Raw genomic sequence first — 57,671 nt, forward strand, 5'->3', positions numbered from 1 at the left:
CCTTTTCCTTTTGATGTACCTGATACATCAACAAATTCACCTTCTACAAAGTGCTCTACAGTGATTGCATCACCTAACTTGTACTCCGCATCAAAACCTTTAAATTCAACGATTTTGCGTTTTACAGAAGTCCCTGCTTTTTTAGCATGACCTAAGTCAGCTTTAGTAGCACTTTTTTCTGTCGCGTCATCGAAACCAAGTTGAACAGCATTATAACCGTCAACTTCTTCAGTTCTGACTTGGGTAACGATACATGGTCCAGCTTCGATTACTGTACATGGTACATTCTTACCATTTTCATCGAAAATGCTGGTCATACCGATTTTTTTTCCAATTAACCCAGACATAATTATTATTTATTTATTATTACTATTTATTAAAAAATATTCAAGGCTGAAAATACGTTTCAGCCTTGAATTGTATTTTTACCGTTTTTCCTTCGCTCGAAGCTTAGGACATGTTTCGCTTAAAATCCTTAAACGAATAAATTACTTATACTTTAATTTCAACTTCAACTCCACTTGGTAATTCTAGTTTCATTAAAGCGTCAATAGTCTTTGAAGATGAAGAGTAAATATCTAATAATCTCTTGTAAGAGCTTAATTGAAATTGTTCTCTAGACTTCTTATTTACGTGTGGTGAACGTAATACAGTAAAGATTTTTTTATGAGTTGGTAATGGAATTGGTCCAGTTACTACAGCTCCAGTACTTTTTACTGTCTTTACAATCTTCTCAGCAGATTTATCTACTAAATTGTGATCGTAAGATTTTAATTTTATTCTAATTTTTTGACTCATTTCTTTAAGATTTACGATTCAACGCCTTTAGCAGCCTTAATTACTTCTTCTGAAATATTAGAAGGAGTTTCAGCATAATGTGAAAATTCCATTGTAGAAGTTGCTCTACCAGAAGATAATGTTCTTAATGTTGTAACATAACCAAACATTTCAGATAATGGCACAGTAGCTTTAATTGTCTTAGCTCCAGCACGATCACCCATACCTTCCATCATACCTCTTCTTCTATTTAAATCTCCAACAATGTCACCCATATTTTCTTCAGGAGTAATTACCTCAAGCTTCATGATTGGCTCCATTATTACAGCTTTAGCAGCTTTAGCACAGTTTTTAAATCCTAACTTAGCAGCCAACTCAAAAGATAATTGATCAGAATCCACATCATGGTAAGATCCATCTTTCAAAGTAACTTTCATTGAGTCGATTTCATAACCTGCTAATGGACCGTTAACCATTGCCATCTTAAATCCTTTTTCAATTGAAGGGATAAATTCCTTAGGAACGTTACCACCTTTAATTACAGATTCAAACTGTAATCCAACAACACCTTCGTCTGCTGGTTCAACAGTAAATACGATATCGGCAAATTTACCACGTCCACCTGATTGTTTCTTATAAACTTCTCTATGATCTGCCGATGCAGTAATAGCTTCTTTATATTCAACTTGAGGTTGACCTTGATTAACTTCTACTTTAAACTCACGTCTTAAACGATCTACAATTACATCTAAGTGAAGCTCTCCCATTCCAGAAATAATAGTCTGACCTGAAGCTTCATCTGAACGCACTGTAAACGTTGGATCTTCTTCTGCTAATTTAGCTAAACCAATACCTAATTTATCAACATCAGCTTTAGTTTTAGGCTCAACCGCGATACCAATTACTGGATCTGGGAAGTCCATAGACTCTAAAATGATTGGATGATCTTGGTCTGATAAAGTATCTCCTGTTTTGATAGATTTAAATCCAACAGCAGCTCCAATATCTCCAGCCTCGATAAAATCAATTGCATTTTGCTTGTTAGCATGCATCTGATAGATACGAGAGATACGTTCTTTTTTACCAGAACGATTATTTAACACATAAGAACCTGCATCTAAACGACCAGAATAAGCTCTAAAAAATGCTAAACGTCCTACGAAAGGATCCGTTGCAATTTTAAACGCTAATGCTGCAAAAGGTTCGTCAACACTTGGCTTACGTAATTCTTCTTTTTCAGTATCTGGATTCATTCCTTTAATACCTTCCTTGTCCATTGGAGAAGGCAAGTAACGACATACAGCATCTAACAAGAACTGTACACCTTTATTTTTAAAAGCTGAACCACAAATCATAGGAATGATAGCCATATCCATTACAGCAGCTCTAAGCGCTTTATGCACTTCTTCTTCTGTAATTGAATCTTCATCTTCCATGAATTTCTCTAAAAGATTCTCGTCATAACTTGCTACTTCTTCAATTAAAAGTGCACGGTATTTACGAGCTTCTTCTTTCATATCCTCAGGAATTTCGATAACATCGAAAGTTGCTCCTTGAGTTTCATCGTGCCATACAATAGCACGGTTTTTTACTAAATCTATGATACCTTTAAAATCTTCTTCATCACCAATGTTTAAAACAATTGGCACTGCGTTAGACTTCAACATATCTTTTACTTGTTGACAAACAGCTAAAAAGTCAGATCCTTGACGGTCCATCTTATTAACAAAACCAATTCTTGGCACTTTATAATTGTCTGCAAGTCTCCAGTTAGTTTCAGATTGAGGCTCAACACCATCAACTGCACTAAACAAGAATACTAAACCATCTAATACACGTAAAGATCTATTTACCTCTACAGTAAAATCAACGTGACCTGGAGTATCAATAATGTTAAAGTGATAATCCTTTGTTGTTGGTGTAGGTTCTGCATTTTCTAATGGAAACTTCCAAGTACAAGTTGTAGCTGCAGACGTAATAGTAATACCACGTTCCTGCTCTTGCTCCATCCAGTCCATTGTAGCTGCACCATCATGCACTTCTCCAATTTTGTGCGAAACACCTGTATAATAAAGAACACGCTCTGTTGTTGTAGTTTTACCTGCATCAATATGAGCTGCAATTCCAATGTTTCTTGTATATTTTAAATCTCTAGCCATGTCTTATTAAAATCTAAAGTGAGAGAATGCTTTGTTTGCCTCAGCCATCTTGTGAGTATCTACACGTTTTTTAACTGCTGCTCCTTCTTCTTTAGCTGCTGCTAAAATTTCTGATGCTAAACGCAATGCCATAGATTTTTCGTTTCTCTTACGAGAATAACTAATTAACCATTTCATTGCAGTTGAAACCTTACGATCTGCACGTATTGGATTAGGTATTTGAAATGTTGCTCCTCCAACTCTACGACTACGTACTTCTACGTGAGGCATAACGTTTGATAACGCATCTTTCCAAATTTCTAAAGCTGTTTTTTCTTCGTCTGTCTTCTTTGTATCTACGATGTCAATTGCATCATAAAACACTTTAAAGGCTACAGACTTCTTTCCGTCCCACATCATCATGTTAACAAATCTAGTTACTAACTGATCGTTAAAGCGAGGATCTGGTAAAAGCGGTCTTTTTTTCGCTGCTCTTTTTCTCATGTCTTCTTCTTAAGTTTTTAATTAACTTTTAGGGCGTTTTGCACCATACTTAGATCTACGTTGTGTTCTACCTGCAACACCTGCTGTGTCTAAAGCACCACGAACGATGTGATATCTAACTCCTGGTAAATCTTTTACCCTTCCACCTCTAACCAATACTATCGAGTGCTCTTGTAAATTGTGACCTTCTCCACCGATGTATGCATTTACTTCGTTTCCGTTTGTTAAACGAACCCTTGCCACCTTACGCATTGCTGAGTTAGGTTTTTTAGGTGTCGTTGTATAAACACGAGTACACACACCACGTCTTTGAGGACACGAATCTAAAGCAGCCGATTTACTCTTCTTGGTTATTTTGGCTCTTCCTTTTCGTACTAATTGTGAAATTGTTGGCATATAACTTTAATATAATTTTATGTTACCTCTCTTTAAGAGGGGTGCAAATGTAGTGATTATATTTAATTAATCAAATCATAACACATTAATTTTCAATAGAATTTAAAAATAAATCAAAGCACCATATTATATAGTAAGATTTTTGCGTTATTTTATCATCTAAAATATAATTATCACATCTTGAATCTAAAAACAGTAACATCAATACTTTTTATTCTACTATTTCAATTTAGTTGGAGCCAACAATTAGTTCTAAATATTTCTGGAGTTGACTCAAAAGATGATAAAATAATTTCATTTTATGATTACACTAAAAAACACGAAACCTTACAATTATTAAAAGATGAAATAACACTATTTCAAAATAAACTTAAGAAGAACGGTTATATTAATAACACACTTTTTAGTATTAAAGAAAATAAAGACTCAGTTTTTTCAGTTTTACTACAATTAAATAACAAAATAGAATTTTTAGCTATAACACTAGATAGCTCTATTACTAAGCAAACCTATTATTCAAAATTGAATTTAAAAATAACCAAAGACAACGAAGTCATAATTCCTTACAACAATATAGAAAACGAACTTATAAAGTACAATAAAATAATAGCCTCAGAAGGCAACCCTTTTTCGACATTAAAACTAAGCGACATAATTAGTCGTGATCAAAACACATTAACTGCTAAACTTATAATTAGCGATGACGACAATAAAAGAAGTCTTGATAAAATAGTAATTAAAGGATACGAAAAATTCCCGAAGTCCTTTTTAAAACGTTTTTTAAAAATTAATAAAAACAAGACCTTTAATATTGAAGCCATTAATAAAAAAACAAAATCATTAAACAATTTAAGTTTTGCAAGACAATCAAAAAGTCCTGAAATATTATTTACTAAAGATTCCACTCACCTATATCTTTATTTAGAAAAACTAACCAGCAACAATTTTGATGGATACATTGGATTTACCACAAACGAAAACACAAATAAAATTGAATTTAACGGATACCTTGATTTAAGCTTAAATAATAATTTAAATTACGGAGAAACCTTGTACCTAAATTACAAGAGCGATGAAAGTGACCAAAAAAATTTCAATCTTACGACCACTCTGCCTTACGTATTTTCATCGCCAATAGGTATTGAAGCATCGTTACAAATTATAAAACGAGACTCTTCTTTTATAAATACAAAACAAAAAGGAAACCTTTACTACCAATTAAACGACGCTAATCGCATATATGCAGGAATTGAATCCACCGAATCGAGCAATTTATTAAACACCGAAGATTTTACTAACATCACCGACTTTAATAGCCAACTTTTTACAATAAAATATCAATACAAAACATTACAAAACGCAGAAAGAATTTTCAGAACAAAAACCGATTTAAGCTTAGAGCTTGGAACAGGTTCTAGAAAAACAACCACAAACAACACTAAGCAAACCTTAATAACCATTATTGGAGAGCACATATTTAAATTAAATCACACCAACAGTATTTATACTAAAGCACTGATACATAGACTTGAATCTGATAATTATTTTGACAACGAGCTATATAGGTTTGGAGGAATAAATAACATTAGAGGTTTTACCGAAAACAGCCTAAGTGCAAACAGCCTTAATATGCTAATGACAGAATATAGGTACACGTTAAGCGAAGGCGTGTTTGTAAATACAGTTTTAGACTATGCCAACTTTAAAAACCAACTACTAAACCAAAATGAAAATCTTATAGGTTTTGGCTTTGGATTTGGCGTATTAACAAACAGCGGATTACTACGTTTTATATACGCTAATGGTAAGACTGAAAATGAAACAGTAAAATTCTCAAATTCTAAGATACACCTAAGTTTAACTGCTAATTTTTAGGTAAAACTTATGTTATTATTGAATATTTCAAAAAAAAAATGAAATTTTAACCAATAAATATTGTTTAATTAACTTTTTATTATGATTTTTGGCATAGACTAATTCAAATAAATTATAAAATGAAAACAAAGTTTAGTGGAATTTTAACGCTATTTCTAGCGTTTGTTGTGCAACTATCGTTCGCACAAGACAAAACAGTTTCAGGAGTTGTTTCTGACGAAAATGGATTGCCTTTACCTTCGGCAACTATTGTAGTTAAAGGAACTTCTCAAGGAACGACAACAGATTTTGATGGTAATTACTCTATTGGTGTAACAACTGGTGGTGTTTTAACATTTAGTTATGTTGGTTACGGTACTAAAGAAGTAAAAGTTGGTGCTAGTAACAGTATTAATGTAAGCCTTGAGCCAGATAATGCTCTTGACGAAGTAGTAATTACCGTTTTAGGTATTGAAAGAAAAGCGGATGAGCTTACTGCTGCTACTGAAACTGTAGACGCAGAAGTGCTGACACAGGCTTCTAACCCTAACGTAATACAGAGTTTAGCTGGTAAAGTATCAGGATTAAAAATTAACACAACTAATAATGGTGTTAATCAATCAACTCGTATTGTATTAAGAGGTAACAGATCGTTAACAGGTAGTAACGAAGCGTTAATTGTAATTGATGGAGCGATTTCTTCAGCAAATACTTTAGCAAATCTTTCGCCTGAAATCATTGCATCTACAAACGTTATTAAAGGAGCTGGAGGTAGTGCACTTTACGGTTCTCAAGGAGCAAATGGTGTAATCATCGTTACTACTAAAAGAGGAACTAGTGATGAAAAAATCAAAATTGATTTTAACAGCTCAATTCAATTTGAGTCAGTTTCTTTCTTACCAAAAAGACAGACTAAGTACGGTCAAGGTTGGAATGGTGGTCACGTAGCTTATGAAAACGGAGGATGGGGTCCAGAATTTGATGGATCAATAATGCCTGTAGGTTTAGCGCAAGCTGATGGATCTTACATTATGGCACCATATTCTGCTATTGAAGACAATATTAAAGATTTCTTTAAAACAGGTACAATTAAGCAAACAGGAGTTTCTATCTCAGGTGGAGATGCAACATCTTACGCTTTATTATCTGTTAACAGACAAAACACTGATTTTGTTGTAGATGGAGATGAATTAGGTAGAACAAACATCTTATTTAAGGCTGGTAAAACAATCGGAAAATGGGAATTAGGTGGTAACATTAACTATGTTAACTCTAAAACAAGTACTACTACTTCTGCTTTATTTACAGAGTTATTACAAACTGCAACTAACATTCCTGTTGGACAGTTTTCTCAACCTTTAAATCAATACCACTGGACATCTTACTATAGAAGCCCATATTGGATGAGAGATAACATCAGAAACAACAATGAGTCTGATCGTTTTAACGGTATCATCAATTTAAAATACCAAATTAACGATAACATTAACGTAAGTTCTCTTTCAAGTTTAAGAACTTTTAGCAGCAACTTCTTAGGTTATACTAACGGATATACTGACCTTTTAGGTGTTGGTGGTGGAGACCACTCTACTGTATCTAACTTTAGTACAAACAACCAAGAGTCTAAGAATATCTACAACGATATTTTCTTAAACTTTGATTATATGTTAAGTGATGATGTTTCTTTAAAAGCAACATTAGGTAACAACATACAAGATAACTTATCTACATTAACAAGTGTAGCAGGTAGTAACTTAACAATTCCAGGTTTCTACAACATTGATAACATTACAGGAACACCAACAGTATCTAACAGCTCTTTTAGAAGTAGAAGTTATGCTGTATTTGCAAGTGTGGATTTAGGATATAAAGATTTCTTATTTGCTACTTTAACAGGTAGAAATGACTGGACTTCAAGATTAAATAGTGATAACAACTCTTTCTTCTACCCAAGTGCAGGTTTATCTTTCATCCCAACTAAAGCATTCCCAGAATTAAAAGGAGATGTTTTAAACTATGCTAAAATTTCAGCTAACTACGCAAGAGTTGGTAACGACCGTGTAGGAACATATGAAATCAACAATACTTACAACCAAGTAGGTGGATTCCCTTTTGGAGGTCTTAACTCTTTTGGTGTAGATACAAGCGTAGCAGATCCAAACTTAGTTAATGAGTTTATTACTAACAAAGAGATAGGTTTAAACCTAGCATTCTTTAAAGGAGACCGTGTAACACTTAACGCCTCTTACTATGTAACAAATAACACTGACTTAGTAACAAACGTTACTTCATCAACTGCTTCAGGATTAACTCAATCTACAATTAACATTGGAGAAACTGAAACTAAAGGTTATGAAATTGACTTAGGTCTTACGCCAATCAGAAATGATAACTTCAGATGGGACTTAAACTTTAACATTGCTTCTGATGAAACAATCGTTAAGAAAGTATCTGACAACACTGATGAAGTTTCATTAGGAAACGGAAATGCAGATGTAGGTATATTCGCTACAGTAGGTGAAGCTTTCCCTTTAATTAAAGGTACAGGTTACCAAAGAGATCCTAATGGACGTGTATTAATTGACCCTTCTACTGGAAACCCATTAAAAACAGCTGAATTTATTAACTTAGGAGTTGCAAACCCTGATTATGTATTAGGTTTAAGTACTTCTTTAACTTATAAAGGATTTAGATTAGCAGGTGTATTTGATTACAGAACAGGAGGTCAATTCTGGGCTGGTACTAAAGACTGGTTATCTTGGAGTGGACACTTAGTAGAATCTGCTGAAAACGGAAGAAGAGGATTTATTTTCCCTAACTCTGCAATCGAAACTTCTCCAGGAGTTTATGCTGCTAACACAAACGTTGTTACTGGTGGAACTACTTACGCTAACTACTTAGATTATTTTTCTAATGAATATAGAGATGTATCAGAAAACTTTGTATTAGATGCTACTGCATTTAAAGTAAGAGAGCTTTCATTAAGTTATAGCCTTAACCAAAAAGCTTTAGATGCTATTGGATTTAGCTCAGTAAGAGTAGGTGTAAATGCAAGAAACCCGTTTGTTGTATTACCTAAAGAAAACAGAGGATATGCTGATCCAGAATTCTCTAACACTACAGGAAATGCTCAAGGTTTAAGTGTATCTGGACAATATCCAGCAACTAGAAGTTACGGACTAAGTGTTAATTTAACTTTTTAATAAAATTCAAAGATGAAAACAAAATTTAATATTATATTATTAGTAATTCTTACAATTACTATGTCATGTAGTAATTATTTGGATATCAATGACAATCCAAATAGTCCATCTGCAGATGTTGTAACGCCTGATTTAGTATTAGCAGGTGCATTAGCATCAACGTACAGACAACAAGCTAGAAGAATGAACATTCTAGGAAACGTAATGATGAACAGATGGGGAGCTAACGTAAATGCTTTTACAGGTGGTTTCTCTGAAGAGTTCTCATTAGCGATTGATAACGGGTTTTACGATGACATTTACGATGGTCTTTATTTAACGACTGCTAACTTTCAAGCAATCATAGATTACGATGGTAGTGAGTATAACAACCATAAAGCTATTGCTAAAATTATGAAAGCATATTACTTTCAGTATTTAGTAGATTTATATGGTGATATCCCTTATACAGAAGCACACAAAGGAATTGATAACTTAACGCCTACTTATGATGATGACGCTACAATCTACAGATCTTTAGTAACTGAAATTGATGAAGCAATTGCTTTAATAGCTTCTTCTGGATCAGCTGTAGCTGTAGGATCTGAAGATATCGTTTATGGTGGTGCAATGTCTAGTTGGACTACTTTAGGTAACACTATTAAATTAAGAATGTTATTAAGACAAGCAACTAAAGCTTATACTTTAGGAAATGATGCTGAATTAGCAACTTACTTAGATGCGCAGTTTGCTGCATTAGATGGAAGTAATTTTATCGCTGTAGATGCTAAAATCAATCCAGGATATTCTGATGGACAAGTTGCACAACAAAATCCATTTTACGCTTTAATGTTCTCAAATGACGAGTCTACGTCAGTTAGTTATAACTTCTACAGAGGTTCTGACTACGCTATTGAGTTCTTAAAAGGTAACTTCCCAGGAGCTGTACCAGATGCAAGATTAACTGCACTTTACGGATTAAACGATGATGACCAATACGTTGGACATACTCAAGGTTTTGATGGTACTCAATCTCCAGAAAGTCTTTCTCCAATTGGACCTGGTTTAGTAATAAACTCTGCTCAAGATGGTTATTTAATGACTGCTGCTGAATCTTTCTTATTACAAGCTGAAGCACAATTATTAGGTAAATTAAGTGGTGATGCTCAAACATCTTTCCAAGCTGGTATTGATGCGTCTTTCAACTTATTTGGATTAGATTCATCTACTTATAACCCAACTGCTCCAACTATTGGATGGGCTGGAACTGATGCTGAAAAAACTGAGGCTATCATGAGACAAAAATGGGTTGCTTTAAATGGAATTAATGGTATGGAATCTTATATCGAGTTTACAAGAACTGGATATCCTGCAGGAATACCTTTAGCTACAACTGCGCAATCTTCAACTAGACCAAAAAGATTATTATATCCTTCGTCTGAGTTAATATCAAATGCTTCTAATGTTCCTCCAGTAAGTAGTGCGCAAGCATTTGCAACAGGACCATTCTGGGCACAATAAACTATAAAAAAGAAAAGAAATGAAAAATTTAAGAACTTATTTGTTAGCAGTATTAAGCTGCTCGCTTTTAGCATCATGTATCGTTGATGACGAGATTGATGTAGACAATGAAACATTTAACGGTCCTTTAGTCGTTGGTTTTAAAACTGCCGATAACTTAGGGAACTTTGTTGAAGAGCCAGGTGCTCAGTTTGATTTTGATATTCCTGTTCACCTTATCGGTGGACAATCAGGTCAACCTTCAGGATCAACGATCACTATGTCTTACGAGATTGGAACATTTGCAGATTTAAAAATATCTGATGATGAATTAGCTGATCTAGAAACAATGTTAGATATTAACAATACACCACTTGATCCAAGTGATGATGTTAGAAAATATCCTATAGCTGTTCCTGGAACACATTTTGACTGGGTAGATACTACTTTAGAAACAACTATACCTGCTAACTCAACATTTGATTTAATTCCAATTAAAGTTAATAATGATGCTTTAGATAATGCAAAAACTACTGTTTTTGTTGTAAACCTAAAAACATTAGTTACAGTTGATAACGTAGTAATTTCTGAGCAATTAGAATCTACTTTAGTAAGATTACAATTATGTCGTACTGACTTAGCTGGAACGTATAGTGTAAACTATGCAACACCTGCTAACCACACGATTGTACACTTAGGAGCTGGTAACTATGAATTAAATAGTATGTTTGGATGGCCAAACAACACTTACAAGTCTTACTTCTATGCTTGTGCAGGTAACTTAATCTTTACTGAATGGCAATTTTCTAACGAAATTATCCAAGGTAGTCCAGGTTATGTTGACCAAGCTACAGGACAATTAGTATTCCCTGAATTTGGTATTGGTGGATCTGCTGGACCTATATATTCTGGAAGTACTTGGATATTAACTTTACAATAAAAAATATAAGACGATGAAATACATTAAAAATATATTATTATCATGTACTGTTGTAGCGCTTACATCATGTGTTAATGATGATGTAAATTACACTACTACAGATAAGCCTACTGTATCTATGACAGGGCAATCTGCTACTAGTATAATGGAAGGAGAAACAATTACTGTTTCTTTAACAACAGATGCTACTTATAAAGAAGAAATGGACTTTAAACTAGAATTAGTTTCTGGTGGTTCTAACTCTGACTATATAGTAAGTGATGCAGATGGTTTACCAGTTGGTGCAACATCTGTGGATGATGGTTTTGGAGCGTTTGGTTACAAAGTTGAATTTCCTGCATATGCAGAAAACCATACTTTTAACATTACTGCTGTACAAGACGTTTTAAAAGAAGGTACTGAAAATTTAAGATTTAAATTAACAAGTGCTGATAACAAAAATGGATTAGCTGCAGGTGGAGCTATCTTTATTGACTTAGAAGTTACTAACTATGTTAGTGATGAGTTAGTTGCTGTAATGGATTTTGACAAAACAGTAAGTTATGTTACTATCGAGCAAAAAATACTTGAAACTGATTTAGATGACGAAACTGTTGATCATACTGACTCATTATGTAACTTAATAGATTACGATTTTTACTTAGGTTCTTGGTTCTCATGGGCAAGTTGCCCAGAAGAAATTAGTGCTGCAAACGCAGCTGCTAATCCAGGAAACACAACAGCTCCAGGAGGTCCTTTAGCTGATGGTGATTACGTAATCGTTGCTGACTTATATGAAGTAGATTTAGGTTTAGATGCAGATGAAAATGAAATCTTAGATGGAGATTTTGCTTTACCATTTACTTTAACTATAAATCACGTTGGAACATTCAATGCTAGCATTGATTTCCCTGCAACTTACTTTTCTAACAGCCCACAAAGTGCTGCTGGTGGGAATGGTCAAGTATTACTAGGAACATTAAGTGTTGTTGGTGGTAAATACATATTAAAAAATGCAGATGATGAGGTTGTTGCTGCAGAGTAATTAAACCTTAATTAATAAATTTAAAAGAGCCTGATTTATATCAGGCTCTTTTTTTATACCTTTGCGACATGGATAAAACAACTCAGATATTTGGACTTAGAGCTATTATTGAAGCTTTAAATGCTGGCGAACATGTAGATAAAGTCTTTTTACAAAAAGGACTAAAAGGCGACTTGTTTCAAGAATTAGAAACAGTATTAAAGGACAAGAGAGTTAACTCGTCTTACGTTCCGGTTGAAAAATTAAATAGATTAACAAAAAACAATCACCAAGGTGCTGTTGCACAAATTGCTCCTGTTAAGTTTTATGATATTGAGGAATTGTTTGACATGGTGTCTAAAAAAAATACAACTCCGCTTTTTTTATTATTAGATCAACTTAGTGATGTTAGAAACTTTGGTGCTATAATACGTACTGCAGAATGTACTGGAGTAGACGGAATAATAATACAAAGTAAAGGTGCAGCTCCTGTAAATGGTGATACTATTAAAACAAGTGCTGGTGCAGTATTTAAAGTGCCTATTTGTAGAGTGGACCACATTAAAGACGCTGTGTTTTTTCTGCAAGCTTCAGATATTAAAGTTATTGCTGCTACAGAGAAAACAGATAACACCTTATTTGATGTTTCGTTTAAAGAGCCATGTGCTATTATAATGGGATCTGAAGGTCGTGGTATAAATCCATCTATATTAAAAATAGCTAATGAAAAAGCTAAACTACCTTTGCTGGGTGAAATAGAGTCTTTAAATGTGAGTGTAGCTTGTGGCGCTTTTTTATATGAAGCGGTAAGACAACGTCTATAACTCTTTATTTTTTTTATAAGTATAACTAATAGTAACAGGAAGCGTTACTTCTGGAAGATTGTTTTCAGGTAGCTCCTCCTCTACTATGGTTTCTATAAAATTACCGTTTTCATCAAAATGTTTTAAAAACTCGTCATCGTCTTCGTTGTAATCGGGTTCTTCCCAAACATATCTTTTAGGTTTTGCTATTTGTTTTCTAAAAAATAAAGCAAATACTAATCCCACGATTAAACCACTTAAATGACCTTCCCAAGAGATACCTTCCTCCAAAGGAATAGTATTCCATATCATACTACCATATAAAAAAGCAACTAGTAAAGACAATGCAATTAGCCTATAGTGTTTAGCAAAAACACCTTTAAAAAAAACAAAACTAGCTAATACATAAATTAATCCGCTTGCTCCTATATGGTATGATGGTCTACCAATGCACCAGGTTAAAAAACCAGATAATAGTACGCCATACAACAGTACTTTAAACGCGATAGGTCTATAAAAATAAAACAAGGCTGTACTTAACACAAATAAAGGTATGGTATTATGCCATAAATGGGAAATCCCAGAATGTATAAACGGACTGCAAATCACGCCTATTAATCCTGTTATTTTTTGAGGATAGATGCCTAAAAAATTAAGGGAAAATCCAAACCTAATTTCGATAGCAAAAATTAACCATAGTAGAATTACAAATGCTATTGGATAGATTAAAACATCTAAGGTGAATGTAAAAGGTTCTTCTTGTTTCATTTGCAATAAATATAGCAAATAGTTAACCACTTTTAATGTCTTGCAATAATGTCAGTCGGTTGTTGCGTGATGGATTACTCCTGAATACTATTTTGAAAGAAATCGTGATGACTTCGTAATTGAATGGTCTGTTTAAAATCCTTTTTGCCTTAACAAAAAGATTGAGTAATGAAAGTCTGACTTTTTTGTTAAGAATGCGCAAAAAAGACACGCCTAAACAAAAATTAATTTAATTTTACAGTTATGAACACGCCTTTAGCAGAACGATTACGTCCACAAACTTTAGACGACTACATAAGTCAGTCACATTTAGTAGGTCCAAACGGGACTTTAACCAGTCATATTAATCAAGGCATTATACCTAGTATGATACTTTGGGGACCTCCTGGTATTGGAAAAACAACGTTGGCTAATATTATTGCGCAAACCTCTAAGCGTCCTTTTTATACTTTAAGTGCAATTAGCTCTGGTGTTAAAGATGTGCGAGAGGTTATTGAGAAGGCTAAAAATAGTGGTGGTTTATTTACTGCTAAAAATCCAATTTTGTTTATTGATGAGATTCATAGATTTAGCAAATCACAGCAAGATAGTTTGTTACAAGCTGTAGAAAAGGGTTGGGTGACGTTAATTGGTGCAACGACTGAAAATCCAAGTTTTGAGGTAATATCGGCATTATTGTCACGCTGTCAGGTTTATATTTTAAAAGCTTTTGAAAAAAGTGATTTAGAGGACCTTTTAAAGCGTGCGATTGAAAAAGACGACTACTTATCTAAAAAGACTATAAAACTTAATGAAACGAGTGCTTTATTGCGTTTGTCAGGTGGTGACGCTAGAAAACTTTTAAACATCTTTGAACTGGTTGTTAATAGTGAGGATAAACCTATTATTACAATTACAGATGCTATGGTTTTAGACAAGGTACAAAACAATACTGTGCGTTATGATAAAACTGGAGAGCAGCATTATGATATTGTATCTGCTTTTATAAAATCCATTAGAGGTAGCGACCCAAATGCTGCTGTGTATTATTTGGCTAGAATGGTTGAAGGTGGTGAGGATGTAAAGTTTATTGCTAGACGTATGCTAATTTTGGCTAGTGAAGATATTGGTAATGCTAATCCTACTGCATTGGTTATGGCTAATACAACGTTTCAGGCTGTAAGCACGATTGGTTACCCTGAGTCTAGAATTATATTAAGTCAATGTGCCACTTATTTAGCAAGTTCACCAAAAAGTAATGCTGCTTATATGGCTATTAACCATGCTCAACAATTGGTTAAACAAACTGGAGATTTAAGTGTGCCTTTAAATATTAGAAATGCACCAACTAAATTAATGAAAGAAATTGGTTATGGCGAAGACTACAAGTACAGCCATAATTATGAAAATAATTTTGCTAGTCAAGAGTTTTTACCAAAAGAGGTTAGTAATACTAAGTTGTACGACCCAGGAAATAATGCTAGGGAAAATGCCCAACGCGACTTTTTAAGATCACGTTGGAAGGAAAAATATGGTTATTAAAACTTAATATTAATTGCCTTTATCTGTAGGTCATTATTAACGTAGTGTGCCAAAACCCATTGATTATTCATTTTATAGATTAAAGCGTCTTGTCCTTTTACAATGTAATAATCCTCTTTACCCGAAAATAGAATAGTATAAACGACAGTGTTATTTGCGTCTAATAGATTATAACTAAATACAGATCCTGTTATTAATTGCGCTTTTAAGGTGTTATCTACTGTAGTAGCTGCTTCTAAATTACTATTGGATTTGACAGCTGTATTGGTTGCTTTAACAACCTCATCTTTAGTATCATCTTTAGTAGTTACTTTAGGACTCTCTTCTATTACTTTATTAGCTTTTAAGGTTTCTATTTCTTGTTTTAGCGCTTCCACTTGCGTTTTTGTACTATTTTCTGTTGTCGCTTTGTAGGTGTGCTCAAAACTTGAAAAGGTATTAAATGCATTACGAGTTGCTTCGTTATAGGCTACGATGTACTTTTTATCTCTAGACTCGCCAATATCCGAAGTAAAAACAATTTCTTTTTTACAGTTTTCAAATTGGACGTTTACTTTGGTCTTAAATAATGAAGATGAATTTTTTAATGTTGCATACAATACTAAACAACCATTAGCTATAGCGTCGTCTGGTAAAACATCGGTATTACTAAATACAGTGAAATTTTGTTTTTGCAATAAAAACGTAGTCAAACCATTTAATCTATATTGATCAGGTTCTGACTGAAAATCAAATTGATTAGCCACTACAACATACTTGTAATTATTTAACTTGTCTTGTGCGTTAACACTTGTTAGTAAGCTTACTAACATGATTACAATTACACTTACTTTATTTGAAATTTTCATAATTATAAATATTTTTTAATGTCTAATAAATGATTAACAACCTTAATTTCTGGACTAATTTCTGCTTTATGATAATTAAAACAAATGGCATCCAATCCAATATCTAATGCGCCTAAAATATCTGCTTCATAATTATCTCCTATCATGATACTGTTAGAGGAATTGGCATTAGCTAACTTTAATGCAAAGTTAAAAATTTGAGGGTTAGGTTTTTTAACACCTGCAACCTCTGCACTTGTAACTGTAGTAAAATAATGATCTAACTTAGATCCTTTTAATTTATTGTTTTGTGCTTCCTTAAATCCATTTGTAATAATATGTAAATTATACTTGGTTTTAAGGTAATCCAACAACTCTATAGTGCCATCAAATACATGATTAAAACTGCTTAGATGGTTAATATAATCTTCAGATATTGTGTTAATCAAATCATCTTCAATACTAAATTGCAATGCATCAAAGGTTTCTTTTAATCTATAGTAACGCAAGTTGTCTTTAGATACTTTTTCATCTCTATATAGTTTCCAATATTTAAGATTTATCGGTTCGTAAAATTTTAAAAAATCGGCTAATTTAGTATTAACCTCATGTTTCTTAAAAAGAAAATCAAAGGTTAAAGCAGAGTTTTTATCAAAGTCCCAAAGCGTGTGATCTAAATCAAAAAATATATGTTCTACTTTATTTTTTTTTAACATCTAAAATAATATTGAATAAGGTTTTAAAATGTTTCCAACGTTCTTGTTTATTAAAGGTGTAGTTATGAAACACAGGTACAAAAGTACCATTTACATTTTTGATACTTTTAATTAATCTTTTTAAAGATTGTTGTTTATCCAATAACGAGTGATATTTTAAAAACGCAAAATCTAATGCTTGATAAGGTACAATTTTAAGCGGTGTTTGCACTTCAAAATCTACATCATAAAATAAAAATGGAGTACATGTTCCGGCTCTAAAGCCTAAATGATTAACGTAGCCCATGGTATAATCTTCTGGGATTTCTAACTCGACTAAATTACGATAAGATTCTGGTAAATTAACTTTAGAAAATGAGTGTCTAGAACCCACTATAGCATTATTTATAATACCTTCCATTCTTGTTTTTTCTTCTTTTAATAAATCCAAATTAGTTAAAGCAAAAAAAGAGGTCTTGATACCTATTTTGCAATAATCTGCAATGTGTTTGATTAACGAAATAAACTTTTGCTTTTGAGGATTTATATTTTTATCATAGGTTGAAAAATCGCCTAATAAAAAGAAAAACACAAACTTATATTTTGAAGCTTTTTGCTTATTAATAATATACTTGTAATTATCCAATGGATCACGCTTAAAACCGGTTAAAACCGAGTAACGCTCGTACAAGCGTCTAAATTTAAAAGTAAAAAAATCTTTAAACGTACCTCCTACAGTGCGCATTATTCCTTTTAATTTATACTCGTAAGCCATAGGAACATCAATAACAGGAATTACAGTATACTTTTGTTCTGGAAAGCTAAAATCTGGATAAGTCGCTTTTAAAATAGCTTTAAATTTATATGCCCAAATATCTACTACAGGCTGGTCTAAAAAGTTATTTTTATATGCTAAACTCTCTTCTGCTGTGTAGCGTCCAAACTCGTCTTTAAGATGTGGTAAATATTCTTCATACCTACTAATTAAATAAAAAGAGGCTGCAAAAATATCAAATGGTACTGCACTTTTATCTCCTGTTGGAAAAAAACATTTTGTGTCTTCCCAAGGTAAGACCGTTATATCAATATCTGATAATCCTTGCTCAAATAGCAACTCATTGCTACGCACAAAAATCTCGTTACTTAAAGGCTGTCTTGTATAAGACATTTTTAAGCTATCATGTGCAATAAACTCTTCAATAACTGTCGTAAAACTAACAGGTACTCCTAAAATTCTAGTACAAATTTGTTTAAAAACATACTTTATTCTAGGTGTTATTTTATGTGTATAAACTAATAGCATATTACAGTATAGATTGATCTGCAAAGCTAAAATAACTTTGCTCTGTAATGATTAAATGATCCAAAACTTTTATATCTAAACTTTGCGCTGCTAATTTTAATTTTAAGGTCACGTCTTTATCTGCTTGACTAGGCTTTAAAGTTCCGGAAGGATGATTGTGTGTTAATATTAAACCTACTGCTCCAACCTCTAAAGCTGTTTTTAAAACCAATCTAGTGTCTACTAATGTACCTGTTATTCCACCTTTACTTAATTGGCTTTTATGAATTACTTTATTTGAATTATTTAAATAAATTATCCAAAACTCTTCATGTGGTAACTCGCCAATAATAGGTTGCATCAATTCAAATACAGATTTACTAGAGGTTATCTTCTTTCTTTCTAGTGCTTCTCCTCCTCTACGTCTACGTCCTAACTCCAAAGCTGCAATAATAGTTATTGCTTTGGCTTCTCCAATTCCCTTAAACTCCATTAATTGTTTTATGGTCAGTTTTCCTAATTGGCTTAAATTATTGTCTGTAGACGCTAGAATACGCTTACATAAAGCAACAGCACTTTCTTGTCTATTCCCAGATCCTATTAAAATGGCAACCAACTCGGCATCACTTAAGGCGACTTTACCTTTGTAAAGCAGTTTTTCTCTAGGTTGATCGTCCTGAGACCAGTTTTTTATTGAAAATGAAGTACTTTTATCAGACATTTTATAAATCTACACAATATTTAGTAAATTTTAAATGAAATAAAATACTTTGAACTTATAACCTTATAAATTATTGTATCCTCCAGCAAAACATCAAGAAAATGATAAAGGACACTTATTAGAAGTGATAAAAACATATCCTTTAGCAACTATTATATCTGTAAAAGATAACACACCTTTAATTACACATTTACCATTAATATATCGTGAAACTGATGGTAAATTAATTGGCCACATTGACATATATAATCCACAAACTAATCTTTTGAAGGATGAAAACGAAGTCACTATCCTTTTTTATGGCCCACAATGCTATATATCACCTAGCATATATACAACTACTCAATTACCAACTTGGAATTATATTAGAGTACATTTAACTGGAAAAGCGACTCTAATTGAAAGTACTGAAGCTTTAAAACAATCGTTGATTACCATGACTGAATTTTTAGAGGCTCCAGACCACAACTATGTTTTGGAATCCGACAATCCTAGATTAGATAAAAATTTAGAGTATATTAAAATGTTTGAAATCACAATAGACACTTGGGAAGGTAAGTTTAAATTGTCTCAGGATAAAAAACCAAAGGATAAGGAAAATGCACGTGAAGCCTTAATAAAAGCTAACCAAGAAAGCATTAAACAATTTTTAGATTCAATTTTTTAAAAATATAATTATGGATATACTAATAAACCTTGTTATTGGATTTGTAACGTTACTACACGTATACTTTTTATATTTTGAAATGTTTGCTTGGGAAACTACAGGTCGTAAAGTTTTTAAAAATTTTCCAAAATCGCTTTTTAAACCTACTAAAAGCATGGCTGCCAACCAAGGCTTGTATAATGGGTTTTTAGCTGCTGGATTATTATGGACTTTTTTTATAACTAATCAATATTGGCAGTCCAATATTAGATTGTTTTTTTTAAGTTGTGTCGCTATTGCTGGTATTTATGGAGCGATGAGTGTTTCTAAAAAAATATTTTTTGTACAAGCACTTCCTGCTATAATTGGCATCCTATTGGTACTATTTATTAATTATTAAAAATACTCACTATACTGCATGACCCTAAAATCAAAAGTATTAAAACTTGGGTCTTTAGATTTTAACTGCTTATATAATGGATTGCTACCAATAGCGATATTTGCTGCTCCAGATCCTGAGGTTAGTGATACAGTTTTAATTAATCGCTCTTTTTTATTACTGAATAAATTAGCTTTAATGTTACCAACTGTGTTTACAGCATTTGGTAACATAAATTGATGAATTTTAGGCGTGATTTTGGATACCAACTTTAAAGAAATATTATAGTCTTTAATATGTTTTCTAAAAAAATATTCTGGTCCATTTTTGCTGTTACCTCCAGTAAATAATAAGGTGTCAATATTTGGATACTTTAGTAAATAACCAATTAAATCGCGTAATTGTATATTGGTCATGCCTAGGTCTGAAGCATCTATTTTTTCTCGTTCTGCACTAGCTACAATATCACAAACACCAATTTTATTTTGAATTAAAAAACGCTTTCGTTGTTGGATGGCTTCTTGAGAGTTATCATAACGCAAACCTAAACTGTGAATTTTATCAATATATAACCATAAACTGTTATAATAGCTTCCATAGCAAAAGTCTACGTCTTTCTCTAATAACTGTCCAGTAGTAAAACGTGGTGGCGGTAAAGTACCAACTATTAGCTTAGTGGTATCTTTTTTAATAAATGGTGGATAGGGATGTGTATGTTTAAACATCGTATAATTTAAGTATAAAATAAAGTCCAAATAAATTTTATAACAACTTTAATAATATAACCTTGTTTAAAAATAGTGCTTTTACTACCTTATACTATAATTTTTAAAATAAAAAAACATGGGTAAAGGAGATAAAAAATCGAAACGAGGAAAAATTAACAGAGGTACATTTGGTACTAGACGTCCACGAATTAAAAAACGTGTAAAACCTGAAACTAAAATTAATGTGGACAAAAAAGATGCGGTTAAACCTTAAACCGTTCTCCTATTTTTTTACCAACTACATAAGCACCATAAATTGCTATAATCAATATTACTATAGTACAAAAAATATACAGTGGATATAGTATAAAGTTATGCTCTGAATTTAAACAGAGAGTATCTGTTATACAAACAGTAATTACCTCATCATACAATTTAGGCAACACAAAGCTAACTAACAATAAAGCTGCTATTACAGAAAGCAAATACGTAACATTCTTATTTTTTTTAGGCTTCCCTGTTGCTTTAAATAAATCGCGTTCTGATTGAGTACGTTTATTATCTTGTAAAGACCAAGTCTTTTTGGGTTGAGAGGTTTCCATCAAATTGATAATTATTGTAGTTAAACTGTTTTAAATCTTCTATAGTTTGAGCGTTAGTATCAATAACATATTTAGCCATTAAACCTCTAGCCTCTTTGGCATAAAACGATATTATTTTAAGTTTACCGTTTTTAAATTCTTTAAAATTTGCTGTCACGACTGGTACTTTAAGTGCTTTTGTATCTATTGCTTTAAAATACTCGTTGCTGGCTAAATTAAGAAACACTTCGTCTTCTTCTAGTTCTTCGTTTAAGGTTTTGACTATATCTTTTTTCCAAAATTCGTATAGATTTTTATAACTTCCTACTGGCATTTTTGTTCCCATTTCTAATCTGTAGGGATGTATTAGGTCTAACGGTTTTAAAACACCATATAAACCAGATAAAATCCTGATAGTATCTTGTGCAAGGTCTAACTTGTCTGCTGCAATATTATAAGCGTCTAACCCTTTATATACATCTCCATTAAAAGCATACATTGCTGGTCTAGCATTATCCTTTGTAAAAGGTAGTGCCCAATCTTGATTACGATTATAATTTAATTGTGCTAAATTATCGCTAATACTCATTAATTGAGATAGGTCTTTAGGCTTTTGCTTTTTTAATACCTTATTTAGTTTTGTGGATTGCTCTAAAAAAAGAGGTTGCGTCGCTTTTACTGTAGGTAATTTGCTTTCAAAATCAAGGGATTTTGCTGGAGATATAACTAGTTTCATTGTGTTTTTATTTCTGATATAAAAATACAAATTATATGACCTTTATAAAAGCTGAAACTATAGTAATTTTATATATTAAAATGTGTGTTTACTATCGCTAGTCTTTGCGTTAGCGATAGTAATGACATCCTTTTTTTGCTGCCATATATGGCAAAAAAAGATATAATGGATAGCGCGACCCTTGTGGTAACGCCCAAATTATATTTTATAACTTATTCCATGTGTTTGGAATAGCCTCTCCACTTTTCAATACATTCCTGAATATCGTCTGGAATTTCAGACTCAAAACTCATAAATTTATTTGTTGTAGGATGCACAAAGCCTAGTGTTTTTGCGTGTAGTGCTTGACGTGGTAATACTTTAAAACAGTTGTCTACAAATTGTTTGTACTTGGTAAACGTGGTTCCTTTTAGTATTAGGTTTCCGCCATAACGCTCGTCATTAAACAAGGTATGTCCAATGTGTTTCATGTGGACACGTATTTGGTGTGTGCGTCCTGTTTCTAGCTTACAGCTTACTAAAGTTACATAGCCTAGACGCTCTAAAACCTTATAGTGTGTTACTGCTGGTTTACCTTTGTCTGCATCGTCGTCTAAGTATACTGTGTTTTGCAGTCTGTTTTTTGGGTGACGTCCAATGTTACCTTCTATGGTACCTTCTTCCTCATCCATATTTCCCCAAACTATTGCGACGTATTCACGCTCGCTTGTTTTAGCTTTAAACTGTGCTGACAAATGTGCCATAGCGACTTCCGTTTTTGCTACAACTAATAAACCTGATGTGTCTTTATCTATCCTATGGACTAATCCTGGACGATCGCTAGAGTTGTTAGGTAAATTATCAAAATGAAATATTAATGCATTGATTAATGTCCCAGAATAATTACCATGTCCTGGATGGACAACCATACCTGCTGGTTTGTTAACGACTAGTAATTGGTCGTCTTCATAAACAACATCTAATGGTAAATCTTCTCCGACTAATAGGTTTTCATGTGGTGGATGCTCAAAACGCACTGCAATAACGTCTTCCGGTTTAACCTTATAATTAGATTTAACTGGTACGTCGTTTACAAAGATGCTTCCGTTTTTGGCAGCATCTTGTATTTTATTACGTGTTGCGTTTTCTATTTTGTTCATTAACCATTTGTCTATACGTAATGGTTTTTGACCTTTATCTGCTGTAAAAGAATGATGTTCAAATAATCCATCTGCTTCTTCCTCTTGTAATTCTGGTGTGTAGTCCTCCATAATTTAATTGCCTCCAGGACGGTTACCGTTACCCAACACGACATCTATCACTGCTGTTTTAGGCAGTTTTGTGTTAGGTTTTAATGTTTCTCCTTTATGACGTAATTCTCTAACCATATCTTTACCAATATGGTCAACATATATTGTTTTTCCTATTTTAAAGCCTAATGCTTCAATTGTTGGTTTTGCTTGTCTAAAACTTTTATGACTTAAATCAGGCACTGCTATTTTACGGTATCCTGACGGATTTAATGTAATGTATATTTTGCGGTTTTCTTTAACTTTAGCGCTAGCTTTTGGGTCCTGCTCTATTACAGAAAACTTTGGGTAATCGGGATTAAAATTAGCCGAGTCCTGAATTTGCATTACCAAGTTGTTTTTTTCTAACTCTATTTTTGCAACTTCGATCGATTTTCCTGTCAAATCCGGAACCGTTTCAAACTCGTTATTATTTGTAGTTATATTTAACCACTTAAGCATTAAAAACACTAAAACAACCACAGCGACTACTGCTATTGCTAATTGCTTAAAAAACACTTTACTTTTAAGAAAATTGATGACACTCATTTAACTAATTTTTGTAGGCAAATATATAAAAACTAAAAGGTTTTATCTTCGGAATAAAATAAATGATATTTTTACAAAACGAATATTTTAATGGTTTATTGAATATCTGAAATAATTTAGATTTAAATGAAAAAAAACATTGCCATAATAATGGGAGGTTATTCTAGTGAATATAAGATCTCTCTTACCAGCGGAAACGTGGTCTATCAAAATTTAGATAAGACTAAATATAATGCCTATCGCATACATATCTTTAAAGACAAATGGGTTTATGTGGACGATGCAGATCAAGAATTTGCTATTGATAAAAACGATTTTTCTGTAACTATAAACAATACTAAAGTTACTTTTGATTGTGTTTTTAATGCTATTCATGGTAGTCCAGGAGAAGATGGTTATATGCAAGGCTATTTTAAATTATTAAACCTACCTCATACTAGTTGTGGCATGTATCAGGCTGCTGTTACTTTTAATAAGAGAGACTGTTTAAGTATTTTAAAACCTTACGGAATTTTAACTGCTGAAAGCTATTACCTAAATTTAGGTGATCCCGTAAATGAGGAGGATATTATTACTAAAGTTGGATTACCTTGTTTTGTAAAGGCTAATAAAGCTGGAAGTAGTTTTGGTATTACTAAAGTGCATAAAAAAGAAGACCTACAACAAGCAATTAACCATGCTTTTAAAGAGGATGACGAGATAATTATAGAATCTTTTTTAGATGGTACTGAGGTATCTGTAGGTGTTATTACTTATAAAGGCGAAACTAAAGTATTACCAATCACAGAGATTGTAAGCGAAAATGATTTTTTTGATTACGAAGCTAAATACCTTGGTAAATCTCAAGAAATTACACCTGCAAGATTAACTAAAGCACAAGAAGCCCAAGTAAATACTGTAGCAAAAAAGGTCTATGAGGTTTTAAGAATGACTGGTTTTTCTAGAAGTGAATTTATTTTTAAAAATAACGAACCTCATTTATTAGAAATGAATACCATTCCTGGCCTTACTAACGCTAGTATTTTACCACAACAAGCGCAAGCTGCAGGAATTAGTATGCCTGATTTATTTGGAAATGCTATTGAAGAAGCTTTAAAATAAATAGCCTATATTTAATAATTAACCAAATCCCCAAATACTATGGTTTTTTACGGAAGTAAAGCTAGTAAACTTAAAGAAGGTCAACTTATAAATGTAAAATGTCCCAATTGCACAGAAGGACAAACTATGCATTATGCTATTTATGGCAAATATGCTTACGTATATTGGATCCCTTTATTTCCTATAGGTAAAACTTATGTTTTAGAATGCAACCATTGTAAACGCACCTACAACCTAAAAGAACTACCTGAACAAATAAAACAAAAGTTTGAACTAGAAAAAACAGGCGTTAGGTTTCCGTTATGGTATTTTAGTGGATTGATAATTATTACTCTTGCTATTTTAGTTGCAACATACTTAAGTAAAAAAGATGACGAAAATGATACCTTGTATATTAACAATCCTAGGATTGGTGACGTGTATTCCGTTAAGGCTTCACAAACTGGATATTACACATCTATGAAGGTTACTAAAGTCACATCAGATAGTATTTACGTCATTTTTAATGATTATGAAATAGATAGAAAATCTAAAATTTATAAAATAAATAAAACAGAAAATTATACCTCAGAGCTAGATGGCTACTCAAAACAGGAAATAAAAACCCTTTTTGAACAAGAGTACATTTACGAAGTGGATAGAGATTAAACTAAGATAATTATGAAACGAGCACTTTTTCCTGGATCCTTTGATCCTATCACATTAGGTCATTTGGATATAATAAAACGTGGCGTAAAACTTTTTGATGAAGTAGTTGTGGCTATAGGTGTTAACTCTGAAAAAAAATATATGTTTTCTTTAGAAGACCGAAAACGTTTTTTAGAAGACACCTTTAAAGATGAACCTAAAGTAAAAATTATGACTTACAAAGGTCTAACTATTGACTTTTGCAAAGAGATTAATGCTCAATTTATTTTACGTGGTTTACGTAATCCTGCTGATTTTGAGTTTGAAAAAGCCATAGCGCATACAAACAGAAAACTATCAAAAATAGAAACTGTATTTTTATTAACTGCTGCCAGAACATCCTACATAAGCTCTAGCATTGTTAGAGAAGTAATAAGAAACAATGGTGATTATACTGTCTTAGTACCAGATAGTGTTAGGGTTAAATAACCTCACAATAAAAAAAGGCGAGCATTTGATGCTCGCCTTTTTTTTATTTAAAATTTATATTCTGATAGTGGTTTAGGGAAATCTTCTGGATTAGCTGCCAAATGATACCTAGGATCATCAATAGCCTCTACAACAACCTCTCTAAACTTAGGACTAGATTTATATAGTAATACTTTACAATCTTCGCTTAAATGCTTTAAACGTATCTGCTTACCTTCTTTCTCATACTTTTCAACTAAATTAAAAATAGCCTCTAATGCAGAATGATCACTCACACGAGATTCAACAAAATCTATTTCTATTTTCTCAGGATCGTTTTTAGCGTCAAACTTATCATTAAACGCTTGGATGCTTCCAAAAAATAATGGTCCCCAAATTTCGTAAACTTTAGTACCATCTTCTTTAATACGCTTTCTAGCTCTAATTTTTGTTGCGTTTTCCCAAGCAAATACTAATGCTGAAATTATTACACCAATAAACACTGCTACTGCTAAATCAACAAATACTGTAACTAAGGATACCGTTATTAGTACCACTGCATCAGACATTGGTATTTTCTTTAATATTCTAAAACTAGACCATGCAAAAGTTTCGATTACCATCATAAACATTACACCTACTAAAGCTGCAATTGGCACCATTTCTATTAACTTATCTGCAAACAAAATAAAGGACAATAAAGTCACAGCCATCATAATTCCTGATAATCTACCACGTCCACCTGCATTAATATTAATAACCGTTTGACCAATCATACCACAACCACCTGTACCACCAAATAGACCAGACACAATATTTCCTGCACCTTGCGCAACACATTCTCTGTTTCCGTTTCCTCTAGTTTCTGTTAATTCATCAACTAAATTCATAGTCATTAAAGACTCAATTAATCCAACAGATGCTGCTAAAAAAGCAGGTAAAGCAATAAACTTTAAAGTATCTAAATTAAATGGTAATTTTTCCCAAAGCTCCATGTTTGGTGTTGGAAACTCTCCTTTTAACCCTGTTCCTCCACCTTCAATAATATAAGACCCTACAGTAGACACGTCCATATTAAATCCAATAACAATTAAACTGGTTACTAAAATTGCAGTTAATGCTGCAGGCAACTTTTTGGTTATTCTAGGTAATCCCCAAATAATTCCCATAGTTAATAATACCAATCCAATCATGGTATATAACTCAGAACCTTGCATGTAGGTACTAACATATTCGTTTACTCCTGCATCAGACACTTTTAAGGATTTATGAGAAAACATTTTTACTTGAGCCATAAAAATAACGATAGACAAACCGTTTACAAATCCCATCATTACAGGATGCGGAATTAATCTAACAAAACGTCCTAATTTAAAAACACCTGCAAAAATTTGTATAATTCCCATCAAGACCACACATGCCATCAAATAGAAAAAACCCATGTTTTCAATAGGTGTATCCATTAACATCCCTTTGGTATGACCATCCGCAATCATAGTTACAAAAATAACTGCTACAGCTCCTGCTGCTCCAGATATCAAACCTGGTCTACCTCCAAAAATAGCTGTTATCAATCCAATAATAAAGGCACCTGATAATGCCATTAAAGGATCTATTTGTGCTACAAAAGCAAAAGCCACTACTTCTGGAATCATTGCTAAAGACACGGTTATTCCTGCTAATACATCATCTTTTGCGTTCGGAACTATTTTTCTAATAAACTCTGTCATATCTTCAATTTTTCAAGCTGCAAAAGTACGTTTAATTACAACAATCACAAGTCTATAGTATTATATTTGTGTAACCGTTATTTAAAATTACAATTGATGAAAAAAATATTAGTCTTATTAATATTAGTGGTTTCGTGTAAATCTACAACTAAAAAGGATTTTGATTTTGAAACTGTTTTTGAAAAATCCCAAGGATTAGAAACTGCTACTTACCAACAAACGATTCAGTATTACAAAGATTTAGCTTCAGCTTATACTTCAATATCTATCGACTCTATTGGCAGTACGGATTCCGGAAAACCATTATATTTAATCACATTAAATCCTGATGAAAATTTTGATTTTAAAACGATAAGAAACGATAAGCGTATTTTACTAATTAATAACGGAATACATCCAGGAGAATCTGATGGCATTGATGCCACTATGATGCTATTCAGAGATATTGCTTCTGGTAAAATTGAAACACCTAAACATACTGTATTAGTCACAATTCCTGTTTATAATGTTGGAGGTAGTTTAAATCGAAACACTTCAACAAGAACAAACCAAAATGGCCCTAAAGCTTATGGGTTTAGAGGTAACGCTAGAAACTTTGATTTAAACAGAGATTTTATTAAAAGTGACACCAAAAATGCTAAGACTTTTGCTCAAATTTTTCACTTGGTAAAGCCTGATGTTTTTATAGACAATCACGTAAGTAATGGCGCAGATTACCAATATACTTTGACGCATTTATTTACGCAACACAATAAGCTTGGTGGTACTTTAGGTAATTATTTACACACTAAAATGCAACCAAACTTAGAAGCTAAGTTAGCAACTAAACAATGGGACATTACACCATATGTTAACGTATTTAATAAAGTTCCAGAAGCTGGATTTAGTCAATTTATGGATAGTCCAAGATATTCTACGGGTTACACTACTTTGTTTAACACCTTAGGCATGATGGTTGAAACACACATGCTTAAACCATACAAACAACGTGTAGAAGGCACCTTTGAGTTGATGATATCCATGATTGAAATTATAGAAGAAGACCATGAAGAAATTAAATCTTTACGTCAAAACTACAACCAACAACTTATTGCAAAAAAGACTTACCCATTGCAATGGGAAATAGATACCACACAAACCACAACCTTAAATTTTAAAGGTTTTGAAGGTAATATGATACCTAGTAACATTACTGATGCAGACCGTTTAAAATTTGACAGAAGCAAGCCTTTTACAAAGCAAGTTAACTATCAAAATTATTTTAAACCTAGTTTAGAAATCAAAATACCTAAAGCCTATATCATTCCTCAAGGTTGGTGGAATGTCATTGAGCTTTTAAAATTGAATGATGTTGATATGACACCTTTAAGTAAAGATTCTACAATAACGGTACAGTCCTATAAAATTGACAACTACCAAACAAGATCCCAAGCGTATGAAGGACACTACCAGCATTATAATACAACTATAAAAGTTTCGGAAGAAACCATAACATTCAATAAAGGTGATTTCATTATTAAAACTAATCAAGAGGCCTTTAGATACCTAATCGAAACTTTAGAACCGCAAGCTCCTGATTCATTTTTTAACTGGAATTTTTTCGATACAATACTTCAACAAAAGGAAGGATTTTCGCCTTATGTTTGGGAAGATAAAGCCGAATTAATTTTAAGACAAGACCCTAAATTAAGAATCAATTTTAACCTTAAAAAATCTTACGACAAAGACTTTGCTTCTAACTGGTACGCACAACTTGACTGGCTTCATAAACAGAGTGTTAATTACGAAAAATCACACTTACAATATCCAGTTTACAGATTAAAATAATGTCTGAAAAATAATTTTTAATGTTGAATTTTGGATATGTTTTTATATTACATTTACTTAAAATTTCAAGTAAATAAAAATGAATCCACAAGACATTGAAAATATAGAATTAGCATACCTAACTCTAGATGATTATCAAGAGTTAAAAGAAGCTATGCAAGAAGCATATAAATCTATGCCTAATCTATATTGGAGAGAAAATCAAATTAAAACTTTAATTGACAAGTTTCCGGAAGGACAAGTTGTTATTAAAATTAATAACCAAATTGCTGGTTGCGCTTTGTCTATAATAGTAGATTATGACAGGATTGAAGCAGAGCATACCTACGAGGATATTACTGGCAACTATAGTTTTAATACACACACAAAATCTGGTGATGTATTATATGGTATTGACGTATTTATTAAACCAAAATTTAGAGGTTTACGTTTAGGTAGACGTTTATATGATTACAGAAAAGAGTTATGTGAAAAACTTAACTTAAGAGGTATTGTATTTGGTGGTCGTATTCCTAATTTTCATAATTACCAAAACGAAATGACACCTAAAGAGTACATGGATAAGGTAAAAAGAAAAGAAATTCATGACTCGGTTTTAAATTTTCAAATCTCAAACGACTTTCACCCTCTTAGAGTTTTAAAAGGCTATTTAGAAGGTGATAAAGATTCTGGTGAGTTTGCTGTACTATTAGAATGGGATAATATTTATTACCAAAAACCATCTAAAAAAGCAGCTACCAAGAAAAAAGTTGTACGATTAGGTCTTATACAGTGGCAAATGCGTTTGTATAAAGATTTAGAAGAATTAATGCAACAAGCAGAATACTTTGTTGACGCAGTGTCTGGATATAGATCTGACTTTGCATTATTTCCAGAGTTTTTTAATGCGCCTTTAATGGCAGATAATAACCATTTACCAGAGTCTGAAGCAATTAGAGAACTAGCCAAACACACAGAGGAAATCGTTCAGAAATTTTCAGAATTAGCTATATCATACAACATCAACATCATTACAGGAAGTTTTCCAGAAATGAAAGGGGATTTACTATATAATGTAGGCTATTTATGTAGACGTGATGGTACTTTAGAACGTTATGAAAAACTTCATGTTACTCCTGACGAAGCTAAAGTTTGGGGAATGCAAGGTGGTACTAAATTAGAGGCTTTTGATACCGACTGTGGTAAAATAGGAATTTTGATATGTTACGATTCTGAGTTTCCAGAGTTAAGTAGACTTTTAGCAGACGAAGGTATGGACATCCTATTTGTTCCGTTTTTAACAGACACACAAAATGGATACTCTAGAGTACGCAATTGTGCACAAGCAAGAGCGATAGAAAACGAATGCTATGTAGCTATCGCTGGAAGCGTAGGTAATTTACCTAAAGTGCATAACATGGACATCCAATATGCGCAATCCATGGTATTTACACCATGTGATTTTGCCTTTCCAGCAAATGGAATAAAAGCAGAAGCAACAACCAACACAGAGATGATATTAATTGCAGATGTTGACATAGATTTACTACGTGAGCTTAACCAGTTTGGTAGCGTTAGAAACCTAAGAGACAGACGTAAAGACATCTTTAGCTTAACTAAAAAATAAGCCTAAATTATTTATTAAAAATTTAACTAAACTGGTTTTACAAAATGTAAAACCAGTTTAAAAATAATATAACTTTACATAAATTTATATCGCGATCTTCGCATAAAATGAACAAATACATTGTTGTCAATCAACCAGAAAAATGGCATTTTTCGATTGAGAATATTACGGTAATTTCATCGCAAGATTATCTTACCAATCCTAAATTTTCGCTTTTAAAAAAAGCAAGAATATTTAATCTTTGCAAAGATTATAGTTACCAATCCAAAGGTTACTACGTCTCGCTTTTAGCCGAAGCTAGAGGTCATTTAGCCATTCCAACGGTAAGAAACATTGTAGATTTAAAAACTTTAAAACTGGTTAAAATTGTATCAGACGAGTTTGACGATGTTATACAACAAAGCCTAAAAAGCATTAAGTCTAGAGAGTTTACTTTAAGCATATACTTTGGTCAAAATGTGGCACAAAAATATAAAGAGCTAAGTAGTTTGTTTTACAAACATTTTCAAGTTCCTTTTTTACGCGTAAATTTTCATCATAATAATAAATGGAACATACATAGTATTAAAGCTATTTCAGAATCAGAAATCCCTAGTGATCATCTTGAAAGTGTCAACATTTTTGCTAATCAGTATTTTGCTAAAAAACGTTACGACACACCTAAACTAACAACATCAGATTTTGACTTAGCTATTTTGGTCAATCCAAACGATCCTGCTCCTCCTAGCAATACAAAAGCTTTAAAAAAGTTTATAGACATTGCTGAAAAGATGAATATTTATGCTGAAATAATTGAGCCTAAAGATTTAAGTCGCTTGTCCTCTTTTGATGCTTTATTTATTAGACAAAGTACAGAGGTTAATAATGAAGCATATGCATTTGCGCGTAAAGCACAGCAAGAAGGTATTGCTATTATTGATTATCCAGAAGCAATTTTAAAATGCTGCAACAAAGTGTACATGGCAGAAGCGTTAAACAATGCTCATATTGCGACTCCAAAAACAGTAATTGTCCACAAGGAAAACAGAGCCCTAGTCTTAGAACAAGTTGGTTTACCTTGTGTATTAAAAGCACCAGATAGCACGTTTTCATTTGGAGTAAAAAAGGCTAAAACAGCTAAAGAATATGACACCTTGGTAACAGATATGCTAAAAGAGTCCGATTTAATTATAGCACAAGAGTTTTGTCCTTCAGATTATGATTGGCGCATAGGCATTATCGACGATGTTCCATTTTATGCTTGTAAATATTATATGGCTAAAGGACATTGGCAAATCTATAACTGGAATGCAGACAAAAAAAATGATCAAGATGGTGACGCTGATTGCCTGCCTATAGAAGACGTCCCAAAGGATGTAATTACTATGGCAATAAAATCTGCAAAACTAATGGGTAAAGGCTTGTATGGTATTGACATAAAAGTGGTCAATAACAAACCAATGGTTATTGAAATAAATGACAATCCAAATATTGACTATGGCGTAGAGGATGCCTATTATGGCGATTTAGTTTACACTAAAATACTACAGGCTTTAAAAACTAGATTAGAATAATTATGTCTAAAAAATATCACTTATTTGAAGTTTACGGAATAGAGCTAGAATATATGTTAGTAAACACTAACAGCTTTAAAGTTGCTCCTATTGTTGATGTATTACTTACTAAAAAAAATGGTAAAATAACTTCTGATATCGAAAACGGACCTATCGCTTGGAGCAATGAATTGGTTGGACATGTTGTTGAAATTAAAACGAATGGACCAACTAATGATTTAAATAATCTTGCAGAAGCATTTCATCAAAACATCATAGAAATAAATGGTTTATTAAAACCTTTAAACACAAAACTTCTACCTACAGCGTCTCATCCTACGATGAATCCTTTAAAGGATACACAACTATGGAAACACAGTTATAGTGAAGTTTACGAGTTGTACAACAGGATTTTTGATTGTAAAGGTCACGGTTGGAGTAATGTGCAAAGCACACACATTAACTTACCCTTTTATGATGATAAAGAGTTTGAAAAATTACATGCTGCCATCAGGATAATATTACCCTTAATTCCTGGTCTATGTGCAAGTTCTCCTATTTTAGATGGTAAAATTACTGGATTTAAAGACACTAGGTTAGAATATTATAAAACCAATCAAAAAGAAATTCCAGAAATGACTGGTTTGGTTATACCAGAGCGTGTTTTTACAAAAGCGGATTACTACGCTACCATTTTTGAACCCATAAAACAAGTCATTAAAAAGTATGACACAAACAATATTTTAGATCATCATTTTTTAAATAGTCGTGGTGCAATTGCAAGGTTTGACCGAAATGCTATAGAAATTAGACTAGTGGACATTCAAGAGTGTCCAAAAGCTGACATTGCTATTTGCGCATTAATAATTGAAGTCTTAAAGCGTTTAGTTAATGAAGATACAACACGTCTTAAAAAGCAAAAAAAATGGTTAAAGCAGGATTTGTTTTCTATTTTAAACGCAGTAATTAAAGATGGTGAAGTATATAATATCTCTAACTTAGACTACCTTGAGTTATTTGGAATAAAGCAAGCTTCTAGTGTTAAAAATGTGTGGCAACAACTATACGCATTAGTAAAAGAAAATATTTCTAAGGACTACCAAAACGCATTAGAAGTCATTTTTAATCATGGTACGCTTTCAACCAGAATTGTTAACGCGTTGAATCATGATGTTTCGGTTAAAAATATTGAATTGGTTTATAAACAATTAGCAACATGTTTGGAGGAAAACAAAATGTTTATTCCTATAAATTAAAATGAAATTAGTCATTACTTGTGAACATGGTGGCAATGCTATTCCTTTAGAATATAAACCCTATTTTTTAGATACTTCAGTTTTAGAAACACACAAAGGTTATGACTTAGGTGCATTGGATGTATTTAATTATTTAAAGCCTATTGCTGATTATTCAAAATTTAGTACTACAAGTCGTTTATTAATAGAATTAAATAGGTCTACTGATAATAAAAATTTATTTTCAGTATACACAAAAACACTGACAATAAAACAAAAACAAGACCTAATTAACACGTATTATAATGACTACAGGCAAGCTGTAACAAAGTATATAGCATCAATCATAAACAACAATTTAAGCGTCGTACATCTCTCTATTCATTCTTTTACACCTGTTTTAAACAATACTATAAGAGACTGTGACATTGGTCTTTTATATGATTCTAGAAGGATTCAAGAAAAGCAATATGCAATGCCATTCAAAAAAAATATTTTAGCTTTAAATCCGGAGTATCGTGTCAGATTTAATTATCCCTATTTAGGAAAAGCCGATGGCTTTACAACTGCATTAAGACAACAATTTAAAAACAATTATATAGGCATTGAGGTAGAAATAAATCAGTCTTTTGCTATAAATAATAAAATGCCAGAAAAGCTAAAACATGTTTTAAAGCAAAGCATTATTAATTTTTAAACATAAAAAAACCGTTACAATTTGTAACGGTTTTTTTATTATCTAATGTAATTGGTTATTTTCTAACCATTATCTTTTTAGTAAGTTGTCTTACTTCCGAGTTTAACTTAAGGATATAAAAACCTGCTGCTAAATCTGAGGTATTAATAGTATTACTATTGTTAGATAGCTTACCTGTAAGTATTAATTTACCATTAACATCAATCATAGCATAATTAAGGACTTCATTTTTAAGTAAATCCACGTTAATATTTAATTGTGTTACAACTGGATTAGGGAACAATCTAATATCTGCAGATAATTGTGCTTCAATAGCTTGATTACCTTTAACCTGATCAACAGTTATGCTACTATTTCTGTCTGTAGATCCAGTTACAATCACCATTAATTGACTACCAACAGTATCAAGATCTGCACATATTTGGTTGTTTTCAATTAAATCTAAAACATCAAAAGCAGTTGATGTACCCAATACTAAATCGTTTAAATCTAATGTCTCTGGATCAAATGCTAAAGTATGTACTGTGTAAAAACCTCCCATTTCTGGAATATCTAATACTAAGCTTTCACTAAACCCAACAATTGTTAAATCATCTCCTTTAGTGATTACTGTTGCTAAACTATAACCATCAGGTAAAATAGCATCGTTATTCAAATTAACTGTTACAGTAGACGCAACACCAGGAATAATTATAGCTAATCCACTAGAGATAGTTGAAGTTCCTGCAAATGTAGCTTGACAAGCTAATACATCAACTAAAGTAAAGTTAATGGATTGCGTATCACATTGTGTGCCTGAAGCATTATCCTCTGAAAATAATTGAGATACTATTTGGTAAGAACCTGCTTCTAAATCCCAAGCAGCTGCAGTAGGATAAGAATATGGTAATGTGTTATCTGTAACCACAACAGAAGCACCAGTGGTTACATTAGTAATTGTAGTAGAAACACTTTGAGAAGCTCCTGTTATTAAAGTTGCTATTGCAAATCCTGTTGGTAAATCTGTAACATTATATGTTTGCCCTTCAGTGATTGTTAAATCATCAGTTCCATTTGAGAAAGCAAACGCATCAATCGTACCACAAGGCTCTTCACAATTAATTGTAAATGTTACACATGTGTTATCACATGCTGTTCCACTAGCATAATTTTCTTGAAAAATACTAGCGCATATTTTAAATGTACCGCAACCATGTGACCAAACTGAATTAGTTGCACCTGGATAAGTGTATGGAATTGCATTTTCTGTTTTAGTAAATACCTCTCCAGTATCTAAGTTGGTTAAAGTAAAAAATGCACTTTCTAAATCTCCCGACGTTAATAAGTTGATATTAAAATCTGCTGGAAGATTATCTAAATCATAATTTGCTTCATCTACAATCGCTACAGTAGCGTCAGCAAAATTTGAAAACTCATATCCTACAATTTGGCTACAAGTTGTTTCATCAATTGTAAAATAGATAACCTCTTCATCACATAAAGTCCCTTGAAAATAATTGTTTTCAAATATTTTTCCTATTAATTTAAAGTCTCCTGTTCCATAACACCATGCTGCATTTCCTCCTGGAATTGTATAAGGTGTATAGTTTTCACCAACATTAAACGTTTGACCAGTTGTTAAGTTTACTAATATTAAATTAGCACTTTCCGACGCACCATCAACTAATAAGTCAACATAAAAGTTATTTGGTAAGGCATCTAATGCATAAGTTTCATTATTTGTTATTGTCACATTTTGAGATCCATTTGTAAACTGAAATCCAGAAATTTCTCCACATGTTTCCTCTGGCTGACAAGTAATAGTAAATCTAATAGTTTCACTATCGCAATATGTCCCACAGCTATCGTATTTGTACAATTTAGCTTTAACTTCAAAATTACCACAACCATAATTCCATGCGCCATTTCCTCCTGGAAAAGTATAAGGTAAATGATTTTCATTTACGTTATAACATTGTCCTGTGTCTAAATTTCTAACATAAAATTTAGCACTTTGTGAGTAACCACTAACTAATAAGTTGACGTAAAAGTTATTTGGAAGATCGTTAATGTAATAAGATTGGTTATGACTAATTGTTGTAGTCGTCGTTCCGTTAGAGAATTCAAAGCCAGCAATAGAACCACAATAGGTGTCTTCTAAGGCAAATGATTGAAAAGAAAAAGTCATTGCTAATAAGACTAGCATTGCTTTAAAATTAACCAATCGGTTAAGTAATTTTGTATACATACTGTGAGGGTTTTAAATTAATTACATTTACAAGTGCGAAAATAATTAACTGAATTCTCCTACAATAAAATATTGGCTAAAGTGTATAAAATTAACCATTAAAAGATAAAATGCTAAATACTTAGGACAAAACACAGTACTGTGTTTTATTTATAAAAAAATATGGTTTTAAAATAATAATTTAATATTGGCATAAGATTTTTTTAAAGCTTCAGATGCAGCCTCCTGATCCAACCATTCTACTTTTGTTATTCCTTCGTTTAATTGCGGAAATAAATTACCTTCAAATGAAGAATGCATTTCAAACCAATACGTAATTTTAAGTTTAGACTTACCATTTCGTTTAAAAATGTGATAAGTAATAGGTAACGGTTTTATAATTTTTAATTTGGATACACCAGTTTCTTCAGCGACTTCTCTAATCGCTGTTTCTTCTATAGTTTCCCTTTTTTCTGTTTTACCTTTTGGCAAATCCCATTTATCATTTCTGTATATAAAAAGTATTTCACCTTTATCATTAAAGACTTTACCACCTCCTGCAACTACATTAGGTAATTTTTTCTTGAAGGATTTTAATAATTTATCGTCACTATGTCCAATTAATCTAACAGAATTTATCGATTTTTTGGACAGGGTATGTAGTACTAAATCCAGATCCACATCCTTAAGTAAAAAGTTTTTAAAATCAGTTTCTTTTTCCACCTTAGTAGTCAAAAAGATAGGCTTATCGTTTACAAAAATGCATTGCATAAAAAATAGTAGCTAGTTATAAATAGGTAAAAATATTAAAATTAATGACATTGAGACTTTATGCTAATTTATTTTAAAATTAATTTAAAGTAAAATTAAATAAATCTGTACTTTTGCCATATGATTTTTAACAAGCAAACTGCCAGACAAACAGCACATGTTTTATTACAAATAAATGCAATAAAACTACAACCTAGCAATCCATTTACTTGGGCTTCAGGTTGGAAATCGCCAATCTATTGTGACAATCGTGTTGTACTATCCTATCCTCCAATAAGAAATTATATAAGAGAGGAAATGAGTAAATTTATTGAAGAACATTACGGAAAACCAGATGCTATTGCAGGTGTTGCAACAGGAGCTATTGGGATTGGGATGTTAGTGGCTGAATATTTAGGACTACCTTTTATATACGTTAGACCTGAAGCTAAAGGACATGGTCGTAAAAACCAAATAGAAGGTCATATAGAAAGTGGTCAAAATGTCGTCGTTGTTGAAGATTTAATTAGTACTGGAAAAAGCAGTCTTAATGCTGTCAAAGCGTTAAAAGAAGCTAATGTCAATGTAAAAGGAATGATTGCAATATTTTCTTATGGGTTTGACGTAGCAAAAGAAAATTTTGAAAAAGAAAATATCACATTACACACCTTAAGTAATTACGAAAGTTTACTAACGGAAGCTGCATCTAGCAACTATATATCTGAAAAAGAAATTGAGACATTAGGTCGCTGGAATGCCAATCCAAGCGTTTGGAACGTTAATTGATATTAAATTAATAGCAATACTATAAAACACTATTAATTTTAAATAACTAAAACACAAATATGAAACTAGAAAGCCCTAAAGTAACTTTAGATAAATCTCCAGAAGAGACATTTAATTTTTTAAGCGATGTCAAAAACTTTAAAAACTTAATGCCTGAAAACATAAGTAAATTTGAAGTTTTAGGTGAAGACAAATTTTTATTTGCACTTAAAGGAATGCCAGAAATTGTATTAAAAAAGAAAGAAATGACACCAAATAGCAAAATTGTTTTAGGTGCAGCTGGTGGAAAAATAGATTTTTCGTTAACAGGAAATATCACTGAAGTTGAAGCTAATAAAAGTGAAGTACAATTAACTTTTGAAGGCGAATTTAATGCCATGATGGCTATGATGATAAAAGGACCTATCAATAAATTTATTGAAACCTTAGCTACCAACATGCCTCAAGCAATTAATACAATAGCTTAATCGTTTTTAAATCATAGGTTTTTAAAACTTGATCTTCTATTAAGACCTCAAGTAAACCATGCTCAGAAACACCTTTTATAATACCAGAAAACAAACCTTCGGCAGTTTTAAATGTTGAAGGTTTTTCTTTTCTAAATAAATAAGATTCGTATTGCGATTTTATACTATTAGTATCCTTACCTAAAAGGTCCAATTGTATTTCTAGCTGTTTTAGGATTAGATGTAATATTTCATCTAAATCATAATTAACTCCTGTTACACTTTTTAAAGAACTTGCTTGAGGTAAACCATTAAAATCTAACTGATTTACATTAAGTCCAATACCAATTATTGAAGATTCAATAACGCTTTGTTTTATGACATTTTCAATCAAAACACCACACATTTTTTGATTAGCTGACAAAATGTCGTTAGGCCATTTTATGCTTAATTTCGGAATATTTAACTGCTCTAATGCTTTTATAATAGCCAAAGCTACAGACATGCTAATATAAAATTGAGACTCAAACGGAAACAAATTTAATTTTTTATAAACACTAAACGTTAGGTTTTTAAAGGGTTGAGATTGCCAAAGCGTACCCATTTGACCACGACCATTTGTTTGATGACTAGTCACAATTGTTGTAAAATCTTGCACTGGACTGTCCAAACTAAGATTGCGAAGAAACCTATTTGTAGAATCGGTGGCATTAAGTTTGATTATACGCATATTAAATAATTATCTTCGTATTGTAAAATCTTATGATTTTTTTAGAGTATAAAGAACTTAAAAATAATAACTTTGCACAAATTTAAATTAAATTAATGGCGAAACAACAACCAAATATTGATGCCCTAATCGCTACAGTGATAGAAGGTATTGAAGATGTAAAAGGAAAAGAAATAAATATTCTTGATTTAAGAGAAATTGAAAATACGGTTTGTGACTACTTCGTAATTTGCGAAGGTACTTCTAACACTCAAGTAAACGCTATTGTTAATTCCATACAAAAAAAAGTTAGTAAAACACTTAAGGATAAGCCTTGGCATATAGAAGGAGAAGATAATGCTGAGTGGATACTTATGGATTATGTTAACGTTGTGGTACACGTTTTTCAAAAACATATCAGAGAATATTACGATATAGAAAGTCTTTGGGGTGATGCTAAAGTTTCTGTTATCGAAACAAACTATTAAACACATTACATGGCAGATAAAAATAAAAAAGCAGCACCTAAAAAACCTAAATTTAGTCCATACTGGATTTATGGAGGAATTATAATTTTCTTTATTGCTCTTCAAATTTTTGGAAGTAGTGCTGGTACAGAAAATAAAACCTCGCCTTCACAGTTTTTTGAATTTTTAAAAGAAGGTGATGTAGAAAAGGTAGATATTGTAAACGAAACAACAGCTAAAATCTATTTAAGAAAAGAAGCTGAAAGTAAGGAAGTGCACAAAAAATCTAAACCTACTTCTATTTTTCCATCAACAACAAAAATGCCAAATTACTCATTTCAATTTGGAGACTTAGCGTTATTTCAGGAATCAATCGAGAATATCAACAAGGATTTAGAACAAGATAAAAAAGCACAAGTAACCTTTACAATAGAGAGCAATCCTTGGGGAGAATTACTTTTTAGCTTACTTCCATTTATACTATTAATTGGTGTATGGATTTTTATCATGCGTCGTATGTCATCTGGAGGTGGTGGAGGTGCTGGTGGACAGATTTTTAATATTGGAAAATCTAAAGCTAAGCTATTTGACGAAAACTCTGAAGTTAAGACAACATTTAAAGATGTAGCAGGATTAGAAGGTGCAAAAGAAGAAGTTCAAGAAATTGTAGACTTTCTTAAAAACCCTTCAAAATACACAAACTTAGGTGGTAAAATACCAAAAGGAGCCTTGTTAGTAGGACCTCCAGGAACAGGTAAAACATTATTAGCAAAAGCAGTTGCAGGAGAAGCAAAAGTACCTTTCTTCTCATTATCTGGATCTGACTTTGTCGAAATGTTTGTTGGTGTTGGTGCGTCTAGAGTAAGAGACCTTTTTAAACAAGCTAAAGAAAAATCTCCAGCTATAATTTTTATTGACGAGATTGATGCTATTGGTAGAGCTAGAGGTAAAAACGCAATGTCTGGAAGTAACGACGAGCGTGAAAACACACTTAACCAACTATTAACAGAAATGGATGGTTTTGGTACAAATACAAATGTAATTGTATTAGCTGCCACTAACAGAGCAGATATATTAGACAACGCATTAATGCGTGCAGGTAGATTTGACAGACAAATACATGTTGATTTACCTAACCTAACAGAGCGTAAAGCAATATTTGAAGTTCACCTTAAGCCACTTAAAAAGGCAGAAGGATTAGATATTGAATTTTTATCAAAGCAAACACCAGGATTTTCTGGTGCTGACATTGCTAATTTATGTAATGAAGCAGCTTTAATTGCTGCAAGAAAAGATAAAAAAGCAGTTGAAAAACAAGACTTTTTAGACGCAGTTGACCGTATTGTAGGAGGTTTAGAAAAACGAAGCAATTTATTCTCTGTCGAAGAGAAAAAGACCATTGCTTATCACGAAGCTGGACACGCAACAGTTAGTTGGTTTTTAGAACACGCAGATCCATTAGTAAAAGTAACTATTGTACCAAGAGGTCGTAGTTTAGGAGCTGCATGGTACCTACCACAAGAAGCTTATATTACTAGAACAAGCAAATTTTTAGACGAGATTTGTGTTACAATGGGTGGACGTGCTGCCGAGAAAATAATATTTGATCAAATTTCTACAGGTGCTTTAAGTGACCTAGAAAATGTAACCAAAAAAGCTAAAGCTATGGTTATGATTTATGGGTTGAATGAAAAAGTTGGTAACATCACGTTTTATGATCCAGCAGGAGAAAATGGCTTTGTAAAACCATATAGTGAAAAGACTGCAGAGTTAATAGATAACGAAATTAAAAATATCGTTGAAACTGAATTCCAAAGAGCTTTAACACTATTAGAATCTAAAAAAGATGTTCTTAAAAAATTAGCAGAAAGACTAATTGAAAGAGAAGTTATTTTTAAAGATGACCTTGAAGAAATCCTTGGTAAACGCCCATTTGATAACCATGAAACTAAACTTGTTATTGAAGAAGCAACAACCAACAACGAAGAGGAATAGTATATAAAACATAAATAAGTATTAAAAATCTTAGATTATCTCGTTTGATAGTCTAAGATTTTTTATATTTGATATTCCCATTAACGTAATTCTGATTATAGCAAAGTGTAAATGAGCCTTTTTAGAAAATTATTTAGTTCTAAATCTCAAGTAGAAAAGGAGGATCTGAAGTCCGACGACAGAGGCAAATATATGCCTAAAGAAGAGCTACCTATTGACGAAAGTTTTACTATAAACTTTAAAGAAAATGGTGGTAAATTCCTGTATTGCGACTCTTTAGACGAAGTTTACGACAACTTAAACAATATAATACTAGAAAATAACTGGGAAGATCATTCTGCTTATTTTTATGACAATAACTTGAAAGATAAATTTAAATCTTCTCAACTTAAAATCAGTGACAAACTATCAGAATGCACTTATTTTATAACCACTTGTGAAAACCTAATAGCTAATGATGGCTCTTTATTGGTTAGTTCTAACCAGCTAGCTGAAAAAAAACTTAACGAATTCCCTAATAACGTCATAGTATTTGCTACTACAAGTCAAATAATATCAAACATAGGCGAAGGATTAAGAGAAATAAAGCATAAGAATAGTGTAAAAATACCCACTAACATCACAACTATTAAACATTTTAAGCTACAAGAGGAAAAAGACTTTTTATCTTACGGAAGCAGTACAAAAAACTTATATTTGCTGCTTTTAGAAGACCTTTAGTTTTATGAACGAAACCCTTACAAGAGCGCTATCAGGATTCTTATACGTAAGTTTACTTGTTGCATCATTATTAAACCAGCACGCATTTATCGTGTTGTTTTTTGTGTTTGGGCTAATTTGTTTAATAGAGTTTTGTAAACTTATACAGCTTAAAAGTGTCGCACCTTATATAATATTCACAATTCTATATTTTGTATTTGGCTATTGGCAATTTGTAATGAATTCTAACAAAGGACTAGATGAAGCCACGCAAATATTACAGGTACTTACCATTTTTGTGCAGTTAATTCTAATAAAGGATTTATTTTCCGAAAAGAAAATTCCGCTATTTAGCTCAAAACGTTTTATAATCACCACCTTTTATTTGACTAGTGGTTTTGTATTTTTAGTATTAATAGCTAACCACAAAGGATCGTTTACACCAGAGTACATTTTAGGATCCTTTATATTGGTTTGGATTAACGATACCTTTGCTTATTTGGTTGGTAAAAACTTTGGAAAACAAAAACTGTTTCCAAGTATATCACCTAAAAAAACGGTTGAAGGCTTTTTAGGCGGACTATTTTTCGCTTCAATTGCCAGCTATTTTATTCATATATTTACAGAAACTTTAACCTTTACTAATTGGTTGATTTTAAGCATTATAATTAGTGTATTTGGCACACTTGGAGACTTAATTGAATCCAAATTTAAACGTCAAGCAAACGTAAAGGACAGTGGTGTAATCATGCCAGGACATGGAGGTTTAATGGACCGTTTTGACAGTATGATTTTTGCAGCTCCTTTTATTTATTTATTTCTAAGAATTTTAAAATATGTTTCATAAAGAAGGCTTTAAAATAATTGCAATCACTTTTCTATTAGTGGCAATTTTAGCAGTTGTTGTTGATAAATTTGTAGCATTACAATGGTTACAATATTTACTGTTTTTCACGCTTTTTGTTTTTCTATTCCTTATTCTACAGTTTTTTAGAAACCCAAAAAGATTAACCGTATTAAATGACAACACAGTCGTTTCTCCTGTTGATGGAAAAGTAGTTGTTATTGAAGAAGTTTTTGAACCTGAATATTTTAAAGAAAAACGCTTACAAGTAAGTGTATTTATGTCTCCAATTAACGTGCATGTTACACGCTACCCTATTGGTGGACAAGTAGCTTATAGCAAGTATCATCCAGGAAAATACCTTGTAGCTTGGCATCCAAAAGCTAGCACAGAAAACGAACGTACAACAGTAGTGGTAGATAACCCATTATACGGTAAAGTTTTATACAGACAAATTGCTGGAGCATTAGCTAAGCGCATTGTAAATTATGCTAAAGAAGGAGACGCTGCTAACCAAGGAGAAGACTCTGGGTTTATTAAATTTGGTTCGAGAGTAGATTTATTTTTACCTTTGGACACTAACATTAAGGTTGCCTTAAACCAAAAAGTAAAAGGAGGCGAAAGTATTATTGCCGAAATTTAATAGTATGACTACAGAGGAATTAAATAAAACTTTTGAAGATGCTGTGGACCGCATTAACGCACATACAGAACCTTTTCCTGCAGATTTTTTGCTTCGATTGTACGCTTATTACAAAAAAGCTACTAATAACTACGAAAGACCTAGTAGCAAAAAGCCTATAATAAACGCTTTTAAAACAAATGCTCTTTTTCAAATTAAAGACATTACTACAGACGAAGCTAAAGAAACCTATATAGAGTTAGTCAACAATTACTTTTTATACCGAAAATAAAACAGGTATGCCTTCTTACTTTGAGAGCATATTACTACCTAGTTTTATATCTGGAATAGTTTTTATTATTTCCAGTGTGATTACACTTATTTATCCTCCTAAAAAAATTAATTGGTATTATGGTTATCGCACAAATTTATCCATGAAAAATCAAAATAGTTGGGATTTTGCACAAAAGTACTCCTCTGTACAATTAATTATTGCTAGCTGTTTAATTATGACATTTAGCTGTATAGGTCTAGTTATACAGTTTAGTAAAATGGCACGTATTAGTATTAGTTTAATACTAATTTTTAGTGCCATTCTATTTATGTGGTTAAAAACCGAACGTGCTTTAAAAGCTAAGTTTAATTAATTTTCTAAAACAAACTCTAGCGGTTTTCCTGTGGCTCCATTTGGAAAGCTAATCCCTAACAACGCAGACATTGTTGGTGCTATGTCAGGAATATTAGTATGTTGCATTGTGCTTCCTGTTTTTATTCCTTTTCCAAAAAACAGTAATGGAATATGCGTATCATAGTTTAAAGCAGATCCATGTGTAGATCCCGTTTTACTATAACTTATTACTGCTGGATCTAGCACAAATAAAATATCTCCAGAACGCTTTTGATTAAATCCATTTTGCAATAAGCTTTCAACACCTCCAGAAAACTCGGTAGTAGTCATACTAGTTGCTGTATAAGCTTTTGAAATATGAGGATAGTCTATTATTGTATTTACAATTTCTTGTTGCACACTAGCTAAATTTAAACCATAGCTTTTAATCAATGCTCTATCCAAAAATATCTGGTTATTACTTATGTTCTTAATTAAATTTTCCGCTTTATAATTTAAAATGGTAGTTTCATTTAAGTTAGTTTTAAACGTATCTGTATCAAAATATCCTGAAGGAATTTTCACTGATTCTAGATAAGCAGGTACCTCAACAGCTCCATGATCTGACGATAAAAACAAGGTGTAGTTACCTTCTCCAACTTTTGCATCTAATGCTTCTAAAACGCGTTGTATATCTTTATCTAACCTAATGTAAGTATCTTCTACTTCTTTACTATTAACACCAAAGTTATGTCCTACGTAATCTGTACTAGAAAAACTAACGGTTAGTACATCTGTAATATTATCTTTACCTAACTGCTCTCCATCAATAGCTGCAATTGCAAAATCTGCTACAATACTGTTTCCGTAAGGTGTTGCTTTAATAATGTCATAACCTCTATTCTCTTTACTTAAAGCCTTTAAATCATAAGGAAACGTTGCAGTGTCTTTTCCTTTAAAACCGCCTTCAAAAGCATTCAAATCGCTTCCACTTTCAGTGTACGTGTTTATATCATATAATGTATTCCACTCCTTTAAATAACTTTCAGCAGCAGCTGTATTATTAAAATCTTGTACCCAACTAGGTAACGTATTTAAATAAAAAGTACTGGTTATAAAACGACCTTCGTCTGCACCATGAAACCAATAAGCAGCATTTGCTGTATGTCCTGCTGGTAAAATGGCACCTCTATCCTTTACCGAAATCCCAATAGTTTTACCTTTCATTTGCGTAAATAATCTGTTTTCGTCCGCAAAAGTTGTGGTTTTAAGTCTATGTGGAGACATTTGACCTGCATTATTTAAAGTCCCTACAGGCTGTACCAAAGTATCTCCTGCACAGTAAACATAACTATCAGATACTTTGTCATACCAATTATTAGAAATAATACCGTGAGTTTTTGGCGTAGTACCTGTAAATATTGAAGCATGTCCTGGTCCAGTATAAGTTGGTACGTAATTAAAGTGATTATTTTTACAATTAAAACCGTCGTTTATTAATCGTTTAAATCCACCATCTCCATACTTATTATAAAATCTAGTTAAATAATCGTATCTCATCTGGTCTACTACAATTCCAACCACTAACTTTGGTTGCGAATTTAACTTAGTACTGTTTGTTGTTATAGTGCTTTTTCGTGATTGGCAACTAAGAAGAAAACAAATAATAAATAACGATAGAATAGCTCTCATTGTGACAAATTTAATTTTGAACCCCAAAAATACAGCTTTTAAAACATCTAATTTGAAATTAACATTAAATACCTGCTATAATTTTATATTTTAGCAGTAACAAATAACTAATGAATTACCTACACTATATTGGAACCTACTTTTTAATGGTTGTCGAAATGTTTCGAAAGCCCACAAAGTGGTCTGTAATGAAAAAATTAATACTTAAAGATATAGACGATTTAATTATCGGATCTTTAGGTATCGTTGCATTTATATCATTTTTTGTTGGTGGTGTTGTTACCATACAAACCGCTTTAAATATTGACAACCCATTAATCCCAAAAAACTTAGTTGGATTTGCAACTAGACAATCTATTATTTTAGAATTTGCACCAACTTTTATGTCCATAATTATGGCTGGTAAAGTAGGCTCTTTTATTACTTCTAGCATTGGTACAATGCGTGTGACAGAGCAAATTGACGCTTTAGAAGTTATGGGAATAAACAGTTTAAATTATTTAGTGTTTCCTAAATTTATAGCCTTAACACTGTATCCTTTTGTAATTTCAATATCCATGTTTTTAGGAATCATGGGTGGATTAGCTGCTTGTGTTTATGGTGGTTACGCTACAATGCCAGATTATATTGAAGGAATACAACTTGATTTTAAGCCTTTTCATATGGCTTATGCCTTTATTAAAACATTACTTTTTGCCTTTATATTAGCTACAGTACCATCATACCATGGATATTACATGAAAGGTGGCGCATTGGAAGTTGGTAAAGCTAGTACAACCTCCTTTGTTTGGACCAGTGTCATGATTATCCTTTTAAACTATATTTTAACTCAACTCCTGCTAAGTCAATGATAGAAGTAAAAAATCTACACAAATCGTTTGGAGATGCGCATATTTTAAAAGGCGTTACTACCACTTTTGAAAAAGGAAAAACTAACCTTATTATTGGGCAAAGTGGTTCTGGTAAAACCGTATTTTTAAAATGCCTTTTAGGTCTTTTTGATTACGAAGAGGGTAGTATTGCATACGATGGTAAAATCTTTGCTAAATTAAGCGAAGACGAAAAACGTGATATTAGAGCTGATATTGGTATGGTGTTTCAAGGAAGCGCGTTGTTTGACTCGATGACTATTGCCGAAAACGTTATGTTTCCTCTAAAAATGTTTACCAAACAAAATAAAAGCGAAATGGAAGATCGTGTAAACTTTGTTTTAAAAAGAGTTAATCTTGGAGATGCACATAATAAAAAACCAAGTGAAGCCTCTGGAGGTATGCAAAAACGTGTTGCAATTGCACGTGCGATTGTAAATAAGCCAAAATATTTATTTTGTGACGAACCTAATTCTGGGTTAGATCCAAAAACATCGATTGTTATTGACGACTTGATTAAAGAAATTACTGAAGAATATCAAATTACAACTGTAATTAACTCACATGATATGAACTCAGTTATGCAAATTGGTGAGAAAATTATTTTTCTTAAAAATGGTTTAAAAGAATGGGAAGGGTCTCGCTACGATATTTTTAAAACAGATAATGAAGCAGTTACAGACTTTGTATACTCTTCAGAATTGTTTAAAAAAGTACGTCAAATGTACCTAGAGGAACGTAGTTAAACACTCTATTATTTAAAGTCAAACTAACTTCTCCAAAAAATATATTTTCAACTAAGTTAATAGCTAAACTTATTGCTATACGTGGTTTTTAGTTATTAGTTTGCTTAACAACTAAGGTGTCTAGTTTCAGCTTTAGCTTTAACCAACGATATAACTTATCTTTCTCTTTAGACAATTGATTAGCGTCTACTATAGTATCATTCCATTTAACAGTAAAAACAGCTAACGTGTCAATGCTTTTAAAATTAGAGTTTACAACACTAGCATAAGATAAGGATTCAATATTTTCATAATTAATATTCACCTCTTTAGATAATTCTTCAAAAGGAATATAACCACGCTCTAGCTTAGATAATTCTCTTACTTTTTCTTCTAAAAATGTAATTTTTTGTTGCTGAGTCATTAAGTCTAAAGAGTCTCTTGTACGTAACTCTTCCATATATTCTAGATTATTAATCTCTCTGTTTTTAGTTTGATTAATTAATAATTTAGAATTTTTTAAGTACGTATACTCTTGTAATCTATTTTCTAAAAAATGCTTCATGTCATCTGAAATTACATCTGTTCCAAATGTTGTTAACTCAATGTTAGAGTCACCATTTGGCGTGTAATTAGGCGTCGCATATTTTTGGATATAACTTGCATTAGGTAAAGACTTAAGCTCATTATTAATAAAGTCTTTAGCATCTACTTTAAATTGACTTTCTCTTAACACACTTAAAAACGTGAACATAGCAGGAATCATTACAATAATAGCTACTAAAGAGGCAATTCTTGCAGTACGTTTACGCTTAGCAGAATTAGCATATTTAAGCATTGGAAAACGTAAAATTTTAAGTACTAAAAATGTTGCTAAAGCAATAAATATTGTATTAATGGTAAACAAATACATAGCTTGACCAAAGTAAGTCCAATTACCTTTGGCTAATCCATAACCTGCTGTACATAAAGGTGGCATTAAAGCAGTTGCGATAGCTACTCCAAAAATTACAGAAGCAATAGTCCCACGTTTAGTACGTGCAATAATTAAAGCTAAACCTCCAAAAAAGGCTATTAAAACATCACGTATATCTGGTTGTACACGACCTAGTAACTCTGAAGTATCTTCACTTAATGGAAAAAATCTAAAAAACAAAAAGGCTGTTAACAAACTTAATACGATCATAATCGCTAAATTTATTAGCGATCGTTTAAGCGTATCAATATCGTTAATAGCAATAGACAGTCCAACCCCTAAGATTGGTCCCATTAATGGCGAAATTAACATGGCTCCAATTACCACAGCAGTACTATTAGCATTTAAACCAATAGAGGCTACAAATATTGAGCAAATTAAAATCCATGCAGTAGCACCTTTAAAAGGGATGTCTGCTTTAATAGCTTCGATAGTGGCATCTCTGTCAGTATCGTCTCTAAAATCAAGTAATTCTTGAAGAAAGGTTTTTATACTTTTAAATAGGCCTTCAGCATCTTTTTTTACTGCTTCCTTTTTTTGATTAACCGCTTCGTTTTGTTTCTCTTCATTAGAGAAATTAAACTTATTCTCTTTAGGCTCGTTATTTTGTTCCATAGTTAAAACCTATCCGTAATGCTCTCCAAAATTGTCTTTTACTTTTTGAAGTACTTTTTTAATATCTTGTTCTTTTGACTTCGGAAAGATAAGTAAAACTTCATCCTTATCTACAATAATATAATCATTCAATCCATCGACTACAACAACTTTATTCGCTTTAGTACGTATCATGTTTCCTGAAGCATCTTCAGTCAAAGTTTTTGCATTGACTACTGCATTATTGTTCTGGTCTTTATCTAATTTATCATATAGACTTCCCCAAGTTCCTAAATCATTCCAATCAAAAGTTGCTGGAATTACGTATACATTAGTAGAGGATTCCATGATGGCATAATCTACAGAGATATTTTCTGCTTTAGGATAATTATCTTTTATAAAATCGTCTTCAAATTCCGTATTATAAATAGCCATACCAGCTTTAAACAAGTCAAATAATTCTGGCTGATTACTCTCAAAAGCTTTTATTACACTTGTTGCAGACCACATAAATATGCCTGCATTCCATAGAAAGTTACCTTTTGATAAAAATTGTTTTGCAGTTTCATAATTAGGTTTTTCTCTAAACTGCACTACAGGACTTATATTATCCTGAGATGCAGTTCCTGTTTCAATATAACCATATCCTGTGTTAGGAAATGTAGGCGTAACACCTAAAGTCATTAAGGCATCGTTATCCTGACAATAAGTAAATGCTTGTTTAACATTTGTAGTAAAAGCAACTTCGTCTTCAATCCAATGATCACTTGGTGCTACAATCATTATTGCATCAGGATTTTCCTTTTGTATTTTTAAACTCGCATACAAAATACAAGGTGCTGTATTACGCATAGCTGGCTCCAACACAACTTGACGTTGGGTTACTTCCGGAAGCTGCTCTAACACTAAGTCGTTATATTTTTCATTAGTTAAAATAAAAATATTCTCTTTAGGGATTAGTTTACTTAATCGGCTAAATGTTTTTTGGATCAGCGTATCTCCTGTCCCTAACATGTCATGAAACTGCTTAGGAAACTCCTCTGTACTTACTGGCCAAAAACGTGAACCAACTCCACCTGCCATTAATATTGCGTAATAATTTTTATTCTGCATGTCCTTGTTATTGTATTAAGCTTAACTTAATTATTTAAAATTTCTACCTCAGCATTGGCATTAAACAGATACGTTTTACCCGTTTTTACCTCGACACACTCATGTCTAGTGCGTCTTTTTGCTCCTTTTTTAAACACACGTCCATTGTGTATTTTAAAAGTCTGATGTAAAGGTACTTCAAATATAAAGCTTTTATTATTTGGAGCGTCCAATAGCTTTAAAGCTAAGGCGAGTTGCACATCTGTGTCGCTAGACGCTTTTGGATTTATAAAATGTTTTGCAACTACAGGCAAAATGGACTCCGGAAACACCTGAGGATTAATAAAAGGCAACATTAAATGCTGGAAGGTACGCTTCCACTCTGCTCCATGTGGTTTTATATGTCTGCCAAATTTAGAAAACGCTTCTAAATGAGCAATCTCATGAATTAAGGTTATTAAAAATCGATATTTATTTAAACTGCCATTTACCGTTATTTGATGTTTCCCGTTAGGTAATCTACGGTAATCACCATGCCTTGTTTTTCTTTCTTTTTTTATCATCACTACTAAATGATCGTGCTCCAAAAGCTGTAAAACTCTAGAGACTGATGCTTCTGGAATGTAATGAGAAATGGTGTTTTGCATGACTACAAAAATAATAGTTAATTAATATTATTAACTGAATTGATAAAATAAATTTAGGTAGTATTTTATATTACAAATTAACATCCCTTTTTAAGTAAAAACATTAATGTTTTGTATCTTTAAATATGAAACAATTAATTTTTATAGTAACCTTATTTATGAGTACAAACCTAGGATTAACAATAGATTTTGGAACAGAAAAAGCAGGTGATGATTGGCGTATAGTTAACGATGGTGTCATGGGTGGATTATCCACATCCAAAACAACTATATTAGAAGACAGCATTGTATTTACTGGCGAAGTTAGTCTAGAAAACAATGGTGGATTTGCAAGTATCCGCACGTTAATTACTGCAGGTGCATTAAATGATTGCAAAACAATGACTATGCTATTTAAAAGTAATAGTACAGATCGTACCTTTGGATTATCTCTTAAAAATAGTCAACAATACTACATACCTTATTACAAATATACCTTTACACCTAAAACTACAGATTGGGATACCATTACTATAAATCTATCAGATTTTAAACATTACAGAATAAGTGAAGTTATAGGAAATACAATGCCAATAAAAGCTTTGGATGATGTCTATAATATTGCATTAATTATTAGCGACAAAAAAGCTGGAAATTTTAATATTGAAATAGATTATATCAAGTTTGAATAACACAATAGCCTTTTACCAATAGACCATTAAGTTTTTAATTATGTTACAAAAAGAAACCGCTTCCAATTTCTTGAAAGCGATTTCCCATCATTAAACAACCTAAAAAAAATTACTTAGGCATCACTACTGCATCTATTGCGTGAATTACTCCATTTGAAGCTGCAACATCTGCCATAATAACTTTAGATGTGTTTCCTTTTTCATCCATTAATACAACATCTCCATCTTCTAAAGACGCTGTTAATGATCCACCTTGTACTGTAGCAACAGTAAATTTTCCGTTGTTTGCTTTAATAGCCTCAACTACTGCTGATGCATTAAACTTTCCTGGTACAACATGATACGTTAAAACTGCTGTTAACATTTTTTTATTCTCAGGCTTCAATAATGTTTTTACTGTGCCTTCTGGCAATTTGTTAAAAGCGTCATTTGTAGGTGCAAATACTGTGAATGGACCTTTACCACTTAACGTTTCTACTAAATCTGCTGCTTTTACTGCTGCAACAAGGGTTGTAAAGTTTTCATTTCCAACAGCGACTCCAATAATATTATCATTGTCTTGTGCTTGCGCTACTATTGGCGAATTGTCTGCTGTGTTAAGCGCCATTTCTTTTGACTGAGTTTCTACATTTTTTGGTGCTTCTTTACAAGCATTTAATCCAATTAGCCCTACTACTGTAAAAGCCATTAATACATTTTTAGTTTTCATAGTTTTGTTTTTTTTGTTTACCCAAAGATAAAACCAGACAATAAATAAAACTATTACTTTTGTTTAAAGTTTAGTTAAATTTATTAAACAAAATAAATTCAGTCTAAAAAAAACCGAAACTGAATATTCCAATTTCGGTTAAATAACACAATGCTAAACCACTAAAAACCAAAGCCTAACGAGAACTGCCACACTCTGTTTTTTGGTGATCCATCATCGTAAATATCTCCAAGACCTAAATGATAGCGCACACCTAAGCTAACATTAGCATCCGATTTAAATCCTATTCCAAAATTCACACCATAATCAAAGCTATTAGGCTCAAACTCTTGCGATGTATCAAACAAATCAAAGTTAGCATCATACGTTTCTTTATGTGAGATAGCATAACCTATTTGTGGTCCAGCCTCCAAGTAAAAGGTACTTACAGGATATAGTTTTAATGATAATGGCACATTAATATAATTCAGTTTTTGTGTAAACGTCCCACCATTAGTTTCTAGTGCATAACCTTGCTGCGAGTACATTACTTCAATTTGAATAGCTGCAAAATTGCTTAAATAAGATTCGCCATATAACCCTACATGAAAACCGCTTCTTTGACCAGTTTCTTCATTACCATCGTATTGTACTGATGCTAGATTATAACCACCTTTAATTCCTGCATTAGACTTAGACTTTATATCGTCTTGTGCATTTACTAAAAATAAAGCTCCCAAACTTAGTGCTAGTGTTAAACATAGTTTTTTCATAATTAATAATTTAAGTAAGTGTTAAGTTGTTTAAAAATTATTTTCCTCCATTAGCCTGAAGGTCAGCAATACATTGCGCATCCAATTGTGGTATGGATCCTCCAGAAATCATAGTCATTGCTCCATTACCATTTTCTGCTTGCCAATACATTAAGCAAGATTCAATATTACAATGCTTTGGATGCTCTAAATCTTCATGATTAGTTTGTAAAGGCGTACCTAAGTTGGTTAATCCTAAAATGTGTCCAAACTCATGAGTAATGACAGTAGATTCTAATATAGGCGTTGTATTTGTTATTGTGCCAGAAGTTAGTTGCTGAATTGTCTCTTGATAAATTACAAACGATGTATTTCTATAAGCAGTACCCAAAACAACTCCTGAATCTGTATTGTTAGCAGAAGCACCATCCGCAAAAAAAGCCCAAACTGCTATTTGATTACTATTATTAAACAATAATCTATTGGCATCTTCTATAGCTATTATCTCATGATTTGTATATGGTGTTAAACCAGGAGACGAGATTGCTCGTTTTTGTACCGTAATTCCGTTAGACTTAAAGGTTCTGTTTTCCAAAAAAGAAACAAAATTAGATATAGCAGTTTGAGAAGGCTCAAATCCTTCGACATATACTACCTCAACAACTAGACTAGAAAACGTAGTATCAGATAATAAATCATTGGCAGATGCACCAACATTTAACTTATTTGATTGTGTATTGTTTAATGGATCATTTTGCGAATCGTCGCTACTACATGACATTAATACCACCAATATTATTACGCTTAAATACTTCATCTTTTTAATCTTTTTAATAATTAAACAAAACAGCTATCGTATTAAAATAGCTGTTTTGCAAAAGGCATACAAAACTGCGCTATACTAATTTATATTTGTGTTAATACTAATGTTAGTGCTGCATTGGTCGTACTTTGTAATGATATGGTGGTGTTATTAAAGCTTGTCACAGCCCAATTTTGATTTAACACATTAAATGTAACATTCCCTGTAAAGGTTAAATCTAAAAACACTTCTGTTTGAGAAGCTACCTGATAAGTTCCTTGTACATCTTGCACAGTTACATTAACGGTATTCACTGCTACTACAGATAAGTCGTTTGCAAAATCTATAGTAAACTCAGCATAATCTGACGCAGTATCAACACCTGCGTTAATAACCGACTCTACCTGAAACAATCCATCCACCAAAATAGTTTCTAATGCATCAGCATCTTCAGCTGCTTGCTCCTCAACTCCTTGATCATTTAAACAATCCGAAATTGCTGCTTGTAATTCTGCGTCGCTATTAAATGTTATTGCCTGATTACCACTAGCATCTACAGTAGCTGTAATTGGATAATTTATAGCAAATAATTGATCATCACTAAAGTCACTTATATACGCATATAACTGCTGTTCGGTTTCAAATACAACACTCCCAGTTTGTTCCAAACTTAAACTATAGGTTAATAAGGTTATTGGAAAATCAATATCTAAACAAGTAATTGCCTCATCTCCTGCTGCTGTTACTGTTTGACATACATCAATAAAACCGTTATATGTTGATTGATTTTCAACAACAACTTCGGTATAATTACTTAGTCTAATCGTTACCGGAAATTGAAGTTCCACAGTATCGTCATCTGTATTAAATTGCGCTAAAATATCAATCACTTGTTGATAATCAGCTTGACTAATAATGGTAACCTGCGTTCCGTTTACGGTTGCAGTTACTGGCAAAAGTATTGATGAGCATGACGTCCCATCTAAAAAATCATCAAAAGATCCATCGTACATTGAGGTACGTTCTAAATTACTAGCGGTTTGAGAATTTGAAGTATTAGTGTTTGGATTGTTCCCACTTTCATTATCAATTTCATCTTGACAAGATGTTAGTGTCATTAATGAAGTTAAAAATAAGGCTGTAATAAATTTTAAGTTTTTCATAATTTTAAATGTTTGTAAAGTTAATTTTTCTTTTGTTAATGAAATTATTTTCTTTTTGAAAGCTATTTTTTCGCCATTCTATAGGTAAGACAACTGGATTTTATTTTACCCTACCTTAAAATTTCAAATAAGTGATTTATTATATAAATTGAAGCGGTAAAGCTTGTTAACAAGATGATTATTAAAATTGTTTCAATGATGGTTATTAGTTTTTCGGTGTCCATGTTTACTATTTTATATTGTTCTGCCAATAAGACAACACAAAATATATTTACCCTACTTTTACACAAAAATTATATTTAGCCTAACCTATTTAAAAGCTAAAATTGGTTTATGATTGAGAACACAAACAACCTCTGTGAGGAAAAAAACTTTAGTGATTTTTATGTCAAGCATTTACAATCTGCAAGTAATTTTGCATTTTATAAATGTGGTGATTCTGCAAAAAGCCTAGATTTGGTCCAAGATGCATTTTCAAAAATTTGGGAAAATTGTGCTAAAATAAATTTTGATAAGGCTAAGACGTATTTATTTACATCCATTAAAAATATGTTTTTAAACACCATAAAACATAATAAAGTGGTTATGGATTATGCTAAAGCTGCACCTTATTTAGATACAGACAATCAAAGTCCAGAATATTTATTAGAAGAAGAAGAATTTAAAACAAAACTGCAAAATGCAATTGCATTATTAACAGATGGACAGCGTGAAGTTTTTTTATTAAATAGAATTGAAGGCAAAAAGTATCGCGAGATTGCTACTTTATTAAACATTTCACAAAAAGCAGTCGAAAAACGCATGTCAATTGCATTAAAAACATTGAAGCAACACATACAGAATATTTAATCAAGTAGGGTAAACACAACATTAGTTGTCTTAATATTGAAGGACGTTTACAATGAAAAAAGAAAAAAACATATTACAATGGTTTAATAACGAGTTATCTAATCAAGAATTAGATGATTTAAAAAAAACCGAAGACTTTAAAACTTTAGAAAAAATAAAGCATTACAGCTCACAACTTGAAGCACCTAAAGTTGATGCACAACAAGCATTACAACAATTTAAACAAAGACAATTAACAAAAACAAAACCTAAGGTTATTGCTTTAAACTTTAAATTATTTTTAAAGATAGCAGCATTGTTAGTTGTTATGCTTGGAGGCTCTTACTTTGTGTTTTTTAATAATACAGATACGTTTAGCACACAGATAGCGGAAAACAAAACCATTACGCTACCTGATAACTCTCAAGTTATTTTAAATGCAAAATCTAAACTATCCTACAACAAAAAAACGTGGGACAAGCAACGCAACTTAAAATTAGATGGTGAAGCCTTTTTTAAAGTAGAAAAAGGTCAAAAATTTACAGTTAACACTACTGCTGGACTAGTGCAAGTATTAGGCACACAATTTAACGTTAAAGAACGTGACAAATATTTTGAAGTAGTTTGCTATGAAGGGTTAGTTAGTGTTACACATAATAACAAAACCGTAAAACTACCTAAAGGCAATGGGTTTAAGGTTACTAATGGAACCATTGAGCTTATAACAAACAATACGACCACAAAACCTGATTGGATGCAAGCTGAAAGTAGCTTTACAAACATTGCTTTACAAGAGGTTATTGCAGAGTTAGAGCGTCAATATAACGTCACCATAAAAGCAACAGCTGTAGATACAACCCAACTGTTTTCTGGTACTTTTACACACAATAATCTAAACACAGCTTTACAATCCATAACCATCCCTTTAAAAATTAGTTTTAAAATTGAAGGACAAACCATTACATTTTATAATTATGGAGGTTAGACATTGGCTTGTTGGTTTTTATCTATTAATAGTTTCTACTGGTTTTAGTCAAAACCAACAGATACCATTGGCTGATTATTTAACCACAATCGAAACCACTTTTAATGTCAAGTTTAGTTATGCTGTAAAGGACGTGGCTAACATTAATATTACACGACCTAGTAATACTTTAGACCTAAACAGTACATTAGACTATCTTAACGCTAATACACTTTTAAATTTTAAAACAATAGACAAGCGTTACATTACAGTTTCGGTGTTAGAAAAAACTATTTCTATTTGCGGAACTGTACTTTCTGAAGAAACAAATCAAGGTCTTTTAGGTGCTTCAATTATTGTAAACGACACCTACTTAGGTACCAGTAGTGACCATAATGGTCAATTTAGTCTAAATGACATTCCGCTTCAAGCGACCATAACTATTTCGTATCTAGGATTTAAAGACCAAATTATTAC

General features: G+C 32.1%; 60 protein-coding genes (2 of these 60 cut by a window edge). 33 read left to right on the forward strand and 27 right to left on the reverse strand.

The annotated features are described in order from the left end of the window. The 5 genes from rplC to rpsL all read right to left on the reverse strand — a co-directional run. Positions 1-347 carry the 5' portion of a 50S ribosomal protein L3 gene (gene rplC / locus V6251_RS11640; protein ID WP_028283869.1) on the reverse strand. 271 nt of this gene lie to the left of the window's left edge, so 347 of the gene's 618 nt are visible here — the first part of the coding sequence; its start codon is at positions 345-347; the stop codon falls past the left edge of the window. Between the two features lie 145 nt (positions 348-492). Then, positions 493-798 (reverse strand): 30S ribosomal protein S10, encoded by a 306-nt coding sequence (gene rpsJ / locus V6251_RS11645; RefSeq protein WP_010181931.1) that lies wholly within the window; start codon positions 796-798, stop codon positions 493-495. 11 nt (positions 799-809) lie between these two features. Further along, a complete protein-coding gene (fusA, locus tag V6251_RS11650; RefSeq protein WP_341588342.1) occupies positions 810-2,936 on the reverse strand; it encodes an elongation factor G in 2,127 nt (708 codons plus the stop codon). Between the two features lie 6 nt (positions 2,937-2,942). After that, positions 2,943-3,419, reverse strand: a complete 477-nt coding sequence (gene rpsG / locus V6251_RS11655) for a 30S ribosomal protein S7 (protein ID WP_028283867.1) — start codon at positions 3,417-3,419, stop codon at positions 2,943-2,945. A gap of 21 nt (positions 3,420-3,440) precedes the next feature. Continuing rightward, complete coding sequence (gene rpsL, locus V6251_RS11660) at positions 3,441-3,815, reverse strand: 30S ribosomal protein S12 (RefSeq protein ID WP_028283866.1); 375 nt, start codon at positions 3,813-3,815, stop codon at positions 3,441-3,443. Between the two features lie 180 nt (positions 3,816-3,995). Here rpsL and V6251_RS11665 point away from each other — a divergent pair, with 180 nt between their 5' ends. From V6251_RS11665 to rlmB, 6 genes are all read left to right on the forward strand, one after another. Continuing rightward, on the forward strand, positions 3,996-5,690 hold the full coding sequence (locus tag V6251_RS11665) for a hypothetical protein (protein WP_341588343.1): 1,695 nt from the start codon (positions 3,996-3,998) through the stop codon (positions 5,688-5,690). 119 nt (positions 5,691-5,809) lie between these two features. Next, positions 5,810-8,872: a SusC/RagA family TonB-linked outer membrane protein gene (locus V6251_RS11670; protein ID WP_341588344.1), complete on the forward strand. Its 3,063-nt coding sequence runs from the start codon at positions 5,810-5,812 to the stop codon at positions 8,870-8,872. Between the two features lie 12 nt (positions 8,873-8,884). Further along, entirely contained in the window at positions 8,885-10,372 is a 1,488-nt protein-coding gene (locus V6251_RS11675) for a SusD/RagB family nutrient-binding outer membrane lipoprotein (protein WP_341588345.1), read from the forward strand. 19 nt (positions 10,373-10,391) lie between these two features. Beyond that, entirely contained in the window at positions 10,392-11,291 is a 900-nt protein-coding gene (locus tag V6251_RS11680; RefSeq protein WP_341588346.1) for a hypothetical protein, read from the forward strand. Positions 11,292-11,304: 13 nt separating this feature from the next. Further along, positions 11,305-12,315 carry a hypothetical protein gene (locus V6251_RS11685; RefSeq protein WP_341588347.1) on the forward strand — a complete coding sequence of 337 codons (1,011 nt, stop codon included), beginning with the start codon at positions 11,305-11,307 and terminating at the stop codon, positions 12,313-12,315. Between the two features lie 68 nt (positions 12,316-12,383). Beyond that, positions 12,384-13,118, forward strand: a complete 735-nt coding sequence (gene rlmB / locus V6251_RS11690) for a 23S rRNA (guanosine(2251)-2'-O)-methyltransferase RlmB (RefSeq protein ID WP_191100506.1) — start codon at positions 12,384-12,386, stop codon at positions 13,116-13,118. Here the strand turns inward: rlmB and V6251_RS11695 are convergent. Continuing rightward, positions 13,113-13,865, reverse strand: a complete 753-nt coding sequence (locus V6251_RS11695) for a rhomboid family intramembrane serine protease (RefSeq protein ID WP_341588348.1) — start codon at positions 13,863-13,865, stop codon at positions 13,113-13,115. The two genes, rlmB and V6251_RS11695, sit on opposite strands and share 6 nt — an antisense overlap. A gap of 243 nt (positions 13,866-14,108) precedes the next feature. On the opposite strand from V6251_RS11695, the gene V6251_RS11700 reads away from it, so the two are divergent. Further along, positions 14,109-15,386 carry a replication-associated recombination protein A gene (locus V6251_RS11700; RefSeq protein ID WP_341588349.1) on the forward strand — a complete coding sequence of 426 codons (1,278 nt, stop codon included), beginning with the start codon at positions 14,109-14,111 and terminating at the stop codon, positions 15,384-15,386. On the opposite strand, the gene V6251_RS11705 is transcribed toward V6251_RS11700, so the two are convergent. Genes V6251_RS11705 through radC form a run of 4 tightly spaced genes read right to left on the reverse strand, consistent with a single transcriptional unit; the run spans position 15,383 to position 18,911 of the window. Next, positions 15,383-16,234 carry a hypothetical protein gene (locus V6251_RS11705; protein WP_341588350.1) on the reverse strand — a complete coding sequence of 284 codons (852 nt, stop codon included), beginning with the start codon at positions 16,232-16,234 and terminating at the stop codon, positions 15,383-15,385. The two genes, V6251_RS11700 and V6251_RS11705, sit on opposite strands and share 4 nt — an antisense overlap. 2 nt (positions 16,235-16,236) lie before the next feature. Further along, on the reverse strand, positions 16,237-16,929 hold the full coding sequence (locus tag V6251_RS11710) for a YjjG family noncanonical pyrimidine nucleotidase (protein ID WP_292942460.1): 693 nt from the start codon (positions 16,927-16,929) through the stop codon (positions 16,237-16,239). Beyond that, positions 16,913-18,211, reverse strand: a complete 1,299-nt coding sequence (locus tag V6251_RS11715; protein ID WP_341588351.1) for a polysaccharide deacetylase family protein — start codon at positions 18,209-18,211, stop codon at positions 16,913-16,915. Before V6251_RS11715 ends, V6251_RS11710 begins: the two co-directional genes overlap by 17 nt. Before the next feature lies 1 nt (position 18,212). Beyond that, complete coding sequence (radC, locus tag V6251_RS11720; protein ID WP_145000942.1) at positions 18,213-18,911, reverse strand: RadC family protein; 699 nt, start codon at positions 18,909-18,911, stop codon at positions 18,213-18,215. Positions 18,912-18,984: 73 nt separating this feature from the next. On the opposite strand from radC, the gene V6251_RS11725 reads away from it, so the two are divergent. Beyond that, positions 18,985-19,578 (forward strand): FMN-binding negative transcriptional regulator, encoded by a 594-nt coding sequence (locus tag V6251_RS11725; protein WP_341588352.1) that lies wholly within the window; start codon positions 18,985-18,987, stop codon positions 19,576-19,578. Between the two features lie 10 nt (positions 19,579-19,588). Beyond that, entirely contained in the window at positions 19,589-19,957 is a 369-nt protein-coding gene (locus tag V6251_RS11730; RefSeq protein ID WP_341588353.1) for a DUF1304 domain-containing protein, read from the forward strand. Here the strand turns inward: V6251_RS11730 and V6251_RS11735 are convergent. Next, positions 19,954-20,661 (reverse strand): uracil-DNA glycosylase family protein, encoded by a 708-nt coding sequence (locus V6251_RS11735; RefSeq protein ID WP_341588354.1) that lies wholly within the window; start codon positions 20,659-20,661, stop codon positions 19,954-19,956. The two genes, V6251_RS11730 and V6251_RS11735, sit on opposite strands and share 4 nt — an antisense overlap. A gap of 118 nt (positions 20,662-20,779) precedes the next feature. Between V6251_RS11735 and V6251_RS11740 the strand changes: the two genes are divergently transcribed. Beyond that, positions 20,780-20,917, forward strand: coding sequence for a 30S ribosomal protein THX (locus V6251_RS11740; RefSeq protein WP_341588355.1), 138 nt, complete (start codon positions 20,780-20,782; stop codon positions 20,915-20,917). On the opposite strand, the gene V6251_RS11745 is transcribed toward V6251_RS11740, so the two are convergent. The 4 genes from V6251_RS11745 to V6251_RS11760 all read right to left on the reverse strand — a co-directional run bounded on the left by V6251_RS11745 (position 20,907) and on the right by V6251_RS11760 (position 23,777). Next, positions 20,907-21,245, reverse strand: a complete 339-nt coding sequence (locus tag V6251_RS11745; protein WP_341588356.1) for a hypothetical protein — start codon at positions 21,243-21,245, stop codon at positions 20,907-20,909. The genes V6251_RS11740 and V6251_RS11745 overlap by 11 nt on opposite strands. Further along, a complete protein-coding gene (yaaA, locus tag V6251_RS11750) occupies positions 21,202-21,960 on the reverse strand; it encodes a peroxide stress protein YaaA (RefSeq protein WP_341588357.1) in 759 nt (252 codons plus the stop codon). The genes V6251_RS11745 and yaaA overlap by 44 nt, the downstream gene beginning before the upstream one ends. Positions 21,961-22,172: 212 nt before the next feature. Beyond that, positions 22,173-23,210 carry an RluA family pseudouridine synthase gene (locus tag V6251_RS11755; protein WP_341588358.1) on the reverse strand — a complete coding sequence of 346 codons (1,038 nt, stop codon included), beginning with the start codon at positions 23,208-23,210 and terminating at the stop codon, positions 22,173-22,175. Positions 23,211-23,213: 3 nt separating this feature from the next. Then, entirely contained in the window at positions 23,214-23,777 is a 564-nt protein-coding gene (locus V6251_RS11760; protein ID WP_145000957.1) for a PASTA domain-containing protein, read from the reverse strand. A 126-nt stretch (positions 23,778-23,903) separates the two neighbouring features. On the opposite strand from V6251_RS11760, the gene V6251_RS11765 reads away from it, so the two are divergent. Genes V6251_RS11765 through coaD form a run of 3 tightly spaced genes read left to right on the forward strand, consistent with a single transcriptional unit; the run spans position 23,904 to position 25,994 of the window. Further along, positions 23,904-24,878 (forward strand): D-alanine--D-alanine ligase, encoded by a 975-nt coding sequence (locus V6251_RS11765; RefSeq protein ID WP_341588359.1) that lies wholly within the window; start codon positions 23,904-23,906, stop codon positions 24,876-24,878. Positions 24,879-24,917: 39 nt separating this feature from the next. Further along, positions 24,918-25,526 carry a zinc-ribbon domain-containing protein gene (locus V6251_RS11770; RefSeq protein ID WP_341588360.1) on the forward strand — a complete coding sequence of 203 codons (609 nt, stop codon included), beginning with the start codon at positions 24,918-24,920 and terminating at the stop codon, positions 25,524-25,526. Positions 25,527-25,538: 12 nt separating this feature from the next. Next, positions 25,539-25,994, forward strand: a complete 456-nt coding sequence (gene coaD / locus V6251_RS11775; protein WP_145000963.1) for a pantetheine-phosphate adenylyltransferase — start codon at positions 25,539-25,541, stop codon at positions 25,992-25,994. A gap of 47 nt (positions 25,995-26,041) precedes the next feature. On the opposite strand, the gene V6251_RS11780 is transcribed toward coaD, so the two are convergent. Further along, positions 26,042-27,703 (reverse strand): SulP family inorganic anion transporter, encoded by a 1,662-nt coding sequence (locus tag V6251_RS11780; RefSeq protein ID WP_341588361.1) that lies wholly within the window; start codon positions 27,701-27,703, stop codon positions 26,042-26,044. A gap of 96 nt (positions 27,704-27,799) precedes the next feature. Between V6251_RS11780 and V6251_RS11785 the strand changes: the two genes are divergently transcribed. The 5 genes from V6251_RS11785 (at position 27,800) to V6251_RS11805 (ending at position 34,600) form a co-directional block, all read left to right on the forward strand. Continuing rightward, entirely contained in the window at positions 27,800-29,530 is a 1,731-nt protein-coding gene (locus V6251_RS11785; protein ID WP_341588362.1) for a M14 family metallopeptidase, read from the forward strand. Between the two features lie 79 nt (positions 29,531-29,609). After that, positions 29,610-31,136: a carbon-nitrogen hydrolase family protein gene (locus V6251_RS11790; protein WP_341588363.1), complete on the forward strand. Its 1,527-nt coding sequence runs from the start codon at positions 29,610-29,612 to the stop codon at positions 31,134-31,136. Positions 31,137-31,243: 107 nt separating this feature from the next. After that, the gene (locus tag V6251_RS11795; protein ID WP_341588364.1) at positions 31,244-32,689 is read left to right on the forward strand and encodes a RimK family protein; all 1,446 of its coding nucleotides are present in this window, start codon (positions 31,244-31,246) and stop codon (positions 32,687-32,689) included. A gap of 2 nt (positions 32,690-32,691) precedes the next feature. Beyond that, positions 32,692-33,924, forward strand: a complete 1,233-nt coding sequence (locus tag V6251_RS11800; RefSeq protein WP_341588365.1) for a glutamate-cysteine ligase family protein — start codon at positions 32,692-32,694, stop codon at positions 33,922-33,924. Position 33,925: 1 nt separating this feature from the next. Beyond that, entirely contained in the window at positions 33,926-34,600 is a 675-nt protein-coding gene (locus V6251_RS11805; protein WP_341588366.1) for an N-formylglutamate amidohydrolase, read from the forward strand. 55 nt (positions 34,601-34,655) lie between these two features. Here the strand turns inward: V6251_RS11805 and V6251_RS11810 are convergent, their stop codons facing one another. Both V6251_RS11810 and V6251_RS11815 read right to left on the reverse strand, forming a co-directional pair. Continuing rightward, on the reverse strand, positions 34,656-36,827 hold the full coding sequence (locus V6251_RS11810) for a T9SS type A sorting domain-containing protein (protein WP_341588367.1): 2,172 nt from the start codon (positions 36,825-36,827) through the stop codon (positions 34,656-34,658). A 168-nt stretch (positions 36,828-36,995) separates the two neighbouring features. Then, the gene (locus V6251_RS11815) at positions 36,996-37,577 is read right to left on the reverse strand and encodes an NUDIX hydrolase (protein ID WP_145000978.1); all 582 of its coding nucleotides are present in this window, start codon (positions 37,575-37,577) and stop codon (positions 36,996-36,998) included. A 120-nt stretch (positions 37,578-37,697) separates the two neighbouring features. On the opposite strand from V6251_RS11815, the gene pyrE reads away from it, so the two are divergent. Then, positions 37,698-38,342 carry an orotate phosphoribosyltransferase gene (pyrE, locus tag V6251_RS11820; RefSeq protein WP_341588368.1) on the forward strand — a complete coding sequence of 215 codons (645 nt, stop codon included), beginning with the start codon at positions 37,698-37,700 and terminating at the stop codon, positions 38,340-38,342. Positions 38,343-38,401: 59 nt separating this feature from the next. Continuing rightward, positions 38,402-38,809 carry an SRPBCC family protein gene (locus tag V6251_RS11825; protein ID WP_292942407.1) on the forward strand — a complete coding sequence of 136 codons (408 nt, stop codon included), beginning with the start codon at positions 38,402-38,404 and terminating at the stop codon, positions 38,807-38,809. Here the strand turns inward: V6251_RS11825 and V6251_RS11830 are convergent. Continuing rightward, positions 38,793-39,518, reverse strand: a complete 726-nt coding sequence (locus V6251_RS11830) for a biotin--[acetyl-CoA-carboxylase] ligase (RefSeq protein ID WP_341588369.1) — start codon at positions 39,516-39,518, stop codon at positions 38,793-38,795. The genes V6251_RS11825 and V6251_RS11830 overlap by 17 nt on opposite strands. Before the next feature lie 95 nt (positions 39,519-39,613). Here V6251_RS11830 and rsfS point away from each other — a divergent pair, with 95 nt between their 5' ends. The 7 genes from rsfS (at position 39,614) to V6251_RS11865 (ending at position 44,771) form a co-directional block, all read left to right on the forward strand. Next, positions 39,614-39,985, forward strand: coding sequence for a ribosome silencing factor (gene rsfS / locus V6251_RS11835; protein ID WP_341588370.1), 372 nt, complete (start codon positions 39,614-39,616; stop codon positions 39,983-39,985). 9 nt (positions 39,986-39,994) lie between these two features. Next, a complete protein-coding gene (ftsH, locus tag V6251_RS11840) occupies positions 39,995-41,959 on the forward strand; it encodes an ATP-dependent zinc metalloprotease FtsH (RefSeq protein WP_341588371.1) in 1,965 nt (654 codons plus the stop codon). 111 nt (positions 41,960-42,070) lie between these two features. After that, positions 42,071-42,679, forward strand: a complete 609-nt coding sequence (locus tag V6251_RS11845) for an LUD domain-containing protein (RefSeq protein ID WP_145000988.1) — start codon at positions 42,071-42,073, stop codon at positions 42,677-42,679. Between the two features lie 4 nt (positions 42,680-42,683). Beyond that, the gene (locus V6251_RS11850; protein WP_145000989.1) at positions 42,684-43,505 is read left to right on the forward strand and encodes a phosphatidate cytidylyltransferase; all 822 of its coding nucleotides are present in this window, start codon (positions 42,684-42,686) and stop codon (positions 43,503-43,505) included. Beyond that, complete coding sequence (locus V6251_RS11855; protein WP_341588372.1) at positions 43,495-44,145, forward strand: phosphatidylserine decarboxylase family protein; 651 nt, start codon at positions 43,495-43,497, stop codon at positions 44,143-44,145. Before V6251_RS11850 ends, V6251_RS11855 begins: the two co-directional genes overlap by 11 nt. A gap of 4 nt (positions 44,146-44,149) precedes the next feature. Further along, positions 44,150-44,416, forward strand: a complete 267-nt coding sequence (locus V6251_RS11860) for an acyl-CoA-binding protein (protein ID WP_145000992.1) — start codon at positions 44,150-44,152, stop codon at positions 44,414-44,416. A gap of 7 nt (positions 44,417-44,423) precedes the next feature. Then, entirely contained in the window at positions 44,424-44,771 is a 348-nt protein-coding gene (locus tag V6251_RS11865) for an SdpI family protein (RefSeq protein WP_341588373.1), read from the forward strand. On the opposite strand, the gene pafA is transcribed toward V6251_RS11865, so the two are convergent. Beyond that, positions 44,768-46,423, reverse strand: a complete 1,656-nt coding sequence (pafA, locus tag V6251_RS11870; protein ID WP_341588374.1) for an alkaline phosphatase PafA — start codon at positions 46,421-46,423, stop codon at positions 44,768-44,770. The genes V6251_RS11865 and pafA overlap by 4 nt on opposite strands. A gap of 110 nt (positions 46,424-46,533) precedes the next feature. Between pafA and V6251_RS11875 the strand changes: the two genes are divergently transcribed. Both V6251_RS11875 and V6251_RS11880 read left to right on the forward strand, forming a co-directional pair. Beyond that, complete coding sequence (locus V6251_RS11875; protein ID WP_028283826.1) at positions 46,534-47,274, forward strand: MlaE family ABC transporter permease; 741 nt, start codon at positions 46,534-46,536, stop codon at positions 47,272-47,274. After that, a complete protein-coding gene (locus V6251_RS11880; protein ID WP_341588375.1) occupies positions 47,271-48,038 on the forward strand; it encodes an ABC transporter ATP-binding protein in 768 nt (255 codons plus the stop codon). Before V6251_RS11875 ends, V6251_RS11880 begins: the two co-directional genes overlap by 4 nt. 88 nt (positions 48,039-48,126) lie before the next feature. On the opposite strand, the gene V6251_RS11885 is transcribed toward V6251_RS11880, so the two are convergent. Genes V6251_RS11885 through V6251_RS11895 form a run of 3 tightly spaced genes read right to left on the reverse strand, consistent with a single transcriptional unit; the run spans position 48,127 to position 51,326 of the window. Next, the gene (locus V6251_RS11885; protein ID WP_341588376.1) at positions 48,127-49,608 is read right to left on the reverse strand and encodes a DUF389 domain-containing protein; all 1,482 of its coding nucleotides are present in this window, start codon (positions 49,606-49,608) and stop codon (positions 48,127-48,129) included. 9 nt (positions 49,609-49,617) lie between these two features. Continuing rightward, positions 49,618-50,700 (reverse strand): mannose-1-phosphate guanylyltransferase, encoded by a 1,083-nt coding sequence (locus V6251_RS11890; protein ID WP_341588377.1) that lies wholly within the window; start codon positions 50,698-50,700, stop codon positions 49,618-49,620. A 26-nt stretch (positions 50,701-50,726) separates the two neighbouring features. Beyond that, positions 50,727-51,326: a SprT-like domain-containing protein gene (locus V6251_RS11895; RefSeq protein WP_341588378.1), complete on the reverse strand. Its 600-nt coding sequence runs from the start codon at positions 51,324-51,326 to the stop codon at positions 50,727-50,729. A gap of 125 nt (positions 51,327-51,451) precedes the next feature. Here V6251_RS11895 and V6251_RS11900 point away from each other — a divergent pair, with 125 nt between their 5' ends. After that, positions 51,452-51,997 carry a CIA30 family protein gene (locus tag V6251_RS11900; protein WP_341588379.1) on the forward strand — a complete coding sequence of 182 codons (546 nt, stop codon included), beginning with the start codon at positions 51,452-51,454 and terminating at the stop codon, positions 51,995-51,997. A gap of 109 nt (positions 51,998-52,106) precedes the next feature. Here V6251_RS11900 and V6251_RS11905 read toward each other — a convergent pair whose 3' ends face one another. From V6251_RS11905 to V6251_RS11920, 4 genes are all read right to left on the reverse strand, one after another. Further along, positions 52,107-52,706 carry a fasciclin domain-containing protein gene (locus V6251_RS11905; RefSeq protein ID WP_341588380.1) on the reverse strand — a complete coding sequence of 200 codons (600 nt, stop codon included), beginning with the start codon at positions 52,704-52,706 and terminating at the stop codon, positions 52,107-52,109. Positions 52,707-52,867: 161 nt separating this feature from the next. Further along, on the reverse strand, positions 52,868-53,458 hold the full coding sequence (locus V6251_RS11910; RefSeq protein ID WP_341588381.1) for a porin family protein: 591 nt from the start codon (positions 53,456-53,458) through the stop codon (positions 52,868-52,870). 37 nt (positions 53,459-53,495) lie between these two features. After that, the gene (locus V6251_RS11915) at positions 53,496-54,254 is read right to left on the reverse strand and encodes a membrane metalloprotease (protein ID WP_341588382.1); all 759 of its coding nucleotides are present in this window, start codon (positions 54,252-54,254) and stop codon (positions 53,496-53,498) included. An 89-nt stretch (positions 54,255-54,343) separates the two neighbouring features. After that, complete coding sequence (locus V6251_RS11920) at positions 54,344-55,402, reverse strand: hypothetical protein (protein ID WP_341588383.1); 1,059 nt, start codon at positions 55,400-55,402, stop codon at positions 54,344-54,346. 333 nt (positions 55,403-55,735) lie between these two features. On the opposite strand from V6251_RS11920, the gene V6251_RS11925 reads away from it, so the two are divergent. The 3 genes in view from V6251_RS11925 to V6251_RS11935 are tightly spaced (at most 52 nt apart) and all read left to right on the forward strand, a layout consistent with a single transcriptional unit that may run on beyond the window. Then, complete coding sequence (locus V6251_RS11925) at positions 55,736-56,251, forward strand: RNA polymerase sigma factor (RefSeq protein ID WP_341588384.1); 516 nt, start codon at positions 55,736-55,738, stop codon at positions 56,249-56,251. Positions 56,252-56,303: 52 nt separating this feature from the next. Continuing rightward, the gene (locus tag V6251_RS11930; protein ID WP_341588385.1) at positions 56,304-57,215 is read left to right on the forward strand and encodes a FecR family protein; all 912 of its coding nucleotides are present in this window, start codon (positions 56,304-56,306) and stop codon (positions 57,213-57,215) included. After that, positions 57,175-57,671, forward strand: the start of a protein-coding gene (locus V6251_RS11935; protein ID WP_341588386.1) for a TonB-dependent receptor plug domain-containing protein. It continues 2,071 nt past the right edge of the window; 497 of the gene's 2,568 nt are visible here — the first part of the coding sequence; it begins with the start codon at positions 57,175-57,177; the stop codon falls past the right edge of the window. Before V6251_RS11930 ends, V6251_RS11935 begins: the two co-directional genes overlap by 41 nt.

Source organism: Olleya sp. Ti.3.14 (genome assembly GCF_038154885.1).
GTDB lineage: Bacteria > Bacteroidota > Bacteroidia > Flavobacteriales > Flavobacteriaceae > Olleya.

What these genes read in the sequence shown, in the direction of transcription:
- rpsL (WP_028283866.1), bottom strand. Translation starts at nt 3,815, where the DNA reads ATGCCAACAATTTCACAATTAGTACGAAAAGGAAGAGCCAAAATAACC.
- V6251_RS11780 (WP_341588361.1), bottom strand. Translation starts at nt 27,703, where the DNA reads ATGACAGAGTTTATTAGAAAAATAGTTCCGAACGCAAAAGATGATGTA.
- V6251_RS11880 (WP_341588375.1), top strand. Translation starts at nt 47,271, where the DNA reads ATGATAGAAGTAAAAAATCTACACAAATCGTTTGGAGATGCGCATATT.
- V6251_RS11730 (WP_341588353.1), top strand. Translation starts at nt 19,589, where the DNA reads ATGGATATACTAATAAACCTTGTTATTGGATTTGTAACGTTACTACAC.
- V6251_RS11740 (WP_341588355.1), top strand. Translation starts at nt 20,780, where the DNA reads ATGGGTAAAGGAGATAAAAAATCGAAACGAGGAAAAATTAACAGAGGT.
- V6251_RS11745 (WP_341588356.1), bottom strand. Translation starts at nt 21,245, where the DNA reads ATGGAAACCTCTCAACCCAAAAAGACTTGGTCTTTACAAGATAATAAA.
- radC (WP_145000942.1), bottom strand. Translation starts at nt 18,911, where the DNA reads ATGTCTGATAAAAGTACTTCATTTTCAATAAAAAACTGGTCTCAGGAC.
- V6251_RS11830 (WP_341588369.1), bottom strand. Translation starts at nt 39,518, where the DNA reads ATGCGTATAATCAAACTTAATGCCACCGATTCTACAAATAGGTTTCTT.
- V6251_RS11760 (WP_145000957.1), bottom strand. Translation starts at nt 23,777, where the DNA reads ATGAGTGTCATCAATTTTCTTAAAAGTAAAGTGTTTTTTAAGCAATTA.
- V6251_RS11860 (WP_145000992.1), top strand. Translation starts at nt 44,150, where the DNA reads ATGACTACAGAGGAATTAAATAAAACTTTTGAAGATGCTGTGGACCGC.
- V6251_RS11930 (WP_341588385.1), top strand. Translation starts at nt 56,304, where the DNA reads ATGAAAAAAGAAAAAAACATATTACAATGGTTTAATAACGAGTTATCT.
- pafA (WP_341588374.1), bottom strand. Translation starts at nt 46,423, where the DNA reads ATGAGAGCTATTCTATCGTTATTTATTATTTGTTTTCTTCTTAGTTGC.
- V6251_RS11915 (WP_341588382.1), bottom strand. Translation starts at nt 54,254, where the DNA reads ATGAAGTATTTAAGCGTAATAATATTGGTGGTATTAATGTCATGTAGT.
- rlmB (WP_191100506.1), top strand. Translation starts at nt 12,384, where the DNA reads ATGGATAAAACAACTCAGATATTTGGACTTAGAGCTATTATTGAAGCT.
- V6251_RS11805 (WP_341588366.1), top strand. Translation starts at nt 33,926, where the DNA reads ATGAAATTAGTCATTACTTGTGAACATGGTGGCAATGCTATTCCTTTA.
- V6251_RS11875 (WP_028283826.1), top strand. Translation starts at nt 46,534, where the DNA reads ATGAATTACCTACACTATATTGGAACCTACTTTTTAATGGTTGTCGAA.
- V6251_RS11920 (WP_341588383.1), bottom strand. Translation starts at nt 55,402, where the DNA reads ATGAAAAACTTAAAATTTATTACAGCCTTATTTTTAACTTCATTAATG.
- V6251_RS11765 (WP_341588359.1), top strand. Translation starts at nt 23,904, where the DNA reads ATGAAAAAAAACATTGCCATAATAATGGGAGGTTATTCTAGTGAATAT.
- V6251_RS11865 (WP_341588373.1), top strand. Translation starts at nt 44,424, where the DNA reads ATGCCTTCTTACTTTGAGAGCATATTACTACCTAGTTTTATATCTGGA.
- V6251_RS11700 (WP_341588349.1), top strand. Translation starts at nt 14,109, where the DNA reads ATGAACACGCCTTTAGCAGAACGATTACGTCCACAAACTTTAGACGAC.
- V6251_RS11910 (WP_341588381.1), bottom strand. Translation starts at nt 53,458, where the DNA reads ATGAAAAAACTATGTTTAACACTAGCACTAAGTTTGGGAGCTTTATTT.
- V6251_RS11855 (WP_341588372.1), top strand. Translation starts at nt 43,495, where the DNA reads ATGTTTCATAAAGAAGGCTTTAAAATAATTGCAATCACTTTTCTATTA.
- V6251_RS11815 (WP_145000978.1), bottom strand. Translation starts at nt 37,577, where the DNA reads ATGCAATGCATTTTTGTAAACGATAAGCCTATCTTTTTGACTACTAAG.
- V6251_RS11890 (WP_341588377.1), bottom strand. Translation starts at nt 50,700, where the DNA reads ATGCAGAATAAAAATTATTACGCAATATTAATGGCAGGTGGAGTTGGT.
- V6251_RS11850 (WP_145000989.1), top strand. Translation starts at nt 42,684, where the DNA reads ATGAACGAAACCCTTACAAGAGCGCTATCAGGATTCTTATACGTAAGT.
- yaaA (WP_341588357.1), bottom strand. Translation starts at nt 21,960, where the DNA reads ATGAAACTAGTTATATCTCCAGCAAAATCCCTTGATTTTGAAAGCAAA.
- V6251_RS11695 (WP_341588348.1), bottom strand. Translation starts at nt 13,865, where the DNA reads ATGAAACAAGAAGAACCTTTTACATTCACCTTAGATGTTTTAATCTAT.
- V6251_RS11925 (WP_341588384.1), top strand. Translation starts at nt 55,736, where the DNA reads ATGATTGAGAACACAAACAACCTCTGTGAGGAAAAAAACTTTAGTGAT.
- V6251_RS11810 (WP_341588367.1), bottom strand. Translation starts at nt 36,827, where the DNA reads ATGTATACAAAATTACTTAACCGATTGGTTAATTTTAAAGCAATGCTA.
- V6251_RS11885 (WP_341588376.1), bottom strand. Translation starts at nt 49,608, where the DNA reads ATGGAACAAAATAACGAGCCTAAAGAGAATAAGTTTAATTTCTCTAAT.
- V6251_RS11715 (WP_341588351.1), bottom strand. Translation starts at nt 18,211, where the DNA reads ATGCTATTAGTTTATACACATAAAATAACACCTAGAATAAAGTATGTT.
- V6251_RS11685 (WP_341588347.1), top strand. Translation starts at nt 11,305, where the DNA reads ATGAAATACATTAAAAATATATTATTATCATGTACTGTTGTAGCGCTT.
- V6251_RS11790 (WP_341588363.1), top strand. Translation starts at nt 29,610, where the DNA reads ATGAATCCACAAGACATTGAAAATATAGAATTAGCATACCTAACTCTA.
- pyrE (WP_341588368.1), top strand. Translation starts at nt 37,698, where the DNA reads ATGATTTTTAACAAGCAAACTGCCAGACAAACAGCACATGTTTTATTA.
- ftsH (WP_341588371.1), top strand. Translation starts at nt 39,995, where the DNA reads ATGGCAGATAAAAATAAAAAAGCAGCACCTAAAAAACCTAAATTTAGT.
- V6251_RS11795 (WP_341588364.1), top strand. Translation starts at nt 31,244, where the DNA reads ATGAACAAATACATTGTTGTCAATCAACCAGAAAAATGGCATTTTTCG.
- V6251_RS11710 (WP_292942460.1), bottom strand. Translation starts at nt 16,929, where the DNA reads ATGTTAAAAAAAAATAAAGTAGAACATATATTTTTTGATTTAGATCAC.
- V6251_RS11900 (WP_341588379.1), top strand. Translation starts at nt 51,452, where the DNA reads ATGAAACAATTAATTTTTATAGTAACCTTATTTATGAGTACAAACCTA.
- V6251_RS11705 (WP_341588350.1), bottom strand. Translation starts at nt 16,234, where the DNA reads ATGAAAATTTCAAATAAAGTAAGTGTAATTGTAATCATGTTAGTAAGC.
- V6251_RS11800 (WP_341588365.1), top strand. Translation starts at nt 32,692, where the DNA reads ATGTCTAAAAAATATCACTTATTTGAAGTTTACGGAATAGAGCTAGAA.
- V6251_RS11785 (WP_341588362.1), top strand. Translation starts at nt 27,800, where the DNA reads ATGAAAAAAATATTAGTCTTATTAATATTAGTGGTTTCGTGTAAATCT.
- V6251_RS11680 (WP_341588346.1), top strand. Translation starts at nt 10,392, where the DNA reads ATGAAAAATTTAAGAACTTATTTGTTAGCAGTATTAAGCTGCTCGCTT.
- rpsG (WP_028283867.1), bottom strand. Translation starts at nt 3,419, where the DNA reads ATGAGAAAAAGAGCAGCGAAAAAAAGACCGCTTTTACCAGATCCTCGC.
- V6251_RS11905 (WP_341588380.1), bottom strand. Translation starts at nt 52,706, where the DNA reads ATGAAAACTAAAAATGTATTAATGGCTTTTACAGTAGTAGGGCTAATT.
- fusA (WP_341588342.1), bottom strand. Translation starts at nt 2,936, where the DNA reads ATGGCTAGAGATTTAAAATATACAAGAAACATTGGAATTGCAGCTCAT.
- V6251_RS11825 (WP_292942407.1), top strand. Translation starts at nt 38,402, where the DNA reads ATGAAACTAGAAAGCCCTAAAGTAACTTTAGATAAATCTCCAGAAGAG.
- V6251_RS11895 (WP_341588378.1), bottom strand. Translation starts at nt 51,326, where the DNA reads ATGCAAAACACCATTTCTCATTACATTCCAGAAGCATCAGTCTCTAGA.
- V6251_RS11845 (WP_145000988.1), top strand. Translation starts at nt 42,071, where the DNA reads ATGAGCCTTTTTAGAAAATTATTTAGTTCTAAATCTCAAGTAGAAAAG.
- V6251_RS11770 (WP_341588360.1), top strand. Translation starts at nt 24,918, where the DNA reads ATGGTTTTTTACGGAAGTAAAGCTAGTAAACTTAAAGAAGGTCAACTT.
- V6251_RS11675 (WP_341588345.1), top strand. Translation starts at nt 8,885, where the DNA reads ATGAAAACAAAATTTAATATTATATTATTAGTAATTCTTACAATTACT.
- coaD (WP_145000963.1), top strand. Translation starts at nt 25,539, where the DNA reads ATGAAACGAGCACTTTTTCCTGGATCCTTTGATCCTATCACATTAGGT.
- V6251_RS11755 (WP_341588358.1), bottom strand. Translation starts at nt 23,210, where the DNA reads ATGGAGGACTACACACCAGAATTACAAGAGGAAGAAGCAGATGGATTA.
- rsfS (WP_341588370.1), top strand. Translation starts at nt 39,614, where the DNA reads ATGGCGAAACAACAACCAAATATTGATGCCCTAATCGCTACAGTGATA.
- rpsJ (WP_010181931.1), bottom strand. Translation starts at nt 798, where the DNA reads ATGAGTCAAAAAATTAGAATAAAATTAAAATCTTACGATCACAATTTA.
- V6251_RS11735 (WP_341588354.1), bottom strand. Translation starts at nt 20,661, where the DNA reads ATGTTTAAACATACACATCCCTATCCACCATTTATTAAAAAAGATACC.
- V6251_RS11670 (WP_341588344.1), top strand. Translation starts at nt 5,810, where the DNA reads ATGAAAACAAAGTTTAGTGGAATTTTAACGCTATTTCTAGCGTTTGTT.